The sequence below is a fragment of the Corynebacterium lubricantis DSM 45231 genome, assembly GCF_000379425.1.
Classification (GTDB): Bacteria; Actinomycetota; Actinomycetes; order Mycobacteriales; family Mycobacteriaceae; genus Corynebacterium; species Corynebacterium lubricantis.
In genome coordinates, this window is record NZ_KB902235.1 from 113,173 (window position 1) to 165,298 (window position 52,126).

The window sequence follows — 52,126 nt, forward strand, 5'->3', positions numbered from 1 at the left end:
TCGGTTTCGCACGCCCCGGTCGGTTCAACCTGTACTCCGGCGAGCTCGCTCGCCCCAACGCATCAGCGGGGCAAGGCCGCGCGGTTTCTTAGTCGCGTCTGTCCAATATCGCTGCCGTTTCCTGCATCAACGCCTTGGAAATACGAGTCGGCGTCCATGGAGCGGCGCGATTTCGATGAGGCCAACGTGATCCCTTCTTCTTCGGCGAAGGCATCACGGGCGGCTTCGGCTTTCGCGGCATCGTCGATAAGCGCAACCGCGTAACCGTTTGATGAATCCGACACGGTTTTCTCGGCCTGTCGGAGGCGCTCCCCGACTCGGCTGGCGAAGCCGATCATGAACGAACGCCGCGCCACAACCGCGGAGACCCCCAGCTCTGGGTGCGCGCGCACCCGCTTAGCAAGCACTATCATTTGCGGGTTGAGCAGCGAGAACAATAGATCCACGCGGTCGAGGTGGCGCTCGGCACCAAACACCGTCATCTGTTTGACCTTGGTGGAACGGTAAGTGCCCGCGGAAAAAGCAACGCAGTGCAGCCCACGGACCAGACTATTGAGCAAATACGCCTGCATGTCCGTGTAGGCACCACTGAAGGCGAATACCTTCCGCGAAATATTGTCGCCTACCTGCTTCGTGCCCAGGTCGCGCTCGTCGAAGCCATAGGAGGCCATCAGCTCGAACGCCTTGTCGTAGAAGGCGTCGCCCTCGGGTGTCCCCTCGCGGTCCGCGGCCTGATTCAGCAGCTTCTGTACCCGCTCTTTAATCTTGTCCATTGTGTTTAATTGTGTCATTAGTGCTTCCCCCAAGTACCAATCTGTGTGTTGAGTACTTTTCTAGCGCATCGAACGTTTCTCCCCGCAGCAATGTGGGATTCCTGTGGAAAACAACATTTCCTGGTTAGGGTGGGGCTATGAAACTCACACTTCCTGCAATCGGGTTTGGAGCCTGGTCCCTGCACGGATCCCACGGCTCCGACGCCATCCTGTCGGCTATCGACGGCGGTTATCGGCTCATCGATACCGCCTACAACTACGAGAACGAGGGCGCGGTGGGTCATGCGATTCGCCGGGCCTCGGTGCCGCGCGAGGAGCTTATTGTTACCTCGAAGCTGCCCGGCAGGGCGCACGAACCGAGGCTTGCCCGCAGCTTTATTGAAGAGTCGCTCTTTCGCGCGGGGCTCGACTATTTCGATCTCTACTTAATCCACTGGCCAAACCCGCAGCAGGGAAAATACGTCCTGGCCTGGGAAGCATTGATTCAGGCGCAACAAGACGGTTTGCTTAAGCACATCGGCGTATCCAACTTCACCGCACAACACATCGAAACTCTCGCGGAAAAAACTGGTGTACTCCCCGAGGTCAACCAGCTTGAAATCCACCCGCATTTCCCGCAGCAAGAACTCGTGGCGTGGTGCCAGGGAAACGGCATTGCCGTCGAAGCATGGAGTCCGCTGGGCCGAGGAGGATTGCTTGACGACGAGGCCCTCGTCTCCCTCGCCGAGCGCGCCCACATGTCAGTGGCTGAACTTATCTTGTCGTGGCACGCCACGCGCGGTGTAATCCCATTGCCACGCTCACAAGATAGCGCACGTCAAGTGGCCAACCTGCGCGCTGTGGATAACCTGCTCGACAAGGAGACTGCTGCGGCCGTAACAGTGCTTGGTCGCCCCGATGGGCGGCTACATGATCAGGACCCTGACACCTACGAGGAGTTCTAGGGTTCCTTTTCCTAGTCCTTGTACACCGTTTGGGTCTTGTTCAGCCAGGCGTAGACTCCGCCAATGAGCAGCCCGCCGCCAACGATGTTGCCCAACCACACCACCAGCCAGTTAATGGCCACGTTGGGAAAAGTCATGGCCTCGGGAAGCGGGTCGGAGGCTAGCATGGTGATGGTCATCAGCGAGAAGTTCGCAATCACGTGTTCAAGGCCTAGGCCAACGAAGATGGCAATGATGGGCACGATGACGAAGAATTTCGATGCGAAATCCTTCGCGAATAGCGCCGCCACGATGGCCATGTTCACCACGAAGTTAGCGGCGATTGCCTCCACGAATGCCTGTAATGGCTCTTTCTCCAGCTTGCCCTGCGACAGAGTAGAGAGCAGGTGTGTCGGGTCCACCGAGGAGAACTTGGCGGAATAGCCCAAGATCATGGCGACGATCACAGCGCCTAAGAGGTTGAACAGCGTGGTGGCGACGATGAGCCAGATGCCTTTGCCCCAGCTGATTTGTTTGGTGGTTGCTCCGTAAGAGGCGAACATCATGTTGCCGGTTGCCAGCTCGGCGTTGAGAATAACGATGGCGAACAGGCCGAGCCCGAAGAGGAACGCAAAGACGACGCTGCCTAGGCCGTGGCCGGGATTGGCAGACTCTACAGCTTCCCCTACTACTCCGGCGAAGGCCGTTCCGAGTGTGAGATAGGCGCCAGCAAGGACTGAGCGCACAGCGAATCGTTCAAATTCAGAATCGAGTAGTTCGATCTTTTTGCTCACCGCTGCTTCTGCGATGTCATTGAGCGCCATAAATTCTCCCCTACTGTCGTAAATGTCTCAACCATTTAAACACCCAGCCTAACCAGGTTCAATAAATCATACTTTCTATATTTTTGCCCCCAAAAAGGGTGGCTGTTTGCACTGCCTTCCCGAGATTAAGCAGCACGACGAGTAGCTCGCATTTATGGTTATACAAGTATGGGGGCAGGGAAAAGTACTGGTTAACCCTTGTTTTATCTTCCCATACGGCTTTTTCAGATTAAACAAACTTATGGAAGGGGAATAATGGGAAACCAGGCTGTTACCAAGATTCTGTCCGATCTGGACAGCACTCGTGCCGAGCGCGAAGAGCTGCTCAAGCACTTCCACCAGCACCCCGAGCTCTCTTTGCAGGAGTACGAAACTTCCGCACGGATTCGCGCTGAGCTTGAGGCCGCAGGCATCGAGGTTCACTCGGTAGGAAAAACCGGTCTCGTCGCTATCGTTGAAAATGGCGAGGGCCCCGTCGTTGCTATGCGCGGCGACATCGACGCGCTTCCCGTCAAAGAAGTCTCCGGCAAGGACTACGCCTCCACCGCCGAGCAAGAAGACGAAAAGACGGGACAGACCTTCGCCGTCTCGCATGCATGTGGCCATGACTTCCACATCATGAGTCTGCTGTCCGCGCTGAAGTTCTACAACTCCCACAAGGATGCGTGGGCCGGCACCTACGTCGGTGTTTTCCAGCCTGCAGAAGAAATTGCTGCCGGCGCCCAGGAAATGGTCGATGCAGGTATCGCCGAGGTCATGCCGAAGCCAGATGTGTACCTCGGCCAGCACGTCATCGCTGTCACCCCGGGCGGCACCGTGGCCAGCAAGCCTGGCACGATCTTCACGGCGGCGTCGTCGATACGCGTCAAGGTGTACGGCAAGGGCTCTCACGGCTCCATGCCGCAGCTCAGCGTTGACCCCGTCGTGCTGGCTTCGGCTATTGTGACGCGCTTGCAAACTATTGTCGGTCGCGAAATTGCACCGAACGACATGGGTGTTGTCACCGTTGGCGCTATTCACGCCGGTACGAAGTCGAACATCATTCCTGATGACGCCGAGCTGCTGATCAACACCCGCGCCTACGACAAGGACGTCGAAGCGCACATGCACGAGGCCATCGAGCGCATCGTTCGCGCCGAGTGCGAGGCCGCTCGCTCCCCGAAGGAGCCAGAGTTCGAGTACTACGATATTTACCCTCTGACCTCCAATCACCAGGAACCGTTCGAGCAGGTCCGAGCAGTGTTCGACGATTTCTTTGGCGATGACTCGGTCGATATTGATCCGGTTTCGGCATCCGAGGACTTCTCCATCGTGCCGGACTCCATGGACGTGCCTTACGTGTACTGGTGTGTCGGCGGCTTCGAGGATTGGAAGAACGCTCCCGGCAACCACAACCCCGCTTTCGCCCCTGACCTGCAGCCAACGCTCGACCGCGGTGTCGAAGCTGCCGTTGTTGCTGCCTCTGCATGGCTAGTAAAGAATGAGGATGCATAAATCATGACCACCACAATGAAACGGGCAACCGAGTTCAAGGGCAATGACTCCGCCCTGCTCGGTATCGTCCTTGCAGTTATTACCTTCTGGCTCTTCGCTCAGACCACCCTGAATATCGGCCCTGCGATCGGTCAAGACATCGGCACCCCAGATGCCGTCATGAACATCGCGATTTCCTTGTCCGCACTGTTTTCCGGCATGTTCATCGTCGTGGCCGGTGGTTTCGCCGATAAGGTTGGCCGCGTCAAGATGGCTACCTGGGGCAACATCCTGGGCATCGTCGGTTCCCTCCTCGTCGGCCTGGCTGGTGGCCCAGCAGCACTTGCCACCACCATGCTCGTCGCCGGCCGTATCTTCCAGGGTCTGTCCGCAGCATTCATCATGCCGTCGACCATGGCTCTGCTGAAGACTTACTGGCAGGGCAAGGAGCGCCAGCGCGCCGTGTCCATGTGGTCGATCGGTTCCTGGGGCGGCTCCGGCCTAGCCGCGCTTTTCGGCGGCTTCATGGCTTCCACCCCACTGGGCTGGCGCTCCATCTTCATCATCTCCGCAGTCATCTCGGTCATCTCGATCATGCTGATGCGCCAGATCCCAGAAGATGCGCCTGCGAAGGATTCCAACAAGAAGACCGACTACCCAGGCATCATCTCGCTGGCACTGTTCGTGTTGACCCTGCTGCTCGTAATCACCCAGGGCTCCTCCATCGGCTGGACCAGCTGGATCACCTGGGCACTCATTGCAATCTGCATTGCCGCTCTGACCTGGTTCATCAAGGTTGAAATGGGCAATCCGAACGCACTGGTCGATTTCGACCTGTTCAAAAACCCAGTCTTCACCGGCGCAACCGTGTCGAACTTCCTGATCAACGCAACCGCCGGCCTGATCCCAGTTTCCCTCTGGGTGATGCAGGGTGCTGCTGGTTGGTCCGCTGCTCAGGCCGGCTACCTCACCATCGGTTATGCAGTGTTTATCATCGCGTTCATCCGCGTTGGCGAAAAGCTGCTGCAGCGCTTTGGCAACAAGAAGCCAATGATCTGGGGCGCGAGCATCGTCGCCGTGGCCATCGCACTGCTGATGTTCACCAACACCATGACCGGCACCTACGTTGTCCTGGCGATTATCGCTTACTGCCTGTTCGGCCTGGGCCTTGCGTTCTACGCCACCCCATCCACCGACGCTGCCCTGAGCGCGCTTCCCGACGACAAGGCAGGATCCGGCTCGGGTGTGTACAAGATGGCATCGTCGTTGGGTGCCGCTTTCGGTGCAGCAATTCCTACCTCGATCTTCACCGCAATGCAGACTTCTGGTTCCTCGGTGCTGGGCAACGTTGTGGATTTCTCCGGTCGTCAGGACAACATCGCTGTGCGTGAAGCTGGAATGGTGGCAATGGGCGTCATCCTGATCATGGCGCTGATTGCACTGGCATCGATCATCCTCCTGATCCCTGCGGAAGCGGGCAAGAAGAAGTCCGAGAATGCGGATAACAAGCCGGAAGAAATGCTGCACGCAGCCGAAGAAGAACTCGAAGCTGCAGAAGCCCGCTTGGTAAAGGCAACTGAAGCCGAAAAGGCCGCGCGCGCCAAACTTGCGCAAGCACAGCAGGCTGCTTCTGAGCTAGGCACCGGCACAGCAGCTGGATCTGCTCCCGCTACTGCAAAGTAATAGGACAAAGTAGAAGCTAGAAAACCAAAAACAGCGCCCTTCCTCTCCGAATGAAATCGGGGAGGAAGGGCGCTGTTTTTTCGTCGTCAAGCGAGCGAGGCTTATGCCTGCTGCATCTTGCCGTCCTTGTCCTTGAATGGGAATCCAAGGTGGCGGAGCAGCGCGCGGCCTTCTTCATTGTTGGTCGCGGTGGTCACGACGGTGATGTCCATACCGCGTGGGCGGTCGATCTTGTCAACGTCGATTTCGTAGAACATGGTCTGCTCGGTCAAGCCGAAGGTGTAGTTGCCATGTCCGTCGAACTGCTGGTCCGACAGGCCGCGGAAGTCGCGGATACGAGGAAGTGCAACCGTCAGCAGACGGTCCAGGAACTCCCACATACGGTCGCCGCGCAGGGTAACCTTTGCGCCGATTGGCATGCCTTCGCGGAGCTTGAAGTTAGCAATGGACTGCTTTGCGCGACGCAGCTGTGGCTTCTGGCCGGTGATCGCGGTGAGGTCTTCGAGAGCACCGTTGATCATCTTGGAGTCACGTGCAGCGTCGCCGACGCCCATGTTGACAACGATCTTGGTCAGGCCAGGGACCTGCATGACGTTGTCGTAGCCGAACTGCTCGCCCATCTTGCCGCGGATTTCTTCGCGGTACTGGGTCTTCAGGCGTGGTGTGTAGTTGTCAGCCATCTTAGATGTCCTCCCCGTTCGACTTAGCAACGCGAACCTTCTTGCCGTCTTCGTCGAAGCGGTAAGACACGCGGGATGGGTTTCCATCGGTATCCAGGATCATCACGTTGGATACGTGGATTGGAGCTTCCTGGGTTACGATGCCGCCGGACTCAGCGCCACGCTCGGTAGCGGAGTTTGCGACGTGCTTCTTCACACGGTTAACGCCCTCAACGAGGACCTTGTCGCGCTTCGGGTAAGCCTCGATGACCTTGCCCTGAGCGCCCTTGTCTGGTCCGGAAATTACCTGAACCATGTCACCCTTTTTGATCTTCATAAGACTAGATCACCTCCGGTGCGAGAGAAACGATCTTCATGAACTTCTTGTCACGAAGCTCGCGAGCAACAGGGCCGAAGATACGGGTGCCGCGTGGCTCAGAGTCGTTCTTGATAAGGACAGCTGCATTCTCGTCGAATGAGATGTAGGAACCGTCTGCACGACGGGTTTCCTTCTTGGTACGCACGATTACTGCGCGTACAACTTCGCCCGCCTTGACGTTGCCACCTGGGGCAGCGTCCTTGACGGAGGCGACGATGGTATCGCCGATGCCGGCGAAACGTCGAACAGATCCACCGAGGACGCGGATGCACTGAATTTCACGTGCACCAGTGTTATCGGCGACCTTCAGACGCGATTCTTGCTGAATCACAGTTGGTCTCCTGACCTGGATTATTGTGCGCCAGATTTCCGTCCTGTACGCACGTGGTCAATGTCTTCGAAGTCATGCTTTGCGACGAACTACTGTCGAAGGGTCTCGGCCTGGACGTTCGGAAATCAACGTCGCATGCCGACCAGCATAAACAACCCATGTATTAAACCATGTGGCGGCCGTATTTTCCAAATCGCCTTCTCACGCTTTAAGGCCGTGACCTTATACTATGCGCGCTTCTGGAAGATAATGGCGCACGATGTCTTCCTCGGTTGCTTGGTCGAGCGGTTCTGAGTCATCTGATTGCTTCACATCCACCTCGTTGAGGTCGTCGGTATTGCGCACCAGCACGGTAGTAATGCTGTCTTGTTCTGCAGCGTCGACGAGTTCGGCCATCATGCTCAGCGCCGGGGCGACGTCCTCGCCGTCGAGGCGTTGCAGGCTTAGCCGCGGGCTGGTTTCGCTTTGGGTTTCAAAGTTCACGATGGGCGGGGCATCGTAGACGGGAACGTAGTGGTCGATGAGCTGCGTGATGCGCTCCTGCTGTGCTGCGGCTTCTTGCCAGCTATTGGCCACGATAAATTCGATCCGGTCCGAGCGCGTCCCCTCTCCCGTGTCAGCGTTATTCGCCACTACCTCGACGTGGCTGATCCCTGGGACGGGTTGGCTGAATAGTTCGACCAGCCATGCATTCGCCACCCGAGGGTCGATGCGATACGTGGTGGGTGGGTTATCGGATTCGAGCCAGCCCGTGAAATAGCTCGGGTCCAGCGGATCCTTGGACCACTGCCCTTTGAGAAAGTCCGCCGAGTCTTCAATAGCGGTGCGCTCGTTGGGGTCCACGGTGATAGTCACGGTATATCCGCGCCAGGAATTGCTCTTCACCTCGCCTTCGATCTGAACATCGTGTCCGGCCAGATCCTGCTCCGCGCGAGCGAGCGAATTGTCTAGGGCTGATTGGGCACGCTCATCGGGGTTGTCTTGCTCGGTGGATCTATTGAACTGTCCCGTAATCACTCCGACGACGATGAGCACGAGGATCACGCTGATCAGTACAGGCAGCAAGTTTTTCGCCCTGGCAACAGCTACCGGACCAGCAGAGCGATACTCGGGCTGTTCCGGGGGATCCTGTTGGTTGTGCGGAGTCGTCATGCTTCTCACCTAAGCAAACATGGCTGTGGTCTGCAGTTTTTGCGCTGAAATTCACAGCCAGGCTGTCGGAATCGACCACGCTGATTTAGTGTTCGCTCCAGCAGGCATAAATGGCATATTTTTCGGGTTGGTCGATTCTGAAATCGACCACGTTAGATTTGGGCAGGGGCAACCAGCCTAAGAAACAGCAAAAGGCCCGCAACCGGGAAGGTTGCGGGCCTTTGCTCGTCGTAAAGCGAAAATGCTTTAGCGAGCCTTCTCTACGATCTCGACGAGACGGAAGTGCTTGTCCTTGGACAAAGGACGGGTCTCAGCGATGCGAACCAGGTCGCCGATGCCGGCAATCTGCTCCTCGTCGTGAGCCTTCACGCGCTTGTTCTTGCGCATGATCTTGCTGTACAGAGCGTGGGACTTGCGGTCCTCGAGCTGTACGACGATGGTCTTTTCCATCTTGTCGGACACAACATAACCCTGACGGATCTTCTGTGCGCCCTTGTCGGTGTTTTCAGTCACGTTAGCCTCACTCATGTTTACGCCTCAGCTCCTGGGATCACCGACAGGCCGAGCTCGCGCTCGCGCTGCACAGTGTAGATACGAGCGATGTTGCGCTTAACCTCGGAAATACGACGGTTGTTGGTCAGCTGGCCGGTAGCAAGCTGGAAGCGCAGGTTGAACAGCTCTTCCTTTGCCTCGGTCAACTTGTCGGTCAGTTCTTCCGGAGAGAGCTCACGGTATTCGTGTGCTGGGGTTCCTGCAGCCATTAGTACTGGTCCTCCTTAGCGATAATGCGGACCTTCATAGGCAGCTTCTGAGCCGCACGGCGCAGAGCCTCGGTTGCGGTAGCCTCATCCGGGTAGGACATCTCGAAGAGAATGCGGCCTGGCTTAACGTTAGCCACCCACTTCTCCACAGGGCCCTTACCGGAACCCATACGAACGCCGAGTGGCTTCTGGGTCAAAGGACGGTCCGGGAAGATGGTGATCCAGACCTTGCCACCACGCTTGACGTGGCGGTTGATGGCAATACGGCCTGCCTCAATCTGACGGTTGGTCACGTACGCTGGCTCGAGAGCCTGGATTGCGTAGTCACCGAACTGAATCTTGTTGCCACCCTTGGACACACCAGAACGAGTCGGGCGGTGCTGGCGGCGGTACTTGACGCGCTTAGGGATAAGCATTGAGTCTTAGCCCTCCTTCTTCTGCTCTGCACGCTGGCGGCGCTGGCCACCACGGCGTGGGCGGCGATCACGATCACCACGGCCACGGCCTGCGGACGGTGCGTTGAGCTCGGACTCGCGAACGCCACCAACGACGTCGCCCTTGTAGATCCAGACCTTCACGCCGATGCGGCCGAAGGTGGTGTGAGCCTCAGCGAAACCGTAGTCGATCTCTGCACGCAGGGTGTGCAGAGGAACACGGCCCTCGTGGTAGCGCTCAACGCGGGACATTTCTGCGCCACCGAGACGGCCGGAGCAGAGCACCTTGATGCCCTTGACCTGTGGCTGACGCATTGCAGACTGGATGGACTTGCGCATTGCACGACGGAATGCGACGCGGTTTACCAGCTGCTCGGCAATCGACTGAGCAACGAGAGTTGCGTTAGCGTCGACGTTCTTGACCTCGAGGATGTTCAGAGCGACCATCTTGCCGGTGAGCTTCTCCAGCTCACGGCGGATGCGATCTGCCTCTGCGCCACGACGACCAATCACGATGCCCGGACGGGCGGTGTGAATGTCAACGCGGACACGGTCACGAGTGCGCTCGATGACAACATCAGCGATACCAGCGCGGTCCAGGCCCTTGGACAGGAACTCGCGGATCTTGATGTCTTCTGCGACGTACTCGGAGTAGTTCTTATCGGCGTACCAGTGGGACTTCCAGTCAGCGGTAATACCCAGTCGTAGGCCGTGTGGGTGAATCTTCTGGCCCATTACTTGGCCCCTTCCTTCTGGCTTTCAACTACCACAGTGATGTGGGAGGTGCGCTTGCGGATCTGGAACGCACGGCCCTGAGCGCGTGGCTGGAAGCGACGCATGGTTGGGCCTTCGTTGGCGTAGCACTCAGAGACGATGAGGGTGCGTGGGTCCAGGCCGAAGTTGTTTTCAGCGTTGGCTGCTGCAGAAGCAACGACCTTGGCAACAGGCTTAGCTGCGCCCTGTGGTGCGTACTTCAGGATAGCCAATGCCTCGGACACGGTCTTGCCGCGAACGAGATCGAGGACACGGTTGACCTTCATCTGGGAGATGCGGACGAACTTCGCGGTCGCGGATGCGGAGGTGATTGTCTCACTCATCGCTTATCGACGTCCCTTCTGGTCCTTGATGTGACCCTTAAAGGTCTTGGTAGGTGCAAACTCACCGAGCTTGTGGCCAACCATTGCTTCATCGATGAACACTGGGACGTGCTTACGACCGTCGTGGACGGCGAAAGTGTGGCCAATGAAATCAGGAAGAATGGTGGAACGGCGAGACCAGGTCTTGATGACCTGCTTGGTGCCCTTCTCGTTTTGAGCGTCTACCTTGTTGAGGAGGTGCTCATCGACGAACGGGCCCTTCTTTAGGCTGCGTGGCATGTCTGTTTACCTCCTCTTAGCGCTTGTTCGCACGACGACGTCGCACGATCATGTTGTTGGAATAACGGTTCGGGTTACGGGTACGGCCTTCCTTCTGGCCCCAAGGGGACACAGGGTGACGACCACCGGAAGTCTTACCTTCACCACCACCGTGTGGGTGATCCACAGGGTTCATGACAACACCGCGGACCGTTGGGCGCCAGCCCTTCCAGCGCATACGGCCGGCCTTACCCCAGCGGATGTTGATCTGGTCAGCGTTGCCGACCTCACCAACAGTTGCGCGGCAACGAATGTCCACGCGACGGATTTCGGAAGAAGGCATACGCAGAACAGCGTAGGAGCCTTCCTTACCGAGCAGCTGGATGGAAGCACCAGCGGAGCGAGCAAGCTTAGCGCCTGCGCCTGGCTTGAGCTCCACGGAGTGGATGGTGGTACCGGTTGGGATGTTGCGCAGTGGAAGGTTGTTGCCAACCTTGATGTCTGCGTTCGGGCCCGACTCGAGAACCATGCCCTGCTTCAGGTTCTTTGGCGCAATGATGTAGCGCTTTTCACCGTCGTAGTAGTGCAGCAGTGCAATGTTTGCGGTGCGGTTTGGGTCGTACTCGATGTGAGCGACCTTTGCCAGCACGCCGTCCTTGTCGTTACGACGGAAGTCGATAACGCGGTAACGGCGCTTGTGTCCACCACCGCGGTGACGGGTGGTGATGTGGCCGTGAGAGTTACGACCACCCTTTTTCGGGAGCGGAGCCAGCAGGTTCTTTTCCGGAGTAGAGCGAGTGATCTCGCTGAACTCGGAAACGGAGCTGGCGCGGCGACCCGGAGTTGTCGGCTTGTACTTACGAATAGCCATAATTGTTCCTTGTCTTCGAAGTCTTCAGGTGGACGGTCTTAAGCGACCGAGCCGCCGAATACGTCGATGGAGTCGCTGCCATCGCGGAGAGTTACGTATGCGCGCTTGGTGTCCTTACGCTTACCGAAACCGGTGCGGGAGCGCTTGCGCTTGCCCTCACGGTTAACGGTGTTCACGGAAGCAACCTTGACGCCGAAAATCTCTTCCACGGCAATCTTGATCTGGGTCTTGTTTGCATCACGGTCCACGAAGAACGTGTACGTGTTCTGCTCCATCAGCGAGTAGGTCTTCTCAGAGAGGACCGGCGCGATGATGATTTCGCGAGCGTTCGAGGTGTTAGCCATTAGTTCTCCTCCTGCGCTTCTACTGCCTCAGCAGCGTTGCGGTTGGTGAAGGTGTGCAGCGCCTCGACAGAGAACACAACATCGTCGGAGTTCAGGACGTCGTAGGTGTTCAGCTGAGCTGGCTCGAGGATATGAACGTGAGGCAGGTTATTAGCGCTGCGACGTGCGTTCAAGTCCTCGCGGCCTACGACGAGCAGAACCGACTTGCGATCGGTCAACCGCTCGATGAAAGCGCGAGCTGCCTTGGTGGATGGGTCCTGGCCTGGAACGAGCTCCTCAACGACGTGGATACGTGCGTTGCGTGCGCGGTCGGTCAGAGCGCCAGCCAAAGCTGCCTTGATCATTTTCTTAGGGGTGCGCTGCGAGTAATCGCGTGGCACTGGGCCGTGGGAAATACCACCGCCGGTGTAGTGAGGTGCACGGATCGAGCCCTGACGAGCGCGACCGGTTCCCTTCTGGCGGAATGGCTTACGGCCACCGCCACGAACCTCAGCACGGGTCTTGACCTTGTGGGTACCCTGACGTGCTGCAGCAAGCTGTGCATTGACAACCTGGTGCATCAGTGGGATAGAAGCCTCACGGTCAAAAAGGTCGGCTGGAAGCTCAACAGTGCCGTTGGTCTTACCATCAGCGGTCTGGACATCTAGTGTCAGGTTGGTCATGCGTGAGCACCGCCCTTCACTGCGGTCTTGACGGTGACAACGCTGCCCTTAGCACCAGGGATTGCACCCTTGATGAGGATCAGGTTGGACTCGCCGTCGATCTTCTGGATCTTCAGGTTCTGCGTGGTAACGCGGTTGTTACCCATGCGTCCTGCCATGCGGGTGCCCTTGAAAACGCGGCCCGGGGTGGCCGACTGGCCAATCGAACCAACGCGACGGTGCGCAGCCTGGTTACCGTGAGCGGCCCCCTGACCTGCGAAGCCGTGGCGCTTCATAGCACCTGCGTAGCCGTGGCCCTTGGTGGTACCGGTGACGTCAACGAAGGTCTCGCCTTCGAAGATATCAACGGTGAATTCCTGGCCCAGCTCGTAGCCGGAAACATCGTCCATGCGAAGTTCCGCTACGTAGCGACGAGGGGTAACGCCGGCCTTCTTGAAGTGGCCAGCCTCTGGCTTGTTTGCCTTACGGGGATCGATCTCACCGTAAGCAATCTGGATGGCGTTGTAGCCATCGGTTTCGGTGGTGCGAATCTGGGTAACCACACATGGCCCAGCTTCGACGACGGTAACTGGGATAACCCGGTTCTCCTCGTCGAAGACCTGGGTCATGCCGAGCTTTTTGCCCAGAATGCCCTTGATCTCTGTGTTGTTCATTGTTTGTTCTCCGCTACAAAAGTCTTCGGGGATCTGCGATTACTGAATGTTCACGTCGACGCTAGCCGGAAGATCGATGCGCATGAGAGCGTCAACGGTCTTTGGCGTTGGGTCGAGGATGTCGATCAGACGCTTGTGAGTGCGCATCTCGAAGTGCTCGCGAGAGTCCTTGTATTTGTGTGGAGAACGAATAACAGCCCAGACGTTCTTTTCGGTTGGCAACGGCACTGGTCCAACGACGCGGGCACCCGTGCGGGTAACCGTCTCGACGATCTTCTTCGCAGATGCGTCGATCGCTTCGTGGTCGTAGGCCTTGAGCCGAATGCGGATTTTTTGTCCCGCCACGCTTTCCTCTTCCTCGCATCCCCCACATTCCACCTTTGGTGAAGCGGTGGGGTGTTAGCTTCTCGATTTCTCTATAACGTTGTCCGGGCTAGGCCACGGCATAAACGCCAGTGTCTTTTACTTGATGACTGCCATGACAAGATCCAGTAGATAAACAGACGCAACAAATAAGAGCGTTCTGTTCAGTGCTGCCGCCTAAGAGCTCGTCGCGAAGCGAGTGCTCTGAGGATGTCAGACTCGGAAGGGACGTATACCCCCATATACGGGATAAGCGTGTGCCTTACGTACTGCCGCTGTTTATTTGCCATGCCCCTTCTCCGGTCCCTGTTCTCGGAAGTGCCAAAAGGCCTGTACCCGATCGCGGGGCCTTCGTCAGGTTTTCGCTTTACGACGATCGCCTGTGCAAAGGTGTCATGTTCGCCTCACCAGCAGCGCCGAACGTTTACCAGGAGTATTCCCAGCAGGTCAGACGCTGTGTTAAAGCAACTTGAGTATTAAAACACGAGGTGAGGGCAAAAGGCAAATAGATACTGAACAAAGTTAACGTTTGCACTCTCGCCCATTTCGGTAGAGTGGGCCATATCGGACTTTATGTGGCGATGGCCATTCTTTACAGGCCTTTCTTGGCGTTCGCTTGGCGTCTCACTGCCCGAAATCCCCAACAAAACTTGCTTAACTGAGACGAACTTCATAAGAAATGCTCGTCTGAAAGGTTCATCATGACAACTCCTGATAACGCTTCTGCTGGACAGCAAACCGCGCCAGAGTCCACTCCCCGCCCACGTAACGAGAATCTGGAAACGGACCACGGCACCACCATTATTGAGGACACCGTTGTCGGTAAGGTCGCTGGCATTGCGGCTCGTGAAGTATCCGGCGTGTATCAGCTCGGTGGCGGAGCGGCCCGCATGGTGGGTGCCATTCGCGAATCGCTGACTTCGTCGAGCAATATCCAGCAAGGTGTGTCCGTCGAGGTTTCTGAGGGCCATGCCTCGGTGGGTGTGGCTGTCATTGCGGAATATGGTGTAGCCATCCACGAGCTCGCCAACGCGATCCGCGAAAATATCACCACTGCGATTACCCGGATGACCGGTTTGATCGTGGACAAGGTAGACATCACGGTCCACGACGTGCATGTGCCTAATCTCGACGACAATAGAGACGAAGCCTCCAAGGCCGTAGAGCAATAACATGCCAGAAACTGTTTCTTCCGCGGTCGGCCACGCCGCCCGCTTGGCCGCGCTGAGTGTTGCCGGTGTTGCAGACCTCCACCCCGGAAAATACGGCGAGGCAGCCTTGCTCCTGCCGGGTGAGCGCATCATTGGGATTAAGCCCATCCATCACGGTCAGATCGATCGCGTCGACGGGATTGAGATCCACTTGGTGATCGATGCGTCGGCTCGCCCAAACCTGCATGAGCTTGCCCTTGACGTGCGCTCTGCCGTACAACGTGCCACGGGAATGGAAACAGTAGATGTCATTATTGCCGATGCGGTGGACGGCGCAAAGGAAGCTGGGAAATGAAGAACCTTGTTGAAAACAAGATGCTCGCGGGCATCGTGATCGGTGTAGTCATCGCCTTCTCCATCATTCTCGGCGGATGGGCCGGACCCTTGTGGGTCCTGCTCTTCGGCGCAATCGGTGGCATCGTGGGAGCTCAGCTTGATGGGAAGCTAGATCTCGCTGAGGCGATCAGTACCTTGTCGGGTAAAGGTCGCAGTTAATGTCGTCTCAGCCCTTCAAGATCAGTGAGCGAGTATTTGAAAAGATCGCCACTGTAGCCACCAACTCTGTCCCCGGAGCGGTGAAGCAGGATGCAAAGTTGGCGGGTCTCGCCGGTCGTAGCCTGCCCCGTTTCGTTGCGACGATTGATCGTCAGGCGCATGCGGTGCACTTCGATGCCGAGTTAGCTATTGCCTTCCCCTCTCCTGCCCGGGCCGTGGTGCAGGAAATTCGGGAGTCCATCGCAGCTCGGGTGGAATCGTTTACGAGCTTTAAGGTTGCACGGATCAACGTGACCATCGCTTCGTTTGTCTCCGACGCGACTGGTCCACGCGTGACCCGAGAAGACCTGCGCTGGCACCAAACCGGCATCGATGCCCGAAGCATTATTTTGCCGACCTTCCACGTCGAGTACCCCATTGTGCAGCGACGGGCTGCGCTAGCTCCGATTACCGTCAATCGGAATGAGGCCATCTCACATGTCGAATGCCCTCCCCGGATCCCAGTTCAGACTGACGGATTTTTGGACACGGTCGAACGGATCCAGCTTCGGCCGGTCAGCACACCCCCGCCCATGAGAGTTACCACTCCCCCGCCTGTGGAGCCACAGGGTCTGAACCAGATCACTGTCGCTCCAATGCAGCCACTGAGGCAGGTCTCTGCTCCTGAATTTCCAGAGCGGAAAGTCTCAGTGGTTCCTTTTCAGGCACCACGAAGGATTAGCGCGCCGCAGCCGATCAGTTTGAAACCCATCACGATTCACCCGTTTGGAGGAACCCAATGAGCGCCGACAAACAACCAGGCTATGGTCAGGAACCGCGGGCGCACCCGCGAGCTCGCTCCCTCACCTTGGTCATAGGCGTGGTTCTCCTCGTGCTGGCAGGCATAATGATCCGCGATGTCTGGGTCTTGGTGGACGGACAAAATCCCGCCGACGGCTGGCTGGTAGCACCACTTACTTTCCTCGAGGGCTACAACATCACGCTTGGTGGCGCGGCCATCGGCATCCTCATTGCACTGGTCGGGTTGTGGGTGATTATTGCCGCTCTGCGCCCTAGAATGCACACCCATGTGAAAGTCTCGTCCACGGCGTCGATTTGGATGCGGCCCGTAGACATCGCGCGCAAGTCCACCGCCACGATGCAGCAGGAGTTCGGCTCCGATGATGTGCGCTCTCGCGCTGATCGTAAGCGTCTCAGCGTCGAAGTGGGCAGCGATGAAGCCGAGTCACTGAGCGAAGAGACCATTAAGGATGCTCTGCGTCCTGAACTGACGTTGCTCGACCCCACACCCAAGGTCAAAGTGACAGTTCTTCCTCCCGCCGCGAAGGAGTTCTGATGACTCACAAACTTTCGTTCTTTGACCGTCTCGCAGCGCTGATTGCGGGTTTGTTGCTTGTCGTCGGAGGCTTGATTCCCGTTGGGTTCTACTTCGAAATCCCGTATGTCAGCCCGTGGCTCCGATCTCTCGACTTCCAGCCGGTCCTCCAGTTGCACCAACAGTCGTGGTACGTCTGGGCCCTGGGCATCATCGCTTTCGTCCTCGTAGTGGTCGGCGGTTCAATGCTGGCGACGAACCTGCGCGGGCGGGGTTTTTCCCGCCGAGATACAGGTGACGAGGAAACCGGAAAGACGACGCTGCACATCGGCCGCTTGGCTGGTGCCATCGGCGATCACATGAAGGAGTCAGAGCCGGTCACTGGCGTTGATTCCAGCGTGTCCATGGTCAAGCAGCGCCCGACCATCACTTTTACCGTGCATGCGGACCCGCACGCGGATCTGCGCATGCTCGTCCATCTCATCGAAAACGTTGAGGCGGACTTTCGTGATGCCGTGGAGGATCTCGACATCGACACCGTCTACAAACTTCACCTCAACCGTGTCGATCCTTAAAGCTCGATCAAAACCACTGAGTCCACGACACCCAGGGGTCGATGTCCCCCGCCGCTGGCGGGCAGATACGCGAACTCCTCGCCCGGAGTACAAGAGACAATACGAGACCAGCTTAACGACGAGTAGTGCACCTCGCGCTGGCTGGATTCCCACACACCAAGTGTGTGCCCGATAATCATGCGGGTGCCGTCACGGAAATGCACCAGCCACATCGCATTGCTGATGTCGGCTCGCTCGAGGCCGTGCAGGCCGGGTGCCTCGCCCACATCCAGCCTGGTGATCAGGCTGACTACACCGTAGCGGTGGTCAATGCCTTCGAGGTCGGTAATCACTAGAGGTCGCCCAGGTCCTGTGGGACGGAGTTTCTCATAGGCCCACAACGCAGGTTGGCTTTTCCTGCTGCGCGCTGCCCGAACGACGACGTGCTCAGGCGCAACTGTAATTGACATGGCGGGTTCCACGGTGGTGACTAAGAAGGTGCCCTCGGAGGTGCCTGTACTGCTGAGCGGGAGGCTTGCCGGGTGGAGCAGATGCTCGTCGTCAAGCATCTTGATCAGCTCTTCGTCTGTGGTCCCCCACCCCACGCCGCGATTGGCCAGCACGCCGAAGAGTGTTGCTAGCGGGAGTTCTGGTTGGCCCTCCCAGGTGCGACGCAACTGTTCGAGTACGCGGGGGATGCGTGTGGGGTCTTCCATAAGGTGAAATTCTATCTGGAGACGCAAAATCGCCGCCTCCCCGGGGTGAACCGGGAAGACGGCGATTAAGAGGTGCTAGCAAGCTAGCGCGCTAGTTGGATCACTCAATGATCTTGGTAACGCGGCCTGCACCAACGGTACGGGAGCCCTCGCGGATAGCGAAGCGCAGGCCCTCGTCCATAGCAACTGGCTGGATGAGCTCGACGCTCATGTCAACGTTGTCGCCTGGCATAACCATCTCGGTGCCCTCTGGCAGCTTCACAACGCCGGTCACGTCAGTGGTACGGAAGTAGAACTGAGGACGGTAGTTGTCGAAGAATGGGGTGTGGCGGCCGCCCTCGTCCTTGGACAGGACGTAGACGGAGCCCTCGAACTTGGTGTGAGGGGTGTAAGCGCCTGGCTTGATGATGACCTGGCCACGCTCAACGTCCTCGCGCTTCACGCCGCGGAGCAGCAGTGCAGCGTTGTCGCCAGCCTCAGCGGTGTCGAGAAGCTTGTTGAACATCTCGATGGAGGTGACGGTGGTGGTGACTGGCTTTTCCTTGATGCCGATGATCTCGACGTCGTCGTTCAGCTTCAGGACGCCACGCTCAACACGGCCGGTAACAACGGTACCGCGGCCGGAAATGGTGAAGATGTCCTCGACTGGCATCAGGAAGTCGCGGTCGGTCTCGCGAACTGGGTCTGGGATGGAATCATCACAAGCCTGCATGAGCTCAACGATGGAGTCAACCCACTTCTCTTCGCCCTCAAGAGCCTTCAGAGCGGAGATCTGGATGATTGGAGCCTCTTCGTCGTAATCCTGCTCTGCGAGCAGCTCACGCACCTCCATCTCAACGAGCTCGATGATTTCCTCATCGTCAACCATGTCGCACTTGTTCAGTGCAACGAGGATGTAAGGAACGCCAACCTGGCGAGCCAGCAGCACGTGCTCACGGGTCTGTGGCATAGGGCCGTCGGTTGCAGCAACAACAAGGATAGCGCCGTCCATCTGAGCAGCACCGGTGATCATGTTCTTGATGTAGTCGGCGTGGCCTGGAGCGTCAACGTGTGCGTAGTGGCGCTTAGGGGTGTTGTACTCCACGTGGGAGATGTTGATGGTAATACCACGCTCGCGCTCCTCAGGAGCCTTATCGATCGCGTCGAAAGCGAATGCTTCGTTCTCATCAGGGTACTTGTCAGCAAGAACCTTGGTGATTGCCGCGGTGGTGGTGGTCTTACCGTGGTCAACGTGACCAATGGTACCGATGTTAACGTGCGGCTTTGTACGCTCGAACTTAGCCTTTGCCACTGTATGTCCTCCTGGACTTCATTGTGACTACGACTCTCGCAGCCACGGGGTTTACAGATGCCTTGCCAGCACGCCCTTATGGTTTGAGGGCGAACCAACTACAGCCATTTCACAATGTGCCAGTTACATGATCCTAGATTTCTCAAGGCCGTTTTTCAAACCACAGCCACCTTGTGAGCGGTTGTGATATCGGCCGATCCGGAAACCGAACCAACCTAGAGGGTAACGGCCGGCTCAAACACCACATCAAACGGGGTGGTGTTTCAGCCCGACCGCTACGCCGCCAGGGCGGGTAATGTTGATCACCTTCTTAAAGCCACTGGCATAGCTTCAAGCAGTTTGTATCCAGCGAACAACAATCCCCTTGATTTTACCGCCCGCATAAGCAGGCGGTGCAATCAGCTCCGACTAGTTGCCGTTGCGCTCGTCGATGATCTCCTGGGAGACGCTCGACGGAACTTCACCGTAGGAGTCGAAGACCATGCTGTAGTTAGCGCGGCCCTGGGTACGGGAACGCAGGTCGCCCACGTAGCCGAACATTTCGGACAGTGGCACAGTAGCCTTGACGACCTTAGCGCCGGAACGGTCTTCCATTGCGCCAACCTGGCCACGACGGGAGTTCAGGTCGCCGATGACGTCGCCCATGTACTCCTCAGGAGTAACAACCTCGACGGCCATCAGTGGCTCGAGAAGGACTGGCTTTGCCTTAGCCATAGCTTCCTTCAGAACCTGGGAACCAGCCATCTTGAAGGCCATTTCCGAGGAGTCAACGTCGTGGTAAGCGCCGTCTTCCAGCGTTGCCTTGATGTTGACCAGTGGGTAGCCAGCGAGGTAGCCGTACTGCATTGCATCCTGGATACCAGCATCCACGGAAGGAATGTACTCACGTGGGACGCGACCACCGGTGACGGCGTTCTCGAACTTGTAAGTTGCGGACTCACCCTCTTCCAGAGTCTCTGGATCTGGGTTGTAAGGCTCGATGGTGACGACAACCTTTGCGAACTGACCAGAACCACCGGTCTGCTTCTTGTGGGTGTAGTCCAGGCTCTCGACCTTCTTGCGAATGGTCTCGCGGTAAGCAACCTGAGGCGAACCAATGTTTGCCTCGACCTTGAACTCGCGCTTCATGCGGTCAACCAGGACGTCCAAGTGGAGCTCGCCCATGCCGCCGATAACGGTCTGGCCGGACTCGTCGTCCAGGTGAACGGTGAAGGTTGGGTCCTCTTCAGCAAGCTTCTGAATAGCAACGCCGAGCTTCTCCTGGTCAGCCTTGGTCTTTGGCTCAATAGCAACCTGGATAACTGGATCCGGGAAGTCCATGGACTCAAGGATGATTGGGTTTGCAGGGTCACACAGGGTGTCACCGGTGGTGGTGTTCTTCAGGCCGATGAAGGCGTAGATGTTACCAGCGTCTGCGTGCTCAACAGGGTTCTCCTTGTTGGCGTGCATTTGGAACAACTTACCAACGCGCTCCTTGGAGTTCTTGGTGGAGTTGAGCATCTGCTCGCCTGGGTGTGCCTGGCCGGAGTACACGCGAACGTAGGTGAGCTTACCGAAGAATGGGTGCACAGCGATCTTGAATGCAAGTGCGGAGAAAGGCTCTTCGATGGAAGGCTTACGGGTCAGTTCCTGGGTCTCGTCGTTCATTGCAACGCCGTGAACTTCGCCGATGTCCAGTGGGTTAGGCAGGAAGTCAACGACTGCGTCGAGCAGTGGCTGGATACCCTTGTTGCGGTATGCGGTACCACAGTAGACAGGGTAGATCTCAGAGTTAACGACCATCTTGCGGATAGCTGCCTTCAGCTCCTCGAGGGAGATCTCCTCGCCACCGAAGTACTTTTCCATGAGTGCTTCGTCAGACTCTGCAACGGTCTCGACGAGCTTCTCGCGGTACTCTGCAGCGCGCTCCTGCAGGTCTGCTGGGATTTCCTCAACAGTTGCTTCTGCACCGACCTCGACCTTGCCGCGCCAGGTCAGAGCCTTCATCTCAAGCAGGTCAACAACGCCGTCGAAGTCATCTTCGGCACCGATTGGCAGCTGCATAACGAGTGGCTTTGCACCAAGACGGTCTTCAATGGTTCCAACGGTGTAGTAGAAGTCTGCACCGAGCTTATCCATCTTGTTCACGAAGCAGATACGTGGAACGTCGTACTTTGCAGCCTGACGCCACACCTGCTCGGACTGTGGCTCCACGCCTTCCTTGCCGTCGAAGACAGCAACTGCACCGTCGAGGACGCGCAGGGAACGCTCAACCTCAACGGTGAAGTCAACGTGGCCCGGGGTGTCGATGATGTTGATCTGGTTGTTGTTCCAGAAACAGGTCACAGCAGCGGAGGTAATGGTGATACCGCGCTCCTGCTCCTGCTCCATCCAGTCAGTCGTAGCGCCACCGTCGTGGGTCTCGCCCACCTTACGGTTGATGCCCGTGTAAAACAGGATACGCTCGGTCGTGGTGGTCTTACCGGCATCGATGTGAGCCATGATGCCGATGTTGCGGACCTTGTGTAGGTCCTTAAGCACTTCTTGTGCCACAGTCTTACCCCAACTTAAGTAGTCGTGGACGTCGTGGATGGTCACCAGCGGACGCCGAAAGTGGATAGTTCTCGATCAATTCTGCCACTATTTATCCTCATTGGCAGTATGAGCGGGGGTAAAGAGAGATCTCTTACCATATTCCCAGTACACAAGAGCCCGATCGCCCAGTAATCTAGGCGCGCTTTGTGAAATGATATTCAATTCACGAAGGTGCTAGTTGCCGGTCGGTCGGGCTCATGTAGTTCGTCATCGATACAGCTGAATTACCAGCGGTAGTGAGCGAATGCACGGTTGGCTTCTGCCATCTTGTGCATGTCCTCGCGACGCTTGACGGAAGCGCCAAGGCCGTTGGAAGCATCGAGAATCTCGTTTGCGAGACGGTCGATCATGGTGTTCTCGCGACGCTGGCGAGTGAACATGACCATCCAACGCAGTGCGAGGGTGTTGGAACGGCCTGGGCGAACCTCAACAGGAACCTGGTAGGTTGCGCCACCAACACGGCGGGAGCGAACCTCGAGGTCTGGGCGGATGTTGCCGAGTGCCTTTTCCAGGGTACCCACCGGGTCGGTGCCGGTCTTTTCGCGGCACTTCTCGAGTGCGCCATAGACGATGCGCTCTGCGGTGGACTTCTTGCCATCCTGCAGAACCTTGTTTACGAGCTGGGTAACCAGTTCGGACTGGTATACGGGGTCCTTAACGATAGGACGCTTTGGAGCAGCATTCTTACGCATTGATTACTGTCCCTTCTTTGCGCCGTAGCGGGAACGAGCCTGCTTACGGTCCTTAACGCCCTGGGTATCCAGTGCGCCGCGGATAATCTTGTAACGAACACCAGGAAGGTCCTTCACACGACCACCACGAACGAGCACCATGGAGTGCTCCTGGAGGTTGTGGCCCTCACCTGGGATGTATGCGGAAACCTCGATGCCGGAGGTAAGGCGCACACGGGCAACCTTACGCAGAGCGGAGTTAGGCTTCTTAGGAGTGGTGGTGTACACGCGGGTGCACACGCCACGACGCTGTGGGGAACCCTTCAAAGCTGCAGTTGCAACCTTGCGGCTCTTGTCGTGGCGGCCCTTGCGGACCAGCTGCTGAATAGTTGGCATGAACCGTCTTTCTATCTATCTGATCGGTTTCCGGCCGGGAAAACCGACCGATTAAATTGAAAAGCTTGGGTTGTACTTTCAAGCTCCGATTCCCAATTTCTCATCTGTCTCAAAACAGGTGAAAGCCAGTCAGCCGCTCTCGCTGGCCTACTGGGCAAAATTGGGTCCCACCATCGAGACGTGGGATACCCGTGCAACGTTACTACACGGGGTCCTTAATCTAAAAATCCCTCAAATTCTTCGGTTGTTTTTACCAGGATCTGCTCGGTATATTTGCGTGCGTCAACCTATCGCTGTGGAAGGTAAAGTCGGATGTATGACTGAGGCTGCCGAACCACACCTCCCACGCAAACGCGCCACCGACGATGAACGCCAAAACGTTGCCGATATTTTGTCCGAGGCGATGTCCAACGGCCAATTGAACTATCAAGAATTCGACGACCGCTCGAAGCAAGCTTGGGCCACCACCTACCGCGATGAGCTGGATGCCATAGTCATCGACCTCATTGATCCCAACACGCGCCCGAGCTTCAACGTGCCGGAACGCCCCCGGAGCCGCGAGGTCTTCATACCCAAGGCCGCACATGTCGCGCCTTCTGACGGGGGAACCAAGCGTTCACTCGGCTTACTGGGCGCGACTAGTTTGTCCGGCGACTGGCTCGTCGCCCGCAACCACGTCTCTATCGCGCTGATGGGCGGCAATTACGTTGACCTCCGCGAGGCCCGCTTCGCCGCCCAAGAGATCACCATTAGCGCCTGGGCTGTCATGGGCGGCATCCAGATCATTGTCCCCGAAAACGTACGCGTACTCTCAGAGGGCCATGGCTTCATAGGTGCCTTCGTGATCCGGGACGACGAGAACGTCTCCATCCCGGTCAGCGCCCTGCCGGCTGATGCCCCGGCCGTGCGCATCGTGGGGCTGGGCTTTATGGGCGCCGTCGATGTGGTCCGCGCCCCACTGGATATAGACATCCAGGAAGAACTAGACAAGTAGCACCACCCCACCAAGACAAACGCTTGCGGCCCCGCTCCCTCTCGTGAGGGTGCGGGGCCGCAAGCGTATTCAGCAGACCGTATTAGCCAGAGGCCTGCTTCCTAGAGCTGATCGAAGCCGTATTCGTCCAGTGGGACGGAAGCGCCGGTGAATTCACCGTAGCCATCGTCGCCGTAGATCGAATCGCCGAAGCTTGGAACAGAGTAAGCAACCGAGCTTGCAGCCTCAGTCGGCTTGACGGAGATGTTTCGGTAACGCGAGATACCGGTACCAGCTGGGATCAGCTTACCGATGATCACGTTCTCCTTCAGGCCGATGAGCTGGTCAGAGCGCTTGTTGATTGCAGCGTCGGTGAGAACACGAGTGGTCTCCTGGAACGATGCAGCCGACAGCCACGACTCGGTAGCCAACGATGCCTTAGTAATACCCATGATCTCGGAGCGCAGCTCAGCTGGCTCACCGCCGTCAGCAACTGCTGCGGAGTTCACCTGCTTTGCCTCGGAGAGATCAGCCAGGGTACCTGGCAAGTAGTCGGTGGTACCAGCGTTGATGACGGTACCGCGACGCAGCATCTGACGGATGATGATCTCGATGTGCTTATCGTGGATAGACACACCCTGGGCACGGTAGACGGCCTGAACTTCGTCGATCAGGTGCTTCTCCACACCACGGCGACCAAGCACCTCAAGCACATCGTGCGGATCGGCAGCACCGCGAAGCAGACGATCGCCCAGTTCGACGTGGTCGCCGGCGCGCAGGGAGCGCTCGATCATCGCGTTCGGGTTCGACTCCATCGGACGACGCACCTGGGCAAGGCCCTGGCGCTTCGAGAGCTTCTCGTACACGACATCATCGGAGCCATCATCTGGAGTGATAGTCAGGGTCCAGAAGTTGCCCTCGTCGGAAAGCGATACGGTACCAGCCGTGGACGCGATCGGTGCGCGGTTCTTTGGCACACGTGCCTCGAACAGCTCCTGAACACGTGGCAGGCCGCCGGTAATATCGCCACCGACACCACCCTGGTGGAAGGTACGCATGGTCAGCTGGGTACCAGGCTCACCAATCGACTGTGCAGCAACGATGCCGACTGCCTCGCCGATATCGACGAGCTGGCCGGATGCCATGGACTTGCCGTAGCACTTAGCGCAGACACCGGTTGGGGTCTGGCAGGTCAGTACCGAGCGAACCTTGACATCGGTGATACCAGCTTCGACGATTGCGTCAATGCGATCCTCGGTCAGGTCGGTGCCTGCCTCGAAGAGGACATTGCCCTCAGCGTCCTTCAGGTCGGATGCGAGAACGCGGCCGGAAACGGTGGTCTCCACGAGCTCGTGGCGCACGAACTTGTCGCCCACCTGCTCGGCGATTGGCACGCGCACACCCTGGCGGGTTCCACAGTCGTCCTCGCGGACAATGACGTCCTGAGCGACGTCGACGAGACGACGGGTCAGGTAGCCGGAGTCAGCGGTACGCAGAGCGGTATCGGCCAGGCCCTTACGGGAACCGTGGGAGTTGTTGAAGTACTCCAAGACCGACAGGCCTTCACGGAAGGAGGTCTTGATTGGACGGGTGATGTACTCGCCGCGCGAGTTCACAACCATGCCCTTCATACCTGCCAGGGTCCAGATCTGGCGCATGTTACCGGCAGCACCGGACTTCACGATCATTGGAATTGGGTTGTCGTCTGGGTAGAGGTCCTCCACGGCCTGACCCACCTTGTTGGTGGCGTCCTGCCACAGCTCAACGAGACGGTCGTAGCGGTTCTCCTCGGTCAGAGCACCCTTCTCCCAGAACTTGCGCTCGATCTCTTCGGCTTCCTTCTCGTACTGCTCAAGAATCTCAGTCTTGTTAGGCAGGACCAAAACGTCAGCCATGGAGATGGTCACACCAGAGCGGGTTGCCCAGTAGAAACCGGAGTCCTTCATCTTGTCCAGAGTCTGAGCCACGGTGATCATTGGGTACTTCTCCACCATGGCGGAGATGATGTCGCCCAGCAGGATCTTGCCGGAGCCACCGCCCTTACGGACCATGGCGCCTTCCTGGTAAGGGAAGTTATAAGGCAGAAGCTCATTGAACATGATGCGACCCAGGGTGGTGTGGGCAGTCCAGGACTGACCCTTCTCCCAACCGTCAGGGAACTGCTCTGCTTCGATCTCCAGCGTTGGACGCAGGTGATCGATGCGCACCTCGATTGGTGCCTGCAGGCCAAGAACACCGCGGTCGCGGGCCATGATTGCCTCAGCGTAGGAGGAGTACACGCCGCGTGCCGGGCCGTTCTCGTCTGCTGGCTGGAAGCGGCCTTCGCCACCAATCTCGTCAGGTCCCTTGTCCATGGTCAGGAAGTACAGACCGGTGACCATGTCCAGACGTGGCATAGCCAGTGGCTTGCCGGATGCAGGCGAAAGAATGTTGTTCGAGGACAGCATCAGGATGCGAGCCTCGGCCTGAGCCTCGGCGGACAGTGGCAGGTGAACTGCCATCTGGTCGCCGTCGAAGTCAGCGTTGAAAGCTTCACATGCCAATGGGTGCAGCTGGATAGCCTTACCCTCGACAAGCTTCGGCTCGAACGCCTGGATACCCAGACGGTGCAGGGTTGGTGCGCGGTTCAAAAGCACTGGGTGCTCGGAAATCGCTTCTTCCAGAACGTCCCACACCTCAGGGCGCTGACGCTCAACCATGCGCTTTGCAGACTTGATGTTCTGCGCGTAGTCGTTGTCCACCAGGCGCTTCATCACGAATGGCTTGAACAGCTCAAGAGCCATCAGCTTCGGCAGACCACATTCGTGGAGCTTGAGTTGAGGACCAACGATAATCACGGAACGACCGGAGTAGTCCACGCGCTTACCCAGCAGGTTCTGACGGAAACGACCCTGCTTGCCCTTGAGCAAGTCAGACAGGGACTTCAAAGGACGGTTACCAGGACCGGTGACAGGGCGACCACGACGACCGTTGTCGAAGAGTGCGTCGACGGATTCCTGCAGCATGCGCTTCTCGTTGTTCACGATGATCTCTGGTGCCCCCAGTTCGATCATGCGCTTGAGGCGGTTGTTGCGGTTGATCACACGGCGGTAGAGGTCGTTCAAGTCGGCGGTAGCGAAACGGCCACCGTCGAGCTGCACCATTGGGCGCAGCTCTGGTGGGATCACTGGGATCGCATCCAGAATCATGCCCACTGGGTCATTGCCGGAGCGCTGGAATGCAGCGACAACCTTGAGTCGCTTCAGAGCACGGGTCTTCTTCTGGCCCTTGCCCTCATTGATAATGGTGCGCAGCTCTTCAGCTTCCGCATCCAGATCAAAGTTGCGGATCAGGGTCTGGAGTGCTTCTGCACCCATGCCGCCGGTGAAGTAGTCCTCGTAGCGGTCCTGGAGTTCCTCGTAGAGGTTCTCATCAATGATCATCTGCTTTGGAGCAAGCTTGACGAAGGTCTGCCAGATCTCGTCGAGACGGTCGACCTCACGCTCGCCACCCTCGCGCAGGTGCTGCATGTCCTTGTCCGCGGCCTTTTGGACCTTGTTGCGGACGTCAGCCTTGGCACCTTCAGCCTCCAGAGCTGCGAGGTCTTCCTCGAGCTTCTGGGCGCGCTCAGCGATCTGTGCGTTGGTGTCAGCCTCTACGTCCTTCTTCTCCAGCAGCATTTCTGCTTCCAGAGTGGACATGTCTGCGTGACGTGCCTCGGTATCAACCGAGGTGATGATGTTCGCAGCAAAGTAGATGATGCGCTCAAGGTCCTTTGGAGCCAGGTCCAACAGGTAGCCGAGGCGGGAAGGAACACCCTTGAAGTACCAGATGTGAGTCACAGGAGCAGCGAGCTCGATGTGGCCCATGCGCTCACGACGCACCTTGGACTTGGTCACCTCAACGCCACAGCGCTCACAGATGATGCCCTTGTAACGGACGCGCTTGTACTTGCCACAAGCACACTCCCAGTCACGGGTTGGGCCGAAAATACGCTCGCAGAACAGGCCGTCCTTCTCTGGCTTGAGCGTACGGTAGTTAATGGTCTCCGGCTTCTTTACCTCGCCATGGGACCAACGGCGGATGTCGTCGGCAGTGGCCAGGCCGATGCGGAGCTCGTCAAAGAGGTTTACGTCGAACACGTAAATACCCTTTCACCTCCCGAACGGGAGGATTGATGTTGGATTATTTCAGAGTCGTGTTGCGCCGGTGAATCGTCGTCAAGCGATATCGCTTATCGACGACTCCCGTGCCTGGCAGTTATGCGGTATCCGCGGAAGCACCCTCGTCGCGGGACAGGTTAATGCCCAGCGAGGAACCTGCGTGATCATCGTCGTCGTCACCGTCGAGCTCCATTGGAGTGCCGTCGGTAGAGAGCACCTCAACGTTGAGGCACAGCGACTGCAGCTCCTTGAGGAGGACCTTGAAGGACTCAGGGATGCCTGGATCAGGGATGTTGTCACCCTTGACAATGGCCTCGTAGACCTTCACGCGGCCGACAACGTCATCCGACTTAATCGTGAGCAGCTCCTGCAGGGTGTAGGCAGCGCCGTAAGCCTGCATTGCCCACACCTCCATCTCACCGAAGCGCTGGCCACCGAACTGTGCCTTACCACCCAGTGGCTGCTGGGTAATCATGGAGTAAGGACCGGTGGAACGAGCGTGAATCTTCTCGTCGACCAGGTGGTGCAGCTTCAGCATGTACATGTAGCCGACTGCGACTGGGTACTTGAACGGTTCGCCGGAGCGGCCGTCGAAGAGGCGGGTCTTGCCGTCGCCGTCCACCATGACGTCGCCGTCACGGTTTGGCTTGGAGTTCGCCAGCAGACCTGCGATTTCCTCGTTGGTCGCGCCGTCGAATACAGGCGTTGCAGTCAGGGAATCCGCTGGGACGTCGTACAGCGCCTCAGGCAGGGTCTCCAGCAGCTCAGCATTAGCAGGATCGTCAGGGTTGACGGTCCAGCCGGCCTTCGCCAGCCAACCGAGGTGAACCTCGAGGACCTGGCCAATATTCATACGACGAGGAACACCGTGGGTGTTCAGCATGATGTCCACTGGGGTGCCGTCAGCCATGAATGGCATATCTTCCTGAGGAAGGATCTTGCCCACAACACCCTTGTTGCCGTGGCGGCCAGCCATCTTGTCGCCGTCCTGGATCTTGCGCTTCTGTGCAACGTAGACGCGAATCTTCTCGTTGACACCTGGGCTCAGATCGTCGTCGTCCTCTCGGGAGAAGTGGCGCACAGCGATGACCTTGCCGGTCTCACCATGTGGCACCTTCAGGGAGGTGTCGCGGACTTCGCGTGCCTTCTCGCCGAAGATAGCGCGCAGCAGGCGCTCTTCTGGAGTCAGCTCGGTCTCGCCCTTCGGGGTGACCTTACCAACGAGGATGTCGCCGTCGCGGACATCAGCGCCAATGCGGATGATGCCGCGCTCGTCGAGGTCCTTGAGCACGTCTTCGGACACGTTCGGGATCTCGCGGGTGATTTCTTCCGCACCGAGCTTGGTGTCGCGGGCATCGATCTCGTGCTCTTCGATGTGCACGGAGGTCAAGATGTCCTCTTCGACAACGCGCTGGTTCAGGATGATTGCATCCTCGTAGTTGTGACCTTCCCATGGCATGAATGCCACGAGCAGGTTACGACCGAGGGACATTTCACCGTTCTTGGTACCTGGACCATCAGCGATGACCTGGCCAGCCTCAACGCGCTCGCCCATGTTCACCAGTGGGGTCTGGTTGTAGCTGGTGCCCTGGTTGGTGCGCTCGTAGGTGCGCAGCAGGTAGCTGTCGCGCTGACCTTCGTCATCCATGATGGTGATCAAGTCACCGGAGACGTTCTCAACAACACCAGCCTTCGGGGTGATCACCATGTCGCCCGCGTCGTATGCAGCGCGCTGCTCCATACCGGTAGCCACGAAAGGAGCCTCTGGACGCAGAAGTGGCACAGCCTGCTTCTGCATGTTGGCACCCATCAAGGCACGGTTAGCATCGTCGTGCTCGAGGAATGGAATCATCGCAGTAGCAACGGAAACCATCTGGCGAGGGGAAATATCCAGGTAATCAACGCCCTGTGCATCGGTGACAGCGATATCGCCGTCTTTGATGCGGACCTCGATGCGTTCGTCGATGATGTTGCCTTCGGCATCCATCTTCGTCGACGCCTGAGCGATGGAGTAACGATCTTCCTCATCTGCGGTCAGGTACTGGACCTCGCCGGTGAGCTTGCCATCGACGACCTTCTGGTACGGGGTCTCGATGAAGCCGAAAGCGTTCACGCGAGCGTACGACGACAGCGCACCGATCAGGCCAATGTTCGGGCCTTCCGGAGTCTCAATTGGGCACATACGGCCGTAGTGAGATGGGTGAACGTCTCGGACCTCAATGCCGGCGCGCTCACGGGACAGGCCGCCTGGGCCCAGAGCCGAAAGACGACGCTTGTGTGTGAGGCCAGACAGGGAGTTGTTCTGGTCCATGAACTGCGAGAGCTGGGAGGTTCCGAAGAACTCACGGATCGCAGCAGACACTGGGCGAACGTTGATCAGGGAGGTAGGCGTGATCGATTCCGCATCCTGGGTGGTCATGCGCTCACGCACAACACGCTCCATACGGGACAGACCAACGCGAACCTGGTTCTGAATCAGTTCGCCAACGGTACGCAGACGACGGTTGCCGAAGTGGTCAATGTCGTCGGTGTTGATGGGGATAATCTCACCGGTAGGCGAGGTCATTTCCTTCTCACCGTTGTGCAGACGCACCAGGTACTCGAGCGAGGTAGCAATATCTTCCTCAGTCAGGGTGAGCAGACCATCATGGTCGCCGCCCAAGCCCAGCTTGCGGTTGACCTTGTAGCGGCCCACCTTTGCCAGGTCGTAGCGCTTTGCGCGGAAGAAGGAGTTCTCCAGCAAAGACTGAGCAAGATCGCGGGTAGGCTGCTCGCCTGGGCGCTGCTTGCGGTAGATCTCCAGGAGTGCTTCGTCGGTGTTTGCCACACCGTCGGACTCGAGGGTGGACATCATGATCTCGGAGAAGCCGAAGCGCTCGCGGATCTGCGCGTCGGTCCAGCCCAGTGCCTTCAACAGCACGGTGACAGGCTGACGACGCTTACGGTCGATGCGCACGCCGACGGTATCGCGCTTGTCCACGTCGAACTCCAACCATGCACCGCGGGAAGGAATGACCTTCACTGCGTGCAGGGGACGCTCGGTGGACTTGTCGATGGTCTCGTCGAAATACACACCTGGGGAACGCACCAGCTGGGAGACAACGACACGCTCGGTGCCGTTGACGATGAAAGTACCCTTGTCGGTCATCTGCGGGAAGTCGCCGATGAACACCGTCTGGGACTTGATCTCCTGGGTGTCGTTGTTGATAAACTCTGCAGTCACATACAGAGGAGCCGTGTAATCGATGTCTTTGTCTTTACACTCATCGATGGTGTATTTTTGCGGCTCAAAATATGGCTCTGACAAAGAGAGAGACATGTTGCCCGAGTAATCCTGGATCGGGGAAAGCTCTTCGAGAATGTCCTCAAGGCCGCTCGTGATGCGGGCATCAGGTCCACGCAACTCTTGCTGGCGTTCGCGCCACTCAGGCTTACCAACAAGCCACGAAAAGGATTCGGACTGTACGTCAAGGAGTCCAGGGACGGCTACAGGCTCGCTGATTTTCGCGAACGAGTACCGAGTCGGAGCTCCGGGGATTTCGGCCACTGACTTGGTCTGGCGGGAGACTGCCAAGATGGGTCCTTCCAGCACCTCACGCGGGTCCCAAAAATTGTTCTGGCTTTACAACTTTTAAGGAATTCCGCTGGATAAATTAGCATTCGGTCTGCTGTGGAAGTATTGTCCCCAGATAGCACAAAATCACCTTGTCAAGTCGACTTTTTCAAATCAAAGTGAGCAAGGTTTGCACTACACCAGAGACAGCTTCCAGCGCAACGACCTATCTTAAAACATTCTTCTTGTTTTGTAAAGACCAATTTGCGTAATCCGGCGCGGTACGTCTCGGTTCTCACTCGCTGGACCCCATCTCGATCCAAGCGGTGTTTGGAGACGTTGGAAGGGACTCTAGCACCAAATTCTAAAAAACCTGCAACAACACTGCCAAACCCATAGGAAGCGAACCGGTGTTCAGCACTTTGACCAGAGGTAATTGCAGGTGATCGCCGTGCCGGGCTACTTGGCGCGGGCCCGGGACTTAAACCTGCGGGACTCGGGGCGCAGCGCACCGATCAACCCAACCAAGGCAATGATGGCACCGACCGTAATCACGATAATGGTGATCGTGCGCGAGGTTTCCTGGGAGACGATGCCTGTGAGCTGCCCCAGCTTAGCAGCGTTATCTTGGGTGGCAGCGGAATACGTGACGTAGTCTTCCGCGCGCTCACCGGAGGCATCGGCGTAATACAGGTCCACGTCTTCGTCGATCCCGATGACGAGTCCGCTGACATGGTCGACCTGCAAGGTGCGCTCCACCGCGTAATGCAGATAGGAGGTGGAGGCGTTGCCCTCTTCGTCGTGAAGCGTCTTTGTATTGTTCATCGCGGCGTACTCGCGCGCGAGGTTGGTTGGCTCGACCTGCTGGGTGTAGCTATCCACCTGACGTCCGTCGATCTGTTCGTTGCCGACGAGCTGCACTTCAGCCGTATCGCGCAGGATGGGATCGAATAACTCGATGGTTTCTGCCTCCGCGTTCACGGGGAGCTTGAGCCACGGGCCTTCCATGTCGATTTCTTCGGTAGGCATAATCATCACCGAGGAGACAGTCGCCGGGGTGAGGGCGTCGCCGGACTTGCGGTCCACCTGCCAGGACCAGGTCTGCGCCGTGATCAGATCCTCGAGCTTGTCCCCTTCTGCCCCGCGGAAGAGGGAATCGCCCACGCGCAGGGAGGCCATCTCATCGGTGGCCGGGTTCTGGATCTCCATGTGGAGCTGGCGGGTGACGGGCTGTGCTTCGCCTTCGACGGAGGCATTCTCGTCGTGAAGCGTGTAGGTGGTGTTCTCTAAGTCCAGGGGCAGCCTTCCGTCGCCCAGCAAAAAGCGGGGTGCGGCGAATCCTGCCACCATCAACGCGACACCGAGGCCGACGAGTAGGGCAGACAGGATTCGGGACTTAGGAAGCATAGGGAGCAGTCTACAAGACGCTCCTGCGAGTCCAAGATTCCGGCTCGGCGGCGCCTAGAACTTTCAGGCAACCTTCATGAAGGCATAAGTAAACCCCCACGCCATGCAGGTCGTGGGGGTTTTAAATGAAGTGTGTGAAGACTTCAGTTTTTGCTCAAGTAATTACTCGAGCATTACGCCAGAAGTGAAATTACTTCAGGGTAACGGTTGCGCCAGCCTCTTCGAGCTTAGCCTTAGCTGCCTCAGCGTCATCCTTGGATGCGCCCTCGAGGATAGCCTTAGGTGCGGCCTCAACCATTTCCTTTGCGTCCTTCAGGCCCAGGCCGGAAACAACTTCGCGGACAGCCTTGATGACGCCGATCTTCTTGTCGCCAGCGGACTCGAGAACAACGTCGAACTCGGTCTTCTCTTCAGCAGCAGCAGCCTCGCCAGCTGGTGCGCCTGCAGCAGCAACTGCAACTGGAGCAGCAGCGGTTACGTCGAAGACCTCTTCGAATTCCTTCAGGAACTCAGAGAGCTCGATGAGGGTCATTTCCTTGAACTGCTCAATGAGCTCGTCCTTGGTGAGCTTAGCCATGATGGCTTCCTTTCTGTATCAGGCCGCTTTTTCGATGGGGCCTGAAATAAGTATGTGGTGTTGTTTTAAAACTTGTTTTAAGCAGCTTCTTGCTTGTCCTGCAGGGCAGCAACCAGACGTGCGGTCTTGGATGCTGGAGCCTGGAACAGGCCGGCTGCCTTGGCCAAGGAACCCTGGAATGCGCCAGCGATCTTGGCAAGAGTGGTCTCGCGGTTGTCCATCTCTGCGATAGCGTTGACATCGTCAGCGCTCAGAGCGTTACCGTCCATGTAGCCGCCCTTGAGAACGAATGCATCGTTATCCTTGGCGAACTTCTTCATGGTCTTGGCAGCGTCAACAGCCTCGCCCTTAATAAAGGCAACAGCGGTTGGGCCGACCAGAAGATCATCGAGACCCTCGATGCCCTGCTCGTTAGCAGCGATCTTCACGAGGGTGTTCTTGGCGACGTGGAGTTCGACATCGAAGCCAAGCTGGCCACGCAGCTCCTGGAGCTGAGCGACGGTCAGTCCGCGGTACTCGGTGAGTACAACGGAGCTAGCGTCCTCAAACTTCTCCTTCAGTGCTGCAAGCTCTGCAGTGTTCTTCGGGTTTGCCATCTTCACACGCCTCCTTCCAAATGCTTCATTGGTTTTGATCCGCCGGAGCACCTTTGTTGTTTCCAACAAAAAATGCCCCGTGCAGAAGCACGAGGCACACCATAAATGTGTTTGCCGCGTTTCTCCTGCGTAGGCTGCTCCCATTTAAGGAAGTCCTTCGATCTCCACCAAGGGAGATAACCGACGGTCTTCGGTGAAACTTGAGCACGGCATTTTCATACCGTTCAACTTTCAGCAGTGATAATAGCAAGAGCTCATGCTAAAGACCAAATCGCCGCTTTGCGACGAATGCTCCCGCCCCACTTTCGTGCTCCTGAATCGCGGCACGAGCCGCCCAGTACCCGGGCATGCCGTGCACCCCGGCCCCGGGCGGGCTTGAGCTGCTGGCCAGGTACAACCCCGCTTTGATGCGGTGCGGTCTAAGCGCGATACCGGGCCGCATGAGTACTTGTTTACCCACCATCGCGCCACCTGCGATATCTCCACCGATAAGGTTCGGGTTCCATGCTTCGAGCTGGGCCGGAGCCGTCTCATGCGTGGCCTTAATGACGTCGCGAAACCCTGGCGCAAAGCGCTCAATCTGCTTAATTACTGCCTCTCTCACGTGCCCCGGATATGCCTCGACAAAGCCATGCGGCACGTGCGCATAGGTCCACAACGTGAGCCCGCGGGAGGGGTCGGCGACGTATTGCTGGCACGCCATCACGAAGGGCCGCTCAGGCATCCGGCCGGCCTTCACCTCGTCTTCGGCGTGCACGATCTCATCGACGCTGCCTCCCAGGTGCACGGTGCCTGCTTGCCCCACCTTCGCGTCAGCCCATGGCACGGGCTCCTTCAGTAGGAAGTCCACCTTGTACGTCGCGGGTCCATATCTCCAGCGCTTTAGCTGCCGTGTCTTCGCGGGTGGCAGGTCGACACCCTGTAAGTCCAGAATTTGGCGCGGCGTCAGGTTCAGCACCGTCGCCTCCGCGGCGGGCAGCTCGCGCAGATCGCTCACCTCTACCCCGGTATGTAGTTGCGCACCGTAGCGTGCGAGCACGCGCACTACACTATCGACGATTGCCTGCGTCCCTCCCTCAGCCACCGGCCACCCGCGGGTCTGGCCGAGGCCCCCGAAGAGCAGCCCGAAGGCTCCTGTCAGTGGGGTCGCTGGTGAGGCGATGGCGTGGACTGCGCTGCCCGCCAGAAGCGCGCGGGCCCGCTCTGTGGCCAGCGTAGCTTTCCCGAGAGCTCGGGCGCTAGCCAGGCCCGGCAAACCGAACTGCACCATGCGTCGCGGATGACGGGGCCAGCGTAAAATGGGTCCGAGGAAATTGTCCAGGTGCTGGTCAATGTGCTCAACAACCGGGCGATGCAGCCTGGTCCACGCACGGGAATCCCTGCCCAGCAGCTCCGCGGTGTCGGCTAAATTGCCAGCTAGAAGCGCTGCTTCCCCACCCTCGAGCGGGTGTGCCATCTCATAGGGAGCGCGCAACCAGCGCAGACCGTGCCCCTCTAAGTCCAGGGCGCGGAAGGCCGGGCTGGCCACACCGAAGGGATGCCCGGCAGCCCCCAGGTCGACCACGGTTCCCGCGCCGAAGACCTCCTGAGAAGAGGTGGCCGCTCCCCCAACCCGGGCACCGCGCTCAAAGATGTGTACTTCCCACCCTGCACGAGCAAGAAACGCCGCGGCGGTGAGTCCGTTGACTCCGCCGCCGACAATATTTGCTCGGGGTTGCGCTGTCATAGCGTGGCTAGATGTCCCCGCTTCGGGCTGCGGCAGCGAGCTGATTCGCTAGTCGATCCACAAAGCGCGGGGTGTCACCCACCAGGAACACGGCCAAGCGCTCGGCAGGATAGACGATGAGTTTGCTGGAGAACCCAAAGGTTCCGCCGTTGTGCCAGAAGGAGCCATCGGATTCCTGGACCCAGGCCGCGTTGGGTTCTTGCTCATCGACGATTGCTCGTGCGTACTTTGCCAGATCGATTGGTGTGGAACGAATTGCCCCGGCCGGTTGGTAGCCATCCATTTCCCACGCCTCGTAGTATCCGCCCCACCACTTCTTACCGCGCGGCGCCTCTGGCTTAACTGTGCCCGTGGCGGCGACATAAGTGTCGTCCATTTCCAGTGGAGTGAGAATGTCACGCTGCAAGAGATCCGCATAGCTCAGCCCGGCTCTGATGGCCACAAGTTGACCGAGCAGTGCGTGGCCCAAATTGGAGTAAGCCATCTCTCCCCGGTTCTTCAAAGGCGTGCTCAGTGCCTGGGAGATGAGATCGTCGACCGTGATGCCGGCATAGGGGTTTTGTAACTTGAGTGCGGCAAGTTCACTGTGCAGCGGCATATTCGGCAAAGTGGGTAAACCAGAGGTGTGGCGCACGAGTTCGTCGACCGTCACGGTTTTCAGCTCAGAGTCCGCAGCACGCTCCCCCAGGATCTCCCCGACGGTGGTTTTATAGGTCAGTTCATGGCGCGTGACGGCCTGGTCCAGCAGCTCGCCATTGAAGGTCTTTGTGATCGAGCCGATTTCGAACTCGGTAGTTTCATCGGATCCGAGGCCGCCGTAGCGGACTTCGTCGTCGCGGAGCACGAAGGCAGACAAGTTGTGAAAGCCTAGTTTCGCGTTCTCTGCCAAGAACGACGAGATCGTCGGATCGCCGGTAGGTGTCGTCGATAAGCGAGCTTTTTGCGCAACATACCACCCCGCGAACAGGACTGCTGCCGCGCCTGCTGCGATGGGAAGTGTGCGACGGATGTGTGGGCTTCGTGAATTCACGCAGCCCATGGTTCCATACTTTTGGAATTCTGGTTCACTTCGAAGAAAGAAGAAAACCCGCACTGCTTAAAGCAGTACGGGCTAACTATGACGCGTGAAAGACTTAAGCAGTCTTGTCTGCGTAGTTCTTCTGAACGGAGGTGTCCACTGGGACGCCTGGACCACTGGTGGAAGATACGGTGATCTTCTTCAGGTAGATGCCCTTTGCAGAAGATGGCTTCAGACGCAGGATCTCGTCGAGAAGTGCGCCGTAGTTCTGAGCGAGCTGCTCAGGGGTGAAGGAGGACTTGCCGATCATTGCGTGCAGGTTGGAAGCCTTGTCAACGCGGAAGGAGATCTTGCCGCCCTTAACCTCTTCGATAGCCTTAGCAACGTCTGGGGTGACGGTGCCGGTCTTAGGGTTAGGCATCAGACCACGAGGGCCGAGGACACGCGCAACGCGGCCGACCTTTGCCATCTGATCTGGGGTAGCAATTGCAACGTCGAACTCGATGTTGCCAGCGTTAATCTGCTCGATCAGGACGTCGGTGCCGACGATGTCAGCGCCTGCAGCCTCAGCAGCGGTAGCCTTCTCGCCCTCAGCGAAAACTGCAACGCGGACGGTCTTGCCGGTGCCGTTAGGCAGGGAGACAGTGCCGCGAACCAGCTGGTCAGCCTTACGTGGGTCAACGGAGAGACGCATTGCAACGTCAACGGATGCGTCGTAGTTCTTGGAAGAGGTTTCCTTCACAAGCTCCAGAGCATCGAGTGGGTGGTACTGCTTGGTGGAGTCAATCTTGGCGGCCGCTTCGCGGAATGCCTTGGACTTCTTCTGTGCCATGTTGGGTTCCTTTAGTTAAGTGGAATTGTGGTGTGCGGGCCAGGCCTGGCCCTACCACGGTGATGAAATTTACTTTTCGACGACGATGCCCATGGAGCGAGCGGTACCAGCGATGATCGCTGCGCCAGCCTCGATGTCACGAGCGTTGAGGTCGTTCTTCTTGGTCTCTGCGATTTCCTTGCACTGATCCCAGGTCACGGTGCCGACCTTATCGGTGTGAGGAACGCCGGAGCCCTTCTTCAGGCCAGCAGCCTTCAGCAGAAGCTTCGCAGCTGGTGGGGACTTCAGGATGAAGTCGAAAGAGCGGTCTTCGTAGACGGTGATCTCAACTGGGACCACGTTGCCACGCATAGACTCGGTCGCTGCGTTGTAAGCCTTGGTGAACTCCATGATGTTGACGCCGTGTGCACCAAGTGCTGGGCCAACTGGAGGTGCTGGGTTTGCCTGGCCTGCTTCGATCTGAAGCTTGATCAGACCGGTTACCTTCTTCTTTGCCATCGGATTACCTCAATTCCTTGATATGGGTCAGCGCCACGATGAATAACGCTGCCTACCGGATGCCAGCGAAAAGACGCCAGCCACCGGGGAGTACAAAAACGAATCCGCGTGTGGTGAACACACGCGGACGTTGATTTTACGCGGGAGCAGGCGATTCACCAAAACGCCCTGCTGCGCTTGAAGCTTCGCTTCAGAATGAGCTGCTGGCTTAGTTGATGCGCTCCACCTGATCAGCCGTGAGCTCGACTGGGGTTTCGCGACCAAAGATGGACACCAGCGCCTGAATCTTGCCGGTCTCGGGATCGATGGAGTTGATCGTTGCGGACACGGAAGCCAGTGCACCAGACAGGATGGTGACCGCCTCGCCGACCTGGAAGTCGTGAGAAACCTTTGGCTTGGACTCGTCTTCCGGCATGGCCACAACGGTCGAGCCCTCTTCGTCGGCTGCAGACTTCGCTGCGGTCTCGCCCTCGACTGGTGTGTCCTTTGGCAGGAGGAACTTGGCCACGTCGCGGTGCTTGACCGACGTTGCGTTGCCCTCGTTGCCCACGAACGATGTCACGCCTGGGGTCTCGCGGACCACGGACCATGCCGCGTCGTTCATTTCCATGCGCACCAGCACGTAGCCTGGCAGCAGCTTGCGCTTGACAGTCTTGCGCTTGCCGTCCTTGAGCTCGATGACCTGCTCGATAGGCACGACCACGTCGAAGATGGAATCTTCCACTTCAAGGGTGACAATACGCATGTCCAGGTTGGTCTTGACCTTGTTTTCGTATCCAGCGTAGGTCTGGATGATGTACCACTGGCCAGGCTGCTTCTTCAGCTCGCGGGTGTATTCGCGCAGACGACGGCGGTACTCCGCGTCCTCGTCGGAGGCTTCGGTGTCGCCCAGGGCTGCGGCTGCGGCTGCCTCAGGGTCGAGGTCCTCGGCGGCGTCGGCGTCGGCCTCAACCTCAGGCTCCTCTGCCTCAACCTCGGACTCCTCTGCTTCAGCCTCAACCTCAGGGTCGGTGTCTTCGGCGACGGGTGCGCCTTCTTCGATCATGTCGGTCTCGGCTTCGAGCTCGGCTTCGACTTCTGCTTCAAAGTCTGCTGCTACGGCATCGACCTGGCCGTTGTCTTCGGTGGTGTTCTCTTCGCTCACGGAACTATCCCTACTTTTCTTGGTTGACCTACGAATTATCCCGCCTGCCCAAGGTGCTGGGAGACGGGATGATTATTAATGATTGCCAGTATAGCGAAGCGGAAATACTCCGTGCAATTCTGACTTTTAAGTTGTGATTTAACCGAGAACAGCCTCGACCCCACGTGTTGCTAGGGCATCTACGCCCCACACAATGGCTGTCATGATGATCAGGAAGGCAAACACGATGACGGTGTAGTTGACCATTTGGCGTCCGGTTGGCCACACGACCTTACGAAGCTCCGATACGACTTCACCGGGGAAAGCCACCAGGCCACCGCCGAGCTTCTCAGTGGAGTCTTGCTCGGTGCGGGCCACCTTCTTCGACTCATAGGTCGACGCGGAGGTTGTGTTGGCACCACTCAGCTGACGTTTGCCGGTTGGCTGGGCAGGACCCTGGCCCTTTGGATCGTCTTCGCTCACGGGACTCCTCTGGATAAAACTTCTGGCAGGGGCGACAGGACTCGAACCTGCAACCTACGGTTTTGGAGACCGTTGCTCTACCAATTGAACTACGCCCCTTGGTGTACTGCTACTCAAGGAAACAGTACGCACCACCCTACCATGAATGGAAGACCATTCGCGTTGGGTAGCTGTAGCGGTGGAGAGACTTGAACTCTCGACCTCGCGATTATGAGTCGCGCGCTCTCACCAGCTGAGCTACACCGCCATGATGCCCGCCTGAAAGCTACCAGACAAACAACAGAGCCCCCTAGCAGAATCGAACTGCTGACCTTTTCCTTACCATGGAAACGCTCTACCGACTGAGCTAAGGGGGCACAGCCTCTAGTTTGGGACTTTGTTTGTCCCGCTCCGTTGAAGCCTTAGAAAGATTAACCCGCAATGCATTAAGAACACAAATCGTCAGGTCAGTACGGGTTTTTCGCAAGTTTCAATGGTTATGAAACTACGGCTTAGAGCAATATCACTTTACGACGATTGCCCACCCCGACACCCAGGCTAAGCGCAACAAAAAGACCCACTGCATAAGCAGTGGGTCTTGGTTGGTGCCAGGTAGAAGATTCGAACTTCTGTAGGCATAAGCCGGCGGATTTACAGTCCGCTTCCTTTGGCCGCTCGGACAACCTGGCAAGCGCATTTTTAAGTGCGAGGACTACCTTACAACAGCCTCCCCATCATTATACAAATCGCCAGGTCACGAGGCATATTTTTGCGGGAGAGTTATCCCACCCGGTCGATGGTGTAGCGCGCCAGCATCCGCAGCGCGTCGGTGGCAGGAATCTGCGGCAGACGGGTGATTTCGTCCTCGACAATGCTCATGTAGTGGCGCACCACTTCCATCGAGCGTGCTTTGCCGTCTGTCTGCCCGAGGAGCGCTAAGGCACGCTCCACGTCGGCGTCGTCGTGAAGCGGTCCTGTCAGTAGGCCGCGGAGCTCGTCGCCGACTTCTGTGTCGTCCTCGAGGGCGTAGAGCACGGGCAGGGTGAATACACCCTCCCTGAGGTCGGTGCCGGGGGTCTTGCCGGAGTCTTTTGTCTCGGAGAAGATATCGATCACGTCGTCGATGATCTGGAAGATGATCCCGATGGCTCCACCGATGTTGTAGAGGGCGTCGACGTACTCGTCCGGCGCGCCGGAGTGCTTGGAGCCTAGATAGCCCGCAGAAGCGATCAGGACGCCAGTCTTCTCCTCGATCACCTTCATGTAATGCTCAACGGGATCGGAGCCCTCTGGGCCAATGGTTTCGCGCATCTGGCCCGTCACCAGCTTGCCGAAGGTTTCGGAGAAGTGGCGCACGGTATCGGTGTCCAGCTGACTCATCAGACGCGAGGTGTGCGAGAGCAAAATATCGCCGGCGAGAATCGCCACCGAATTGCCCCACCGCGAATTCGCCGATTCGACTCCGCGGCGCATATCGGCCTCGTCCATGACATCGTCGTGATACAAGGTGGCTAGGTGCACCATCTCGACGACGGTCGCCGCCTTGACCACGTTGTCGGAGCCCGGCCTCTCACCGAACTCACTGGCCAGCAAGGTCATCATCGGGCGGAAGCGCTTGCCGCCCGCCTTGGCCAGGTGCAAGACCTTCTCGGCCACGAATTCCGAGCCGACAGAGAGCTCGTCCACCAGCAGCTTTTCTACCTTTTGCATACCGTCATTGATGCGCGATGTGAGGTCTGCGTCGCCGAGATCCACGCTCGACACGTTGCGAGGAGACGGGGTAGTGCCGAAAGTCATCAATACGGTCCTTGTGCTTTGTTACGTGATGCTTGCTACGTGCTGAAGATACGTGAGTAGTGTAGGCAATTATTGCACTCCACCGTAGTCCAGAGAACTCACACCTCACACTCAAGGGTGTTATTTTAAACCCTCTGGCACAATAGACCGAGTGAGCGAAATACGAGAACTGGTTATTGTTGGTGCCGGACCTTCGGGAGCGGCGGCCGCCTTAGCCGCCGCGCGAGCCGGCATTGACACCCTGCTTCTCGACGCTGCTACCTTCCCCCGCGATAAAACCTGCGGCGATGGACTTACCCCCAGGGCAGTCCATTCGCTGAAGGAACTAGGCGTGGACCACGTCCTGCCCAAGTATCGCAATAACGGCCTCAAGCTGCACGGATACGGCGGTTCCGTCGAGGCCCCGTGGCCCGATGGACACTTCGGCACCGAGGGCAGCGCAAGCCCCAGGACCACCTTTGATGCCGCGCTTGTCGACGCCGCACGCGCCGCCGGAGCCGAGGTCTGGCAGGGGTGCTCAGCCAACGATGTTGAGTTCGAGAGTGGCAAAATCTCCGCGATTTCTACCTCGCTGGGCACAGTACGCCCCAAGTGGGTCATCGTCGCAGACGGCGTGCGCTCCCCTTTCGGCAAGCTATTAGGCAGGCAGTGGCACCGCGACGAGGTCTACGGCATCGCCGCCCGCTCCTATTGCACCTCCCCGCTCGACCAAGAGCCGTGGATGCATTCGCACGTCGAGCTTCGCGACGAGAGCGGGGAAGTTCAGCCAGGTTATGGCTGGATCTTCCCGCTCGGTGACGGCCACGTCAACCTAGGTTGCGGCGCGCTTTCCACAGCGGAGCGCCCTGCGAAGATCAACACGAAGAAGTTGCTCTCCGCCTACGCAGGCTTTGTGCGCGAGGAATGGCAGCTTGGCGACGAGCAGCACGTCACCTCGGCCATGCTGCCAATGGGCGGTGCCGTGTCCAACGTCGCCGGTGGCAACTGGATGCTCATTGGTGACGCTGCTGCCTGCGTGAATCCCCTGAACGGCGAGGGCATTGATTATGGGTTGGAAACCGCGATCATGGCGGTCGACCTGCTGCGCGAAGAGACAGATTTCACACTCACCTGGCCTCTCGCACTGCGCGAGGCCTACGGCGAGGCGTTTGTGCTCGCGCGTACTGCGGCCAGGCTGCTGACCTACCCGCAGTTCCTCCCCTTTGCTGGCCCGATCGCGCTGCGTGGACCTGTGGGTGCGGTGCTCATGCCCGCAGCGGCACGGTTAATGGGCAACCTCATTACCGACGACGACCGTGACCTCATCGCGCGCGCCTGGCGCGGGGCGGGAACTGTAGTCAGCAAGATCCGCCACGACACGCCACTGTGGTCTGTGCAGTAACTTTTAGCGGCGCGTTTTAGCGCGGCTTGGTGGCCGCGTGGTTGGCCACAATGCCGAACGTCGGGTTCTGCCAGCCACAATCTTCCCAGCCGTTAGCGTTGATCTCGGCGGCCAGTTCTTCCTGGTCAGGCCAGGCGCGAATGGACTCCGCGAGGTACTCATAGGCCTCGCCGTTCGAGGAGACCACTTTGGCAATCGCCGGCAGCGCCCGCATCAGGTATTCCTTGTACACGGTGGAAAATACCGGCACGATCGGGGTGGAGAATTCACTGACCACGAGCGTGCCACCTGGCTTGGTCACGCGTGCCATTTCGCGCAGGCCTTGCTTGTAATCATGGATATTGCGCAGGCCATAGGAGATGGTGACGGCGTCGAAGGTGTTGTCCGCAAACGGCAGCTGCATCGCATCGCCGACGACCTTGGGCACATCCCGGTCCTTGCCCGCGGAAAGCATGCCCTGTGAGAAATCACACGCGACGCACCACGCGCCGGACTTCGCCAGCTCCACCGTGGAGACAGCGGTGCCGGCAGCGAGGTCAAGGACCTTCTGGCCGGGCTTCAAGTTGAGGCGCTCGCGGGTGCGCTTACGCCAGGATCGGTCCTGGCCAAAGGACAGAATCGTGTTGGTGATGTCGTAGTTTTTCCCCACGTCATCGAACATTCCTGCAACGTCGAAGGGTTTCTTGTCTAAATCTGCCTTGGCCATAGAAACCGAGTCTAACCGATGCCCGACCTAGCTACGCTGCCTGGCGTGCTCCGAGAGCGCGCGCAGCCCAGGTTGGCAGCTCAGGGATCTGACCGAAGTAGGTCAGCGGGACACGAGAGGCGCCTTCGAGAACCTCGTCGTAGTAGCCCAGGAGTTGATCACCCAGGGCCCCCCACGTTTTGTTTTCCACCGATGCACGCGCGTTGAGGCTCAGCTCGCGGTGACGCGTATCGTGCAGCAGCCATTCTGCCGCTGCGGGCAGGTCTTTCTCGAAGGTGGACACCTCGAGCAGCTGACCGTTGTAGCCATCTTGGATCAAGTCCACCGGGCCGCCAGCCCGTGGGCCGATAGTGGGAACCCCGGACGCCTGCGCTTCCTGGATTGCCTGGCAAAACGTTTCAAACTCGCCGGTGTGCACGAAGAGATCAAGGCTGGCATAGGCGCGCGCCAATTCCTCGCCGCGCAGACCGCCGGTAAAGATAGCTCCCGGCAGCTGCGCTTCAAGAATCTGCCGGTCCGGCCCCGCACCAACAATGACCAGCTGCATATCGCTGCGCTGATCCAGCACTTTCAGTCGCGCCACACCCTTTTCAGCCGCGAGGCGGCCGACGAATCCGACGATCTTCTTCCGGCCGGTGGGATCCCACTGGCGGCGCAGCTCAGCCGAGCGCTTCTCCGGATGGAAGAGCACGGAATCTACTCCCCTGCCCCAGTGGCGCACGTTCTTAATGCCATGGTCTTTGAGTTCAGCAATAGCTAGCGACGAAGGCGCCAGCGTCATCTGCGTCATATTGTGCAGGGTGCGCGTCCAATCCCAGATCACGGTGCCCAGGCCCGGCGCGTGGTACTTGGTGGCAAAACCCGCGACATCGGTTTGGTACAGCGCAACTGCCGGGATGCGCAGCTGGCGTGCAGCTACGGCACCAGCCCCGCCCAACACGAATGGGCTGGCAAGGTGAACAATATCGGGGTTGAACTCCGCGAGAGCCTCGCGCACTGCCAGGGTTGGCACACCAATGGGAAGAGAATCTACCATCGGGATTTTTACGGTAGGAACACGAACGATGGGGAAACCCAAGTAATCCGGGATTTCCTCTTTATGGTCCCTCGCCCCAGGCGCAACCACGAGGGCTTCATGTCCGTGCGCCTTGAGGTGCTCGAGCACACGGAGCACTGAGTTGGTGACCCCATTAATATTGGGGAGAAAAGATTCAGCAACGATCCCGACACGCATGGGTGCCATCATCTCCTATGAAGTTCAACGAGCTCTATACCCCTGGGTAACGTTAGATGAACTTTATCTTTCATGTTTCCCATGCTCTGCTCGCTTTTTCCGCCGGGACGCATCCACGCCCCACCACGCGAGTACCGCCAGGAGTGTTGAGACTCCGGCCACGGACAGCGCAGGGATGATGGAAAGCGTCCACTTTCGCCCTTCTACTTTAACCAAATCTGGATTCGATTTGGCGTAGGTGACCCACACTTGTTGGCCTTCCCCAAGACCTGTGGGATAAAGCAGGCCGGTGGGCGGTGAGTGATAGCGCCCCTCTTCGTCTTGGTAGTCCACTGCGGTGCGCATGAAGGTCACTCCCGTCACCGTGGCCATGCCCCGGCCCGGGTCGCTCATGATTGTGGAGTCGTTGAGTGCAGGCCCCACAACCATGCCCACAGCGCCAATCATGGCTGCTGCATAGAGCGCCAAGATCAGCTGGCGAAGCCTACGACGCAGCACTACTTCTTCAAGCTTTCCGCAAGAGCTCGGCGGGTATCGCGGGTGGTGACCGCCTCGATAATCGTGATGGGCTCGGGGACTTCGACATCGTCCATGAGGTGGCCCAGCAGTTCTTGCAACGAGGTCGCCTTAAGATATGCCACACCATAGGCCTCCGCGAGGGATTCCATATCGATGTCGTGGCCGGTGCCGAATCCACGCTCGAAAGAACCCCGGAGCTCAGGTGCGCCGACCTCGAGAGTCTCGAAAATACCGCCCCCGTTGTCATTGGACACCACGATGGTCAGGTTGCCCGGGCGCGGTTCGTCGGGGCCGATCAGCAGACCGTTGACATCGTGCAGGAAGGTCAGATCCCCGACCAGTGCGATGGTGCGCGGTGCCCGAATCTCATCGGGCTGCAGCGACTGCGTGGCCATAGCGGTGCCGACTGCCTGGGAGATCGTGCCGTCGATGCCGGCGGCACCGCGGGCGGAATAGGTAGAGACACCGTCGAAAGGCAAGCCGACCAGGCTTGCATCGCGGACGGGATTCGACGAGCCGACGACGAAGGTGTCGCCCACGGCTAAGGTGTCAGCCACGGCGGCGGCGACGTGGAGCCCGGTGAAACCGAACTTTTTGTCCTCTAACACGTCGCGTACGGTGTTTGCGCCGACCTCGCCGGCGGCCTCACAAACCTTGACCCAGTGATCGCTGGATTGTCCGGAGACTTTCACCCGCGAGCCGCGGAGATCAGGCTGGCCGGTAAACGTGTCGGTGCGCGACAAACCAATGATGGTGATTTGGGGATCTGCGAGCAGCGCCATGACATCGCGATGGAGCGTGGGATGGCCCACGACGATCACCTGTTCCGGCTTCGTCGAGGCGGCGAATTCCCCGCCGTCGTGGCTGACCGCTACTTCCGACTGTGCGAAGAATTGCGCTGCCAGGGGGTGCACCTGGTGGAAAGGTGTGTACGCGGTGGGTTCGGCAATGGTGGGGACGTATTCGAGACCCGGGACCTCCCACGCCTCGTCACCGGCGATGACCAGGGTGTCCTTGTTCAAGTCGACTTCGACCTCGCCGTGGTCGATGAAGCTAGGCGGCGAATCAAGCCGGCCGGGGCCCACCCGGCGCGCTTCACCGACCAACTCGGGCAGTGCTGGCGGAGTCAGCGGGGTATCCAACGCGACGTTGAGGTGGACCTGGTCAGCGGCAAAGCTGATCGGATCATCGACCGAGGTGATCTGCTGAGTCTGGGCGTAGCGGCCGAAGATGCCCTCTTGCCAGATGGTTTGGGAGGCACCGGTGCCGAGCAGGCGCTCCGGGCGATCAGCGCTGATGATCGCCAGCGGGGTGTGCGACATATGGGCCTCGACGACCGCGGGCAGCGCATTCGCTACGGCGGTACCCGAGGTCATCACGACACCCACGTGTCTGCGCTGGACGCGCGCGATTCCGAGTGCGGTAAAGGCGGCGCTGCGTTCGTCGATACGCACATGCACGCGCAGGTCCTTCCTGGCTAAAAGCGCCAGGGTTAAGGGTGAGTTCCGCGAACCCGGACTGATGACTACGTCCGTGAGGTTGCGGGCGAGGGTGCCGGCGACGTAGGTGGCAAGGTCCATGGAAGTGGGTTGCGAATCAGGCATGCGCACAAGCTTACTACTGTCCCTGGAGTGCTCCCTCGATGTCGCCGAGCAGGCCATCCAGCCAGGCCTGGGCATCCTGCGCACCGTTGGAGACCTCCGGCGGAATCTCGGTAGGAATGTCGCTAGGCAGCTGCGGGTTGCCCTGGTCGTCACGTGGAAGGATATCCGTAGGAATGATCGGCGCGTTCTCGGTGGTGGTTTCCGTCTGCGTCTGTGTCACGGTCACCGGTGCTGGAGGCGGCTGGTTCGCCTCCTCGGCGGCGCTGCGCCACATGAAGAACAACACGATGCCCGCGAGAACGGCCAAGGCCAGCAAGATACCGAGAATCAGCGGGCCGCGGCCACCGGATTGCTTGCGGGGTGCCTCATCGTAGGCGTAGTTGCTGTTGTAGCCGTCGGGGCGATACGGCTCGTCGTAGGGCTCGTAGCCCGCGTTGGATTGCTGCGAGCCATAGCGGGTTTCATATTCCGGCTGGTAGGCCGATTGGTAGCGCGTTTCTGATTGTGACTGGTCAGGAAAATGCTGGCGCGGGCGCTGCTGGCCCGCGCCACCGCGCTGGGTGCCGTCGCGGTCTGGGTCCCTGTCGGGCACCCCAAATTGACGAGTCTGATCATTCATGGCTTGTACCTTACCCAGCCAGTTCCGGCTAACCTGTACGCTCGCCAAAATCTAGCTGTGCATACGTCTGACGCAACCGCTCGAACCACCAGTCCCGGCGCCTAGGCGCAGCGCGCAGCTCATGCAGTCGCTCCGGGTCCGGGCACACTGGGACAATCTCCAAGGCACCATCAACCAATGGTGCGGGCTCCACCACATCTTCGACGAATAACCGCTGCGTAGCCAGGCCAGCCGCGCGCGAATTAGTCAGCTTCGCAGCCACCAACCCGGCATGGATTCCCACCGCGGTATCTAGTGCCGAGGCCACCGTCAGCGAGAGCCCCAGATCCTGGCCGATCTGCATCAGGCGGCGCACCCCGCCCAGTGGTGCGACCTTCACCACAGCCACATCGGCAGCACCAAGTTCAGCTACCCGATACGGGTCCTCGACCTTGCGGATGGATTCGTCGGCAGCAATGGGCGTATCCACAAGCCCGCGCACCTCCGCCAACTCCTCCACCGTCGCACAGGGCTGCTCGATATATTCCAGCTCACCTAAGCGCCGCGCCGCCTCGACTGCTTCGGCCACGCTCCAGCCCCGGTTCGCATCCACGCGCAGCACCGCTTCCGGGCGAAGCGCGCGCACGGCTTCCACGCGGGCTACGTCGTCGTCAAGCGATTGTCCCTGCTCTGCCACCTTGATCTTGAAGGTGCGCACCCCCGGGTAGCGCTCCAACACCGCGGGGACCTCGGCCGCCACAACTGCCGGGATTGTGCCGTTGACCTCGACGAATCCGTGCGCCTCGGGCAAGCCCTCGAAGGCGGCCTCGAGCCCGGCGCGCAGCCAGGCGGCGGATTCGCGCGGCCCGTACTCGACAAATGGTGAGAATTCGCCCCAGCCGGCGGGGCCGTCGATGAGCATTGCTTCACGACGAAGCACCCCGCGGAACTTCACCGCCATGGGCAAACTGACTACGTGGGCGCGCTCTAAAATCTCGTCGACGGAAACCATAGATAAAGCCTAGATCAGTTCCGTGCGGCCATCTTCGATGCGTAGCACTTCCCCGTCGCGAAGCAGGACCAGCTTGTAATCCGCGCCGTAGGTACGCACGATCTCGGCGAACTTGTCCAGGGTAAACGGCGGATTGTCGCCCACGTGCGGCACGACGGCATACTCGGTGAGGTGCAGGCCCGTGTAGTCAGTGAGCTCGGGCGCGATGTCGGCGTTGTCGAGCAGACGGACGTAATCGATGTCCGGCGCGGCCAGCACCGAGCCCGCGCTTGTGCCTATATATGGCAGGCCTGCCTCGACCTTCTCCTTGAGCACCTCGAAGTTGCCGGTGCTGCGCAGGGCCCAAAGCAGGTCGTAGGTCTCGCCGCCGGCGACGTAGACGCCATCGACCTCGTCGAGGATCCGCGCTGCGTCTTTGGGGTCGGTGGTGGCCATGGGGAGATTGATCAGTTCGAGGCCCATCTCGCGCAACTGCCTGCGCTCGACCTCGACCCACGGCTGGTCGGCGAAGGAACGGGTGGCATCGTCGATGTATGCAATCTTGCCGGAGACGAATTCAGGAATATAGGGGTGAAGAAACGAAGTGAGCAAGAGTTTCATGGTGCCGATGGTAGGCGATTTGCGCCTTCGGCATTTCGGGTACAGCGTGGCATCTAGAATCAAACCCATGACGTATTCCAAGGAACAGCCCTTCGACCCCACGCAATGGAAGACGGTAGAGGGTTTCGATTTCACCGATATCACCTACCACCGCCACGTGGGCACCGAGCGCAAGGACGGCACCGTGCGCATCGCCTTCGACCGCCCCGAGGTGCGCAACGCTTTCCGTCCCCACACCGTCGACGAGCTCTACCGCGCGCTCGACCACGCGCGCCGCGACCCGAGCGTTGGCGTCATCTTGCTCACCGGCAACGGCCCAAGCGAGAAGGACGGTGGCTGGGCCTTTTGTTCCGGCGGTGACCAGCGCATTCGCGGTCGTTCCGGGTATCAGTACGCTACCTCGCACGAGCACGATGATGCGCTTGCCGACGAATCCACCGTGGACACCGCGCGCGCCAAAGCCGAGGGAGGACGCCTGCACATTCTTGAGGTGCAACGCCTGATTCGCACCATGCCCAAGGTTGTCATTGCTGTGGTTAATGGCTGGGCAGCCGGCGGCGGCCACTCGCTACACGTGATCTGCGACCTGACCATCGCCTCGCGCCAGGAAGCGCGCTTCAAGCAGACCGATGCCGACGTGGGCTCCTTCGATGCCGGTTATGGTTCCGCCTACTTGGCGAAGATGGTGGGCCAGAAATTTGCCCGCGAGATCTTCTTCCTGGGACGTTCGTATGATGCCGAGGAAATGCATCGCATGGGCGCAGTAAACATAGTTGCCGACCACGCCGATCTGGAGGCCGAAGCCATCCAGGTCGCTCGCGAGATCAACGGCAAGTCCCCGACCGCCCAGCGCATGTTGAAGTTTGCCTTCAACCTCACCGATGACGGGCTGATGGGCCAGCAGGTCTTCGCCGGCGAGGCAACCCGCCTGGCGTACATGACCGACGAGGCCGTGGAAGGCAAGGAAGCCTTCTTGGAGAAGCGCGATCCGAACTGGGATCAGTTCCCGTTTTATTACTAGGGGTTTAGGGGGCGAAAAAGCCGCCCTACCCGGATGTTTTGGATCCGAGTAGGGCGGCTTTTGCATTTGCTGCTGCCGCGAAAGTGCTGCGCCGGAATGTCTGGTGACCACCGAGGTAACAAGCTTGGTGCAGTTGAATTTGATGAAAGTTATCTACATAGACCAGCTGCTCAATGCAAGACTCAATGTGACAACTTCATAAATGAACGTTTGAACGAAATAAATTAGAAAGTCCATTGTTTTCTACCCCTTACTAAAACGCTGATTGAACAAGTGAGGACAGGCTTTCGACGAACTCAGTGGTCTCCATCGGTTCCAGCGGTCGCGCAAACATCGTTTGAACAATGATGCTCACCACCGTGAATGCGAGAGAAACAAGTAAAACCGAACTGATCATAGTGCAAACCTCTTCCTTACTTGATGACACTGACAAATGATTTATCCAAGTATCAATGTTCCCTATTACTCAGCAACCCGTTTCGGGGTGGGTTTTGGCAGTCCCTGATAAACAAATCCGCCCTACCCGGATGTTTTGAATCCGTGTAGGGCGACTTCCTTTGTATAGGAGGCTACTGCCACACAAGTGCCGCACCGGAATGCCCGGTGAGCACCGACGTGACAAGCACAGCTACTGCAAAGATGGCTGCCAGGATACGCAGCGTCCACCCAAGACCGGTTGTCCACGCCCCCTTCTTATATGCCCAAAACAAGGCAATAATTACGACGACCATCAGGAACACTGCGATGGTGAAGGCACCTGCATAGGTTTCGTGAATTCCGGGATTCTTTGGCAGAGCCTCACCCGACTGGCGAGTCAGGATGAGCACCACGAAGCTGACGATGCCACCGAGCAAAGTTGGGATGGCAAATGACTGTTTCCAGCGCGGCACGAAGGTCCAGGCGATGAGAAGAAGTCCGGTCAGCGGAATCAGGACAACTGCGCCGTGGACAAATAATGGGTGGGCGGGTATCCCGCCAATAATGAAATTCACAAGATTGAAAATAGGCCTGTTTACTAGGCGCTTCTAGCTTGGAAAGCCTAGCCTTACCAGCATAAACGCCAGGTGGTTGTTCGCTCGCAGCTTAACCGTATCTAAACCACAGGAAACTGATGGCCTACTTACTCGCTGTGGCAATCCTATTGAGATGGACGGCCTAGTTTTTTGGGGTGGGGAGGGGGACGATTGGTCACCCTGTTCTCGCTCACGCGGTGCAGACTTACTACGCCACCGAAACAGACATATACGTCACCTCCGGCATACCATCACTCAAATCAGCTTCACATTCAGCGTCATGTCCCCACGGAATTCCAGCGCTCGTATACACCGTGACCGTCCACTCCATGTGGCCCGTGGTCCCGCCATCGTTGGTCTTGAAGAGTGCGTTAGGGGCGTGTGCCGTCACGGGCATGTTACTAGTCTGCTCATTCTGTTCGTCAAATGCTGCAATGCACGCCATGCGCCCGGACCATTCCTGCGAGCTGATCGAGTGGTCATCGGTTGTTCCCCCGCATGCGGTGAGGGTGAGTGCCAGGGCGACGATGGGCCAAATGGTTTTCTTCAAGACAATTCCTTAACTTTGCTGTGAGATAGTCACACCTCGAGTAGGTGGACTGTGATTTCTAGGTGGTGCGCCGTAGAGACCAAATTCCCGGAGTGGGCGGCGAGGGCTCATCCCCGCTCGCGCGAGGCAGACCGCTCTGCTGCGGGTGATTCTGTGATCTCGTCGGGCTAATCCTCGCTCGCGCGGGGCAGACATTCACGGCACCCTAAAGATTAATGCTGGTCGGGGCTCATCCCCGCTCGCGCGGGGCAGACTCACCGATATGGCGGATGAGGTCACCAATAGCGGGCTCATCCCCGCTCGCGCGGGGCAGACGACCTA

The 52,126-nt window shown here is 58.5% G+C and carries 56 protein-coding genes and 4 tRNA genes (1 of these 60 cut by a window edge); 13 read left to right on the plus strand and 47 right to left on the minus strand.

The window, feature by feature from the left end; translation table 11 throughout:
- On the plus strand, positions 1-92 hold the end of the coding sequence (gene fdhD / locus A37O_RS0112065; RefSeq protein ID WP_018297762.1) for a formate dehydrogenase accessory sulfurtransferase FdhD. The gene continues 781 nt to the left of window position 1, outside the view; only the last 92 of its 873 coding nucleotides appear in the window; the start codon falls outside the window, past its left edge; the stop codon is at positions 90-92.
- On the opposite strand, the gene A37O_RS0112070 is transcribed toward fdhD, so the two are convergent.
- Complete coding sequence (locus A37O_RS0112070) at positions 63-773, minus strand: DUF2786 domain-containing protein (protein WP_018297763.1); 711 nt, start codon at positions 771-773, stop codon at positions 63-65. The two genes, fdhD and A37O_RS0112070, sit on opposite strands and share 30 nt — an antisense overlap.
- 137 nt (positions 774-910) lie before the next feature.
- On the opposite strand from A37O_RS0112070, the gene A37O_RS0112075 reads away from it, so the two are divergent.
- Positions 911-1,717, plus strand: a complete 807-nt coding sequence (locus A37O_RS0112075) for an aldo/keto reductase (protein ID WP_018297764.1) — start codon at positions 911-913, stop codon at positions 1,715-1,717.
- 11 nt (positions 1,718-1,728) lie between these two features.
- Here the strand turns inward: A37O_RS0112075 and A37O_RS0112080 are convergent, their stop codons facing one another.
- Positions 1,729-2,520: a formate/nitrite transporter family protein gene (locus A37O_RS0112080; RefSeq protein WP_018297765.1), complete on the minus strand. Its 792-nt coding sequence runs from the start codon at positions 2,518-2,520 to the stop codon at positions 1,729-1,731.
- A 255-nt stretch (positions 2,521-2,775) separates the two neighbouring features.
- Here A37O_RS0112080 and A37O_RS0112085 point away from each other — a divergent pair, with 255 nt between their 5' ends.
- Together A37O_RS0112085 and A37O_RS0112090 are read left to right on the plus strand one after the other, a co-directional pair.
- The gene (locus tag A37O_RS0112085; protein WP_018297766.1) at positions 2,776-4,014 is read left to right on the plus strand and encodes an amidohydrolase; all 1,239 of its coding nucleotides are present in this window, start codon (positions 2,776-2,778) and stop codon (positions 4,012-4,014) included.
- 3 nt (positions 4,015-4,017) lie between these two features.
- On the plus strand, positions 4,018-5,676 hold the full coding sequence (locus tag A37O_RS0112090) for an MFS transporter (protein ID WP_018297767.1): 1,659 nt from the start codon (positions 4,018-4,020) through the stop codon (positions 5,674-5,676).
- 101 nt (positions 5,677-5,777) lie between these two features.
- Here A37O_RS0112090 and rplE read toward each other — a convergent pair whose 3' ends face one another.
- The 15 genes from rplE to rpsJ form a co-directional block, all read right to left on the minus strand.
- Complete coding sequence (rplE, locus tag A37O_RS0112095; protein ID WP_018297768.1) at positions 5,778-6,356, minus strand: 50S ribosomal protein L5; 579 nt, start codon at positions 6,354-6,356, stop codon at positions 5,778-5,780.
- A 1-nt stretch (position 6,357) separates the two neighbouring features.
- Positions 6,358-6,672: a 50S ribosomal protein L24 gene (gene rplX / locus A37O_RS0112100; RefSeq protein WP_018297769.1), complete on the minus strand. Its 315-nt coding sequence runs from the start codon at positions 6,670-6,672 to the stop codon at positions 6,358-6,360.
- 4 nt (positions 6,673-6,676) lie between these two features.
- Positions 6,677-7,045, minus strand: a complete 369-nt coding sequence (rplN, locus tag A37O_RS0112105) for a 50S ribosomal protein L14 (RefSeq protein ID WP_018297770.1) — start codon at positions 7,043-7,045, stop codon at positions 6,677-6,679.
- Positions 7,046-7,267: 222 nt separating this feature from the next.
- Complete coding sequence (locus tag A37O_RS0112110; RefSeq protein WP_018297771.1) at positions 7,268-8,197, minus strand: hypothetical protein; 930 nt, start codon at positions 8,195-8,197, stop codon at positions 7,268-7,270.
- A 246-nt stretch (positions 8,198-8,443) separates the two neighbouring features.
- Positions 8,444-8,725 (minus strand): 30S ribosomal protein S17, encoded by a 282-nt coding sequence (gene rpsQ, locus A37O_RS0112115; RefSeq protein WP_018297772.1) that lies wholly within the window; start codon positions 8,723-8,725, stop codon positions 8,444-8,446.
- A 2-nt stretch (positions 8,726-8,727) separates the two neighbouring features.
- Positions 8,728-8,958 (minus strand): 50S ribosomal protein L29, encoded by a 231-nt coding sequence (gene rpmC, locus A37O_RS0112120; RefSeq protein WP_018297773.1) that lies wholly within the window; start codon positions 8,956-8,958, stop codon positions 8,728-8,730.
- Positions 8,958-9,374, minus strand: coding sequence for a 50S ribosomal protein L16 (gene rplP, locus A37O_RS0112125; RefSeq protein ID WP_018297774.1), 417 nt, complete (start codon positions 9,372-9,374; stop codon positions 8,958-8,960). Before rplP ends, rpmC begins: the two co-directional genes overlap by 1 nt.
- Positions 9,375-9,380: 6 nt before the next feature.
- Positions 9,381-10,127, minus strand: coding sequence for a 30S ribosomal protein S3 (gene rpsC / locus A37O_RS0112130; protein ID WP_018297775.1), 747 nt, complete (start codon positions 10,125-10,127; stop codon positions 9,381-9,383).
- Entirely contained in the window at positions 10,127-10,489 is a 363-nt protein-coding gene (gene rplV / locus A37O_RS0112135) for a 50S ribosomal protein L22 (protein ID WP_018297776.1), read from the minus strand. The genes rpsC and rplV overlap by 1 nt, the downstream gene beginning before the upstream one ends.
- 3 nt (positions 10,490-10,492) lie before the next feature.
- The gene (gene rpsS, locus A37O_RS0112140) at positions 10,493-10,768 is read right to left on the minus strand and encodes a 30S ribosomal protein S19 (protein WP_018297777.1); all 276 of its coding nucleotides are present in this window, start codon (positions 10,766-10,768) and stop codon (positions 10,493-10,495) included.
- A 16-nt stretch (positions 10,769-10,784) separates the two neighbouring features.
- Positions 10,785-11,618 carry a 50S ribosomal protein L2 gene (gene rplB, locus A37O_RS0112145; protein WP_018297778.1) on the minus strand — a complete coding sequence of 278 codons (834 nt, stop codon included), beginning with the start codon at positions 11,616-11,618 and terminating at the stop codon, positions 10,785-10,787.
- A 38-nt stretch (positions 11,619-11,656) separates the two neighbouring features.
- Positions 11,657-11,962, minus strand: a complete 306-nt coding sequence (gene rplW / locus A37O_RS0112150; protein WP_018297779.1) for a 50S ribosomal protein L23 — start codon at positions 11,960-11,962, stop codon at positions 11,657-11,659.
- Positions 11,962-12,624 (minus strand): 50S ribosomal protein L4, encoded by a 663-nt coding sequence (rplD, locus tag A37O_RS0112155; protein ID WP_018297780.1) that lies wholly within the window; start codon positions 12,622-12,624, stop codon positions 11,962-11,964. Before rplD ends, rplW begins: the two co-directional genes overlap by 1 nt.
- Complete coding sequence (gene rplC, locus A37O_RS0112160) at positions 12,621-13,277, minus strand: 50S ribosomal protein L3 (protein ID WP_018297781.1); 657 nt, start codon at positions 13,275-13,277, stop codon at positions 12,621-12,623. Before rplC ends, rplD begins: the two co-directional genes overlap by 4 nt.
- Before the next feature lie 39 nt (positions 13,278-13,316).
- Positions 13,317-13,622: a 30S ribosomal protein S10 gene (gene rpsJ, locus A37O_RS0112165; RefSeq protein WP_018297782.1), complete on the minus strand. Its 306-nt coding sequence runs from the start codon at positions 13,620-13,622 to the stop codon at positions 13,317-13,319.
- A gap of 719 nt (positions 13,623-14,341) precedes the next feature.
- On the opposite strand from rpsJ, the gene A37O_RS0112175 reads away from it, so the two are divergent.
- The 6 genes from A37O_RS0112175 to A37O_RS0112200 are packed head-to-tail and all read left to right on the plus strand — an operon-like array spanning position 14,342 to position 17,236.
- Positions 14,342-14,812: an Asp23/Gls24 family envelope stress response protein gene (locus A37O_RS0112175; protein WP_018297784.1), complete on the plus strand. Its 471-nt coding sequence runs from the start codon at positions 14,342-14,344 to the stop codon at positions 14,810-14,812.
- A 1-nt stretch (position 14,813) separates the two neighbouring features.
- Entirely contained in the window at positions 14,814-15,146 is a 333-nt protein-coding gene (locus A37O_RS0112180) for a hypothetical protein (protein WP_018297785.1), read from the plus strand.
- Complete coding sequence (locus A37O_RS0112185; RefSeq protein WP_018297786.1) at positions 15,143-15,346, plus strand: hypothetical protein; 204 nt, start codon at positions 15,143-15,145, stop codon at positions 15,344-15,346. The genes A37O_RS0112180 and A37O_RS0112185 overlap by 4 nt, the downstream gene beginning before the upstream one ends.
- Positions 15,346-16,128, plus strand: coding sequence for an Asp23/Gls24 family envelope stress response protein (locus A37O_RS0112190; RefSeq protein WP_018297787.1), 783 nt, complete (start codon positions 15,346-15,348; stop codon positions 16,126-16,128). The genes A37O_RS0112185 and A37O_RS0112190 overlap by 1 nt, the downstream gene beginning before the upstream one ends.
- On the plus strand, positions 16,125-16,682 hold the full coding sequence (locus tag A37O_RS0112195) for an Asp23/Gls24 family envelope stress response protein (protein WP_018297788.1): 558 nt from the start codon (positions 16,125-16,127) through the stop codon (positions 16,680-16,682). The genes A37O_RS0112190 and A37O_RS0112195 overlap by 4 nt, the downstream gene beginning before the upstream one ends.
- Positions 16,682-17,236, plus strand: a complete 555-nt coding sequence (locus A37O_RS0112200; protein WP_018297789.1) for an Asp23/Gls24 family envelope stress response protein — start codon at positions 16,682-16,684, stop codon at positions 17,234-17,236. The genes A37O_RS0112195 and A37O_RS0112200 overlap by 1 nt, the downstream gene beginning before the upstream one ends.
- On the opposite strand, the gene A37O_RS0112205 is transcribed toward A37O_RS0112200, so the two are convergent.
- The 5 genes from A37O_RS0112205 to rpsL form a co-directional block, all read right to left on the minus strand.
- Positions 17,233-17,931, minus strand: coding sequence for a hypothetical protein (locus A37O_RS0112205; RefSeq protein ID WP_018297790.1), 699 nt, complete (start codon positions 17,929-17,931; stop codon positions 17,233-17,235). The genes A37O_RS0112200 and A37O_RS0112205 overlap by 4 nt on opposite strands.
- A 100-nt stretch (positions 17,932-18,031) precedes the next feature.
- The gene (gene tuf / locus A37O_RS0112210; RefSeq protein WP_018297791.1) at positions 18,032-19,222 is read right to left on the minus strand and encodes an elongation factor Tu; all 1,191 of its coding nucleotides are present in this window, start codon (positions 19,220-19,222) and stop codon (positions 18,032-18,034) included.
- A 408-nt stretch (positions 19,223-19,630) separates the two neighbouring features.
- On the minus strand, positions 19,631-21,754 hold the full coding sequence (gene fusA / locus A37O_RS0112215) for an elongation factor G (RefSeq protein ID WP_026196347.1): 2,124 nt from the start codon (positions 21,752-21,754) through the stop codon (positions 19,631-19,633).
- 266 nt (positions 21,755-22,020) lie between these two features.
- Positions 22,021-22,488, minus strand: coding sequence for a 30S ribosomal protein S7 (rpsG, locus tag A37O_RS0112220; protein WP_018297793.1), 468 nt, complete (start codon positions 22,486-22,488; stop codon positions 22,021-22,023).
- A gap of 3 nt (positions 22,489-22,491) precedes the next feature.
- On the minus strand, positions 22,492-22,863 hold the full coding sequence (rpsL, locus tag A37O_RS0112225; RefSeq protein WP_018297794.1) for a 30S ribosomal protein S12: 372 nt from the start codon (positions 22,861-22,863) through the stop codon (positions 22,492-22,494).
- 316 nt (positions 22,864-23,179) lie between these two features.
- Between rpsL and A37O_RS0112230 the strand changes: the two genes are divergently transcribed.
- On the plus strand, positions 23,180-23,857 hold the full coding sequence (locus A37O_RS0112230) for a DUF1707 SHOCT-like domain-containing protein (RefSeq protein ID WP_018297795.1): 678 nt from the start codon (positions 23,180-23,182) through the stop codon (positions 23,855-23,857).
- Between the two features lie 101 nt (positions 23,858-23,958).
- Here the strand turns inward: A37O_RS0112230 and A37O_RS0112235 are convergent, their stop codons facing one another.
- The 16 genes from A37O_RS0112235 to A37O_RS0112310 form a co-directional block, all read right to left on the minus strand.
- Positions 23,959-27,957, minus strand: coding sequence for a DNA-directed RNA polymerase subunit beta' (locus A37O_RS0112235; RefSeq protein WP_018297796.1), 3,999 nt, complete (start codon positions 27,955-27,957; stop codon positions 23,959-23,961).
- A gap of 118 nt (positions 27,958-28,075) precedes the next feature.
- Entirely contained in the window at positions 28,076-31,570 is a 3,495-nt protein-coding gene (gene rpoB, locus A37O_RS0112240) for a DNA-directed RNA polymerase subunit beta (protein WP_018297797.1), read from the minus strand.
- 420 nt (positions 31,571-31,990) lie between these two features.
- Positions 31,991-32,938, minus strand: coding sequence for a cell envelope lipid trafficking protein PgfA (pgfA, locus tag A37O_RS0112245; RefSeq protein WP_018297798.1), 948 nt, complete (start codon positions 32,936-32,938; stop codon positions 31,991-31,993).
- A gap of 190 nt (positions 32,939-33,128) precedes the next feature.
- Entirely contained in the window at positions 33,129-33,515 is a 387-nt protein-coding gene (gene rplL, locus A37O_RS0112250) for a 50S ribosomal protein L7/L12 (RefSeq protein WP_018297799.1), read from the minus strand.
- A gap of 77 nt (positions 33,516-33,592) precedes the next feature.
- Entirely contained in the window at positions 33,593-34,111 is a 519-nt protein-coding gene (gene rplJ / locus A37O_RS0112255; RefSeq protein WP_018297800.1) for a 50S ribosomal protein L10, read from the minus strand.
- 259 nt (positions 34,112-34,370) lie between these two features.
- Positions 34,371-35,837, minus strand: coding sequence for a phytoene desaturase family protein (locus A37O_RS0112260; RefSeq protein WP_018297801.1), 1,467 nt, complete (start codon positions 35,835-35,837; stop codon positions 34,371-34,373).
- 7 nt (positions 35,838-35,844) lie between these two features.
- Positions 35,845-36,867 (minus strand): serine hydrolase domain-containing protein, encoded by a 1,023-nt coding sequence (locus A37O_RS15495; RefSeq protein ID WP_169332163.1) that lies wholly within the window; start codon positions 36,865-36,867, stop codon positions 35,845-35,847.
- A gap of 103 nt (positions 36,868-36,970) precedes the next feature.
- Positions 36,971-37,687, minus strand: coding sequence for a 50S ribosomal protein L1 (rplA, locus tag A37O_RS0112270; RefSeq protein WP_018297803.1), 717 nt, complete (start codon positions 37,685-37,687; stop codon positions 36,971-36,973).
- Positions 37,688-37,756: 69 nt separating this feature from the next.
- Complete coding sequence (gene rplK, locus A37O_RS0112275; protein ID WP_018297804.1) at positions 37,757-38,185, minus strand: 50S ribosomal protein L11; 429 nt, start codon at positions 38,183-38,185, stop codon at positions 37,757-37,759.
- A 208-nt stretch (positions 38,186-38,393) separates the two neighbouring features.
- Positions 38,394-39,329 carry a transcription termination/antitermination protein NusG gene (gene nusG / locus A37O_RS0112280; protein WP_018297805.1) on the minus strand — a complete coding sequence of 312 codons (936 nt, stop codon included), beginning with the start codon at positions 39,327-39,329 and terminating at the stop codon, positions 38,394-38,396.
- A gap of 138 nt (positions 39,330-39,467) precedes the next feature.
- Positions 39,468-39,791, minus strand: a complete 324-nt coding sequence (secE, locus tag A37O_RS0112285; RefSeq protein WP_018297806.1) for a preprotein translocase subunit SecE — start codon at positions 39,789-39,791, stop codon at positions 39,468-39,470.
- Positions 39,792-39,814: 23 nt separating this feature from the next.
- Positions 39,815-39,890, minus strand: a tRNA-Trp gene (locus A37O_RS0112290).
- Positions 39,891-39,964: 74 nt separating this feature from the next.
- Positions 39,965-40,038 (minus strand) — tRNA-Met (locus tag A37O_RS0112295).
- Positions 40,039-40,074: 36 nt separating this feature from the next.
- Positions 40,075-40,147, minus strand: a tRNA-Thr gene (locus A37O_RS0112300).
- Positions 40,148-40,373: 226 nt separating this feature from the next.
- Positions 40,374-40,459: transfer RNA gene (locus A37O_RS0112305), tRNA-Tyr, on the minus strand.
- A gap of 91 nt (positions 40,460-40,550) precedes the next feature.
- The gene (locus A37O_RS0112310; protein WP_018297807.1) at positions 40,551-41,567 is read right to left on the minus strand and encodes a polyprenyl synthetase family protein; all 1,017 of its coding nucleotides are present in this window, start codon (positions 41,565-41,567) and stop codon (positions 40,551-40,553) included.
- Between the two features lie 142 nt (positions 41,568-41,709).
- Here A37O_RS0112310 and A37O_RS0112315 point away from each other — a divergent pair, with 142 nt between their 5' ends.
- Positions 41,710-42,948, plus strand: coding sequence for a geranylgeranyl reductase family protein (locus A37O_RS0112315; RefSeq protein WP_033378172.1), 1,239 nt, complete (start codon positions 41,710-41,712; stop codon positions 42,946-42,948).
- 16 nt (positions 42,949-42,964) lie between these two features.
- On the opposite strand, the gene A37O_RS0112320 is transcribed toward A37O_RS0112315, so the two are convergent.
- The 7 genes from A37O_RS0112320 to A37O_RS0112350 all read right to left on the minus strand — a co-directional run bounded on the left by A37O_RS0112320 (position 42,965) and on the right by A37O_RS0112350 (position 49,221).
- Positions 42,965-43,654, minus strand: coding sequence for a demethylmenaquinone methyltransferase (locus tag A37O_RS0112320; protein WP_018297809.1), 690 nt, complete (start codon positions 43,652-43,654; stop codon positions 42,965-42,967).
- 31 nt (positions 43,655-43,685) lie between these two features.
- Positions 43,686-44,888: a glycosyltransferase family 4 protein gene (locus A37O_RS0112325; RefSeq protein ID WP_026196349.1), complete on the minus strand. Its 1,203-nt coding sequence runs from the start codon at positions 44,886-44,888 to the stop codon at positions 43,686-43,688.
- A gap of 63 nt (positions 44,889-44,951) precedes the next feature.
- Positions 44,952-45,386: a DUF3592 domain-containing protein gene (locus A37O_RS0112330; protein ID WP_018297811.1), complete on the minus strand. Its 435-nt coding sequence runs from the start codon at positions 45,384-45,386 to the stop codon at positions 44,952-44,954.
- Complete coding sequence (menD, locus tag A37O_RS0112335) at positions 45,386-47,011, minus strand: 2-succinyl-5-enolpyruvyl-6-hydroxy-3-cyclohexene-1-carboxylic-acid synthase (protein ID WP_018297812.1); 1,626 nt, start codon at positions 47,009-47,011, stop codon at positions 45,386-45,388. The genes A37O_RS0112330 and menD overlap by 1 nt, the downstream gene beginning before the upstream one ends.
- Before the next feature lie 13 nt (positions 47,012-47,024).
- Positions 47,025-47,630, minus strand: a complete 606-nt coding sequence (locus A37O_RS0112340; protein ID WP_018297813.1) for a hypothetical protein — start codon at positions 47,628-47,630, stop codon at positions 47,025-47,027.
- Between the two features lie 28 nt (positions 47,631-47,658).
- Positions 47,659-48,621, minus strand: a complete 963-nt coding sequence (locus tag A37O_RS0112345) for an o-succinylbenzoate synthase (protein WP_018297814.1) — start codon at positions 48,619-48,621, stop codon at positions 47,659-47,661.
- A 9-nt stretch (positions 48,622-48,630) separates the two neighbouring features.
- The gene (locus tag A37O_RS0112350; protein ID WP_026196350.1) at positions 48,631-49,221 is read right to left on the minus strand and encodes a Type 1 glutamine amidotransferase-like domain-containing protein; all 591 of its coding nucleotides are present in this window, start codon (positions 49,219-49,221) and stop codon (positions 48,631-48,633) included.
- A gap of 67 nt (positions 49,222-49,288) precedes the next feature.
- Here A37O_RS0112350 and A37O_RS0112355 point away from each other — a divergent pair, with 67 nt between their 5' ends.
- The gene (locus tag A37O_RS0112355) at positions 49,289-50,242 is read left to right on the plus strand and encodes a 1,4-dihydroxy-2-naphthoyl-CoA synthase (protein ID WP_018297816.1); all 954 of its coding nucleotides are present in this window, start codon (positions 49,289-49,291) and stop codon (positions 50,240-50,242) included.
- Positions 50,243-50,811: 569 nt separating this feature from the next.
- On the opposite strand, the gene A37O_RS15945 is transcribed toward A37O_RS0112355, so the two are convergent.
- Both A37O_RS15945 and A37O_RS0112370 read right to left on the minus strand, forming a co-directional pair.
- Positions 50,812-51,234, minus strand: coding sequence for a DUF2231 domain-containing protein (locus A37O_RS15945; protein ID WP_018297818.1), 423 nt, complete (start codon positions 51,232-51,234; stop codon positions 50,812-50,814).
- Between the two features lie 229 nt (positions 51,235-51,463).
- A complete protein-coding gene (locus A37O_RS0112370; protein ID WP_018297819.1) occupies positions 51,464-51,805 on the minus strand; it encodes a hypothetical protein in 342 nt (113 codons plus the stop codon).
- Positions 51,806-52,126: the final 321 nt, after the last annotated feature.

Coding starts and splice junctions, on each gene's coding strand:
- rplE (WP_018297768.1), bottom strand. CDS start 6,356: ATGGCTGACAACTACACACCACGCCTGAAGACCCAGTACCGCGAAGAA.
- rplP (WP_018297774.1), bottom strand. CDS start 9,374: ATGCTTATCCCTAAGCGCGTCAAGTACCGCCGCCAGCACCGCCCGACT.
- A37O_RS0112260 (WP_018297801.1), bottom strand. CDS start 35,837: ATGACAGCGCAACCCCGAGCAAATATTGTCGGCGGCGGAGTCAACGGA.
- rpsG (WP_018297793.1), bottom strand. CDS start 22,488: ATGCGTAAGAATGCTGCTCCAAAGCGTCCTATCGTTAAGGACCCCGTA.
- A37O_RS0112075 (WP_018297764.1), top strand. CDS start 911: ATGAAACTCACACTTCCTGCAATCGGGTTTGGAGCCTGGTCCCTGCAC.
- A37O_RS0112345 (WP_018297814.1), bottom strand. CDS start 48,621: ATGGTTTCCGTCGACGAGATTTTAGAGCGCGCCCACGTAGTCAGTTTG.
- rpsC (WP_018297775.1), bottom strand. CDS start 10,127: ATGGGCCAGAAGATTCACCCACACGGCCTACGACTGGGTATTACCGCT.
- menD (WP_018297812.1), bottom strand. CDS start 47,011: ATGCCTGATTCGCAACCCACTTCCATGGACCTTGCCACCTACGTCGCC.
- A37O_RS0112190 (WP_018297787.1), top strand. CDS start 15,346: ATGTCGTCTCAGCCCTTCAAGATCAGTGAGCGAGTATTTGAAAAGATC.
- A37O_RS0112355 (WP_018297816.1), top strand. CDS start 49,289: ATGACGTATTCCAAGGAACAGCCCTTCGACCCCACGCAATGGAAGACG.
- A37O_RS0112320 (WP_018297809.1), bottom strand. CDS start 43,654: ATGGCCAAGGCAGATTTAGACAAGAAACCCTTCGACGTTGCAGGAATG.
- A37O_RS0112185 (WP_018297786.1), top strand. CDS start 15,143: ATGAAGAACCTTGTTGAAAACAAGATGCTCGCGGGCATCGTGATCGGT.
- rplC (WP_018297781.1), bottom strand. CDS start 13,277: ATGAACAACACAGAGATCAAGGGCATTCTGGGCAAAAAGCTCGGCATG.
- rplL (WP_018297799.1), bottom strand. CDS start 33,515: ATGGCTAAGCTCACCAAGGACGAGCTCATTGAGCAGTTCAAGGAAATG.
- A37O_RS0112230 (WP_018297795.1), top strand. CDS start 23,180: ATGACTGAGGCTGCCGAACCACACCTCCCACGCAAACGCGCCACCGAC.
- A37O_RS0112310 (WP_018297807.1), bottom strand. CDS start 41,567: ATGACTTTCGGCACTACCCCGTCTCCTCGCAACGTGTCGAGCGTGGAT.
- rplW (WP_018297779.1), bottom strand. CDS start 11,962: ATGGCTAACACCTCGAACGCTCGCGAAATCATCATCGCGCCGGTCCTC.
- rplX (WP_018297769.1), bottom strand. CDS start 6,672: ATGAAGATCAAAAAGGGTGACATGGTTCAGGTAATTTCCGGACCAGAC.
- rpsQ (WP_018297772.1), bottom strand. CDS start 8,725: ATGAGTGAGGCTAACGTGACTGAAAACACCGACAAGGGCGCACAGAAG.
- rpmC (WP_018297773.1), bottom strand. CDS start 8,958: ATGGCTGCAGGAACCCCAGCACACGAATACCGTGAGCTCTCTCCGGAA.
- A37O_RS0112195 (WP_018297788.1), top strand. CDS start 16,125: ATGAGCGCCGACAAACAACCAGGCTATGGTCAGGAACCGCGGGCGCAC.
- A37O_RS0112080 (WP_018297765.1), bottom strand. CDS start 2,520: ATGGCGCTCAATGACATCGCAGAAGCAGCGGTGAGCAAAAAGATCGAA.
- A37O_RS0112175 (WP_018297784.1), top strand. CDS start 14,342: ATGACAACTCCTGATAACGCTTCTGCTGGACAGCAAACCGCGCCAGAG.
- A37O_RS0112325 (WP_026196349.1), bottom strand. CDS start 44,888: ATGCGTGTCGGGATCGTTGCTGAATCTTTTCTCCCCAATATTAATGGG.
- rpsS (WP_018297777.1), bottom strand. CDS start 10,768: ATGCCACGCAGCCTAAAGAAGGGCCCGTTCGTCGATGAGCACCTCCTC.
- rpsL (WP_018297794.1), bottom strand. CDS start 22,863: ATGCCAACTATTCAGCAGCTGGTCCGCAAGGGCCGCCACGACAAGAGC.
- A37O_RS0112085 (WP_018297766.1), top strand. CDS start 2,776: ATGGGAAACCAGGCTGTTACCAAGATTCTGTCCGATCTGGACAGCACT.
- rplA (WP_018297803.1), bottom strand. CDS start 37,687: ATGGCACAGAAGAAGTCCAAGGCATTCCGCGAAGCGGCCGCCAAGATT.
- pgfA (WP_018297798.1), bottom strand. CDS start 32,938: ATGCTTCCTAAGTCCCGAATCCTGTCTGCCCTACTCGTCGGCCTCGGT.
- A37O_RS0112180 (WP_018297785.1), top strand. CDS start 14,814: ATGCCAGAAACTGTTTCTTCCGCGGTCGGCCACGCCGCCCGCTTGGCC.
- rplJ (WP_018297800.1), bottom strand. CDS start 34,111: ATGGCAAACCCGAAGAACACTGCAGAGCTTGCAGCACTGAAGGAGAAG.
- A37O_RS0112350 (WP_026196350.1), bottom strand. CDS start 49,221: ATGAAACTCTTGCTCACTTCGTTTCTTCACCCCTATATTCCTGAATTC.
- rplK (WP_018297804.1), bottom strand. CDS start 38,185: ATGGCAAAGAAGAAGGTAACCGGTCTGATCAAGCTTCAGATCGAAGCA.
- A37O_RS0112090 (WP_018297767.1), top strand. CDS start 4,018: ATGACCACCACAATGAAACGGGCAACCGAGTTCAAGGGCAATGACTCC.
- A37O_RS0112070 (WP_018297763.1), bottom strand. CDS start 773: ATGGACAAGATTAAAGAGCGGGTACAGAAGCTGCTGAATCAGGCCGCG.
- rplB (WP_018297778.1), bottom strand. CDS start 11,618: ATGGCTATTCGTAAGTACAAGCCGACAACTCCGGGTCGCCGCGCCAGC.
- A37O_RS0112205 (WP_018297790.1), bottom strand. CDS start 17,931: ATGGAAGACCCCACACGCATCCCCCGCGTACTCGAACAGTTGCGTCGC.
- A37O_RS0112110 (WP_018297771.1), bottom strand. CDS start 8,197: ATGACGACTCCGCACAACCAACAGGATCCCCCGGAACAGCCCGAGTAT.
- rplD (WP_018297780.1), bottom strand. CDS start 12,624: ATGACCAACCTGACACTAGATGTCCAGACCGCTGATGGTAAGACCAAC.
- A37O_RS0112200 (WP_018297789.1), top strand. CDS start 16,682: ATGACTCACAAACTTTCGTTCTTTGACCGTCTCGCAGCGCTGATTGCG.
- A37O_RS0112340 (WP_018297813.1), bottom strand. CDS start 47,630: ATGAATGATCAGACTCGTCAATTTGGGGTGCCCGACAGGGACCCAGAC.
- rplV (WP_018297776.1), bottom strand. CDS start 10,489: ATGAGTGAGACAATCACCTCCGCATCCGCGACCGCGAAGTTCGTCCGC.